The following is a 56,861-nucleotide window of genomic DNA, read 5'->3' as shown; positions in this document are numbered from 1 at the left end:
TCGATGCGCCGGGCCGCGAATTGGCTGCGATGCTGGGCGTAGATGGCGCGCTCCCCGAAGCCGCGCTCGCCGTCCACGAAGACCTCTGTCTGCTCACCAAGCGCGACGGCGAGGAGGTCTACCGTCTGATCGGTGCGGCGGTGGCATGGCCCTCCGATTGGCACCCGGCTGAGAAGATCGGACTACCCCTGCGCGCACTCCACGCGCCCATCGCGGGCTACGAGGAGCAACTCGCCACAGGGGTTGATCGCTTCATGGAGACGCTCCGGCCCGGCCCGATCTATGCCCGCTGTAACTGGTTCATCGCGGCGGTCGGGGAGCGCCGCTGGCTCCCCGACCGCCCGCCGCAACAGGCCTTCGCCCATGTCACGGCCGAGAATGCAGGCGAAACGCTGTTTGTGCGCTCCGAACGTCAGACCTTGCGGCGCTTGCCGCAAACGGGCGCGATCCTGTTTGGCATCGGCATCTACGTCGAACCGCTTGGCAAGCTCTCTCCCGCCAACATCGCCATGCTTGGCAAAGCCGTGCAGACGCTGGTGAGCGGGGAGGGCGACCGCCGCGGCGCGCCTGCCTATGCGGAGAGCCTGATCAGATATGCGGAGAAGCGTGCTGCCGACTGACGCCCCAAATCCGCTAGCTTGCAGCATCCGCAAACCCTCGGCATAGCCCACGCACAAGATAACGCATCTGCACGAGAGGTTGTCCGCCTTGTTCTCGAAAATCCTGATTGCCAACCGCGGCGAAATTGCCTGCCGGGTCATCACCACCGCCCGCAAGATGGGGATCAAGACCGTCGCGGTCTATTCCGATGCTGACGCCCGCGCGCCCTTCGTCGCGATGGCGGACGAGGCGGTGCATATCGGCCCGTCGCCCGCGGCTGAGAGCTACCTGATCGCCGACAAGATCATCGCCGCCTGCAAGCAGACTGGGGCGGAAGCGGTGCATCCGGGCTACGGCTTCCTGTCGGAACGCACCTCCTTTGCCGAGGCGCTCGCCAAGGAAAACATCGCCTTCATCGGCCCGCCGGTGAACGCCATCGCCGCGATGGGCGACAAGATTGAGTCCAAGAAGCTGGCGAAAGAAGCGGGCGTCAATGTTGTCCCCGGCTTCGTCGGCGAGATCGAGGATACCGAGCATGCGGTCCGCATTGCGAACGAGATCGGCTATCCGGTGATGATGAAGGCCAGCGCCGGCGGCGGGGGCAAGGGTATGCGCCTCGCTTACAACGAGGCCGATGTGCGCGAGGGCTTTGAAAGCGTGAAGCGCGAGGGCCTGAACTCCTTCGGCGATGACCGCGTGTTCATCGAGAAGTTTATCCTCAACCCGCGCCACATCGAAATCCAGATCCTCGGCGACCAGCACGGCAATATCCTGTACCTGAACGAGCGCGAATGCTCGATCCAGCGCCGCCACCAGAAGGTGGTCGAGGAAGCGCCGTCGCCTTTCGTCACGCCGAAAATGCGCAAGGCCATGGGCGAGCAATGCGTCGCTCTGGCGCGTGCGGTGGGGTATTACTCGGCGGGCACGGTCGAACTGATCGTCAGCGGCGCGGACCCGACGGGGGAGAGCTTCTACTTCCTCGAAATGAACACCCGGCTTCAGGTCGAGCACCCCGTCACCGAAGCGATCACCGGCATCGACCTTGTCGAACAGATGATCCGCGTCGCAGCGGGCGAGAAGCTGACGATGACGCAGGACGATATCGGCATCGACGGCTGGGCGATCGAAAATCGCGTCTATGCCGAAGACCCCTATCGCGGCTTCCTGCCCTCCACCGGGCGGCTGGTGCAGTATTCACCACCGCTGGCTGGTTGGCAGGAAGACGAAACAGTCGCAGGCAAGGCACGACGCGGGGTGGCGCGCGGCGCTGGCTCCGTGCGGGTCGATGACGGGGTTTACGAAGGCGGCGAGGTTTCGCGCTTCTACGATCCGATGATCGCCAAGCTGATCACCTGGGCGCCCACGCGCGACGAAGCGGCGGACCTCCAGATCGAAGCGCTCGACAATTTCCGGATCAAGGGCCTCGGCCACAACGTCGATTTCCTCTCCGCGATCATGCAGCACCCGCGCTTTCGCTCGGGCGAATTGACCACCGGCTTCATCGCCGAAGAATATCCCGATGGGTTCCACGGCGCGGCCACCAGTGACGAGCTGAACCGCCTGCTCGCCGCAGTCTGCGCAGGCAATGAATTCACGCTGCAAAGCCGCGCGCGCCGCATCTCAGGCCAGCTGGACGGCGATGACGGGCGCCCCGGCGTCCAGCGCGTCGCGAGCGAATGGCTGGTGAAGCTGGGCGATCAGCGCTTTGAGGTCATCCTTGGCGATGGCCATGCGATGGTGGACGGCGTGCGGGTCGAAGGCGCCTGTGACTGGATGCCCGGCATGGTGCAGGCGACCGCGACCGATGGCCTCGGTAACAGCTATGGCCTGATCGTTGAGCGTATCGGCAATCACTGGAAGGTGACCACCCGCGGGGCAGCGCATACCGCGCTGGTCTTGCCGCTCAGGCTGGCACGGCACGAATCGCTGATGCTGGAGAAAGTCCCGCCCGATCTGTCGCGCCTGTTGATCTGCCCGATGCCGGGGATGCTGGTGAAGCTGCACGTGGCCGAGGGCGATACCGTGCAGCCGGGTCAGCCGCTCGCGACGGTTGAAGCGATGAAGATGGAGAACATCCTGCGCGCCGAAAAGGAAGGCGTCATCGCCAAGATCAACGCCGCCGAGGGCGAGAGCCTTGCGGTGGACGCGGTGATCCTCGAACTGGAGTAACGCCCCCGATGCTCGAAGCCCTGGCCTTGAACATGGCGGTGCCGGTGGAGCCTGCGATGATCGCGGGCCTGCCCACGCATGACGTGACGCTGACACATCACGGCGAGACGCAGACCTGCACTGGGCCACTGCTTGCCGATGTGATGGCAAGGCTGGGCGCGCCGTCTGGCAGCGGCCTGCGCGGCCCAGCGCTGCTGATGGCCGTAGTGGTCGAAGCGCGGGACGGTTACCGTGTTGCCTTCACCCTCGGCGAACTCGATCCGTTGCTGGGCAAGGCCGAAGTGGTGCTGGCGGATCGTTGCAATGGCGTGATGCTGGACGCGGAAGACGGCCCGTTCCGACTGGCCGTTGAAGGCGATACGCGCGGCGCAAGGTCGGTACGTCAGGTTGTGACCCTGCAGCTTGTTGCGGTGCCCTAGGCCACGTTGCGCCGATCAGTCCAAAGTCAGGTGCAGACACTGGTTGAAGTCGGTGAGCACATAGTCGCCAAACGCCGCGCCATTCACAAACCCCCGCTTCCGGTAAAGCGCCAGCGCCGGATCAAACGCCGGGCCGCTGCCGGTTTCAAGGTTGAGCCGCTTGATTGCTTGGCTTCGGGCGTGGTCGATGATCACCTCCAGCAGCCGGGCGGCAATTCCCCGGCGCAGGAAATCTGGGTGCGTGCGCATGGATTTGAGCTCGGCCTGACCGCCGCCCAAAAGCTTGAGCGCGCCGATCGCCGCCACCCGATCATCCACCCGCACAGCCCACACCGTCACCGCCGGATCGGCCAACCCCGACAGGTCGAGCGCAAAGCTGAGCCCCGGGGGCGAGCCCGCCTGCATCGCCTGCTGGTGAAAGGCGATGAGCGCCTGCACCTCCGCATCGCCAAGATCGGCGATCGCGATGATCATGCGGCCAGTTCGTCGTCGAGAAACGCCGCGATATCAGCCAGATCGACATCGCGCGCCACGTAAGCCTCTCCCAGCGCGCGCAGCAGGAGGAAGGGCAGGGTGGCAGCCTCGGCCTTCTTGTCATGGCGCATGTGATCCACCAGCGCCGCGCCGTCGCAGGTAAGGCCCAGCGCGGACAGGCTGGCGGGCAGGCCGGATGCGGCGATCGCGCGCGTGGCCCGTTCAGCATCATCCGCTGGAATCTCGCCCCGGCGCGCGGAATAGCGCGCCGCCAGTACCATGCCCAAGGCGACCGCCTCTCCGTGCAGCAACCTTTGCGAAAAGCCCGTCTCAGCCTCCAGCGCATGGCCAAAGGTGTGGCCGAGATTGAGCAGCGCGCGGCGATCCTCGGTCTCGCGCTCGTCCTCGGCAACGATCCGCGCTTTCATGGCGATGCTGGTGGCAATCGCGTGCTCAAGCGCGGCCGGTTCGCGTGCCAACACCTTGGTGCCATTGGCCTCCAGCCACGCGAAAAACGCCGCATCGCCGAGCAGGCCGTACTTCAGCACTTCGGCATACCCGGCGCGCATTTCGCGATCTGGCAGAGTGGCGAGCACCAGCGGGTCGATCAGCACGAGGCTCGGCTGGTGGAAGGCGCCGATCAGGTTCTTGCCCGCGGCAGTGTTGATCGCCGTCTTGCCGCCGACCGACGAATCGACCTGTGCCAGCAAGGTCGTCGGCAATTGCACAAAGCCGCAGCCGCGCTTGGTTATCGCACAGGCGAAACCCACGAGATCGCCCACCACGCCGCCGCCCAGCGCGAAAACGTGGTCCTTGCGGGTGACGCCCATGGCCAGCAGCCAATCGCACAGCTTCTCAAGCACGCCCCAGGTCTTGGCATCCTCACCCGGCTCAACCACGAACCATTCGACCTCTAGCCCGTGTGCGGCCAGATTGGCTGTGACACTCTCGCCATAAAGCCGCTGGGTGTTGGTATCAGCCACGAACGGCACGCGGCGCCCGCCGGCATAGGCCTTCAGAAACGGCGCAGCCGCTTCGGCCAGACGGCCCAGCAGGCCTTCCTCAATCACCACATCATATTCGCGCCCGGCCAGCGCGACGGGAATTACAGCCATTGATCAATCGCCTCGATGATCGCGCGTGCGGTGTCGGCATGGGGGCCGGTTTCGCTGACGACACGGATATGGGCCTGCCCATAGAAAGGCGCGCGCTCCTGCGCCAGCCGGGTGAGAATGTCGCGCGGATCGCCATTTTTCAGCAACGGCCGGTTCCCGCGCCGCGCCGTGCGTTCGACCAGCGTGTCGATGTCGCAATCGATCCACACCGCGATCCCGCGCTCCAGCACCAGCGCGCGGGTGGCGGGATCGACAAAGGCCCCGCCGCCGGTGGCGATGACGCCGTGGGATTCGTCCATCAGCCGAGCGATCACGCGCCGTTCGCCATCGCGGAAATAGGCCTCGCCAAAGGTTTCGAAGATTTCGGGGATCGAGCGCTGGGCGGCTTCAACAATCGCTTCGTCAGCGTCGACGAAATCGCGCTGCAACAGGCTGGCAAGCTTGCGCCCCACGGTTGATTTGCCCACGCCCATCAGCCCCACCAGCACCACGGGCCGCGTTATGCGCGCGGCAATCGCGGCAAGCGGGGCAGGATCGTTGAGAGGCGGCGCGGCGGACATTGCCGCAGGGCCTATAGATGGGCTAGGGCACGCGCAATATGCGAAACTCTCGCCCCTCGCGTCTCTCACCGACTGGCCTTCAGGAGGCACCCGCTCCGAGTGTTCCGGCCGGGCGGCGCTGGATGGTGATTGCGGGCCTCGTGGTGGCCGCTTTGCTGGCACTGGCGTGGTTCGATGGGGGCGAGGAACCGCTGCGCCCTATCGCCGATGATGTGGCTCTGCCGGAGCCGGCGCAATGAGCGGCAAGCGGTACGGGGCCAGCGTGCTCGCCATCGCCTTGGCAGGCGTTCTGGGCGGGGCAGGGCTGGCCGGTTTTGCTGGCGCTCAGGGCAAGCCCGAATCGCTGCTGCCGCCGGGGTTTGACGATCCGGCGCCTGCGCCGTCTCCGCGTCCGAGCCCCGCTCCAGCGCCGCAGACCGGAAATGCAGCGCCGTCTGTCTCCCAGCCCGGTGCAGCGCCCGTGCCCGGCGTACCCGTCGATCCGTCGACCCTGCCGCCGATGCCGACCATCACGCGCGGCGATCTTTCCCGCCTGCCGAGCCTTGAGGCGCTGGAGAACATGTCAACCGAGGAGCTGGATCGGCTGCTCGGATTGAAGCCCAAGTCCGATATTCCTGCTGGTGCACGGCGCGCTCTGACGCGGATCGGCGTGCTGGCGACTGACGAGGGCGGGTTGCCGCCATCTGCGCTCGCGAATCAGCCGGACAAGCTGGTGCGCGCGGTTCTGGCAGGCACCCGCGGGCCGATGGTGTCGCGTTGGGGGCACATCCTCATGCGCCGCGCGCTCGCGAGCCGTTTGGCTGCGCCGCTCGGCATGGACCCGATCGAGTTTGCCGCGCTGCGCGTCGGCGTGCTCAACGGGATGGGCGAATATGCGCTCGCCCGCGCGGTGGTGCAGGATGTCGACAGCGCGGACTGGTCGCCCAGCCTGACGCAGGAGGCGCTCAACGCCTATCTCGGCAGCGGCGACATTACCGGCGCGTGTCCGGCGGTGCGGCTGCAAGGCTCCGCGCGTGAAGATGGCGAGTGGCAGATGTGGCAGGCAATCTGCAACGCCTATGCCGGGGAAAGCGCGCTTGCAGCTTCGCAGCTTGATCGGGCGCTGTTCCGGGGTGTGGCGCCGCGAATCGACGTGCTGTTGGCGCGTCGGTTTGCCGGTGCAGCCGGGCGCGGGCAGCGCGGTGTTCAGATCGAATGGAACGGGGTGGAGGACCTCAACCCCTGGCGCTTTGGCCTCGCCACCGCGCTTGGCGAACCGCTGCCCGATGGCCTGCTGGATGGCGCGATGAAGGACAAGGGCGGGGCCTATTACGCCCGCGCCGGGGCGCTGCTGCCGATGCTGCCAGCAACTCAGCGTGCCGCCTTTGCCGGACGGGCCGCGCGCGAGGGGATCATGTCGGCCGATGCGATGGTCGATCTCTATTCCGAAGTTTACGCCGATCCAGCGGCCAGCGGCGATCCGCAGACTCATGCGGCCGCTCTGCGCGAAGCCTATCTTGCAGCAGACCCCGCCGCCCGGATTGCCGCGATGGAGCGGCTATGGGCCGCAGGCGCCGCGCTCGGCGGCGGAGACGGGTACGGCGCGCGGGTTCTGACCGCCTATGCCGCCGCGCGCATTCCCGCCGATGCGGCCCATGCCGATGCTGCGGGCGAGCTGATCGCGGCGATGCTGACGGCTGGTCTTGATGGCAACGCGGTGCGCTGGGCCAATGTGGTCGAGGAAGGCTCGCTCGGCTGGGCGCTCATCGCGCTCGCCAATCCGCGCGGGGACGAGGTTGGCCAAGGCGCGGTTGAGAGCTTCACCGGCAGCGACGACAGCGAAGGCGCGCGCAAGTCGGCCTTCCTTGTCGCCGGGCTCGCCGGAATTGGGCGGCTGAGCGAAAGCGATGCCAATGCGCTCGCTGGCGATCTCGATTTTGATCTGGCGCGTGAAACCCGTTGGAGCCGTGCCATTTCGCGCGCGGCCGAGGTCGGGAATCCGACGATGGTGGTGTTCCTAGCTGGGCTCGGGATGCAGGGCACAAGCTGGCAGCAGATGACGCCGCTGCACCTCTATCACATCACCGCCGCGCTGACCCGTGTGGGGATGCAGGCCGAAGCCCGGATGATTGCTGCCGAGGCAGTGGCGCGGGGCTGATGTCCGCCAGTACCGAGACGTTTCTTGCAATGCTGGCTGCTGAACGGGGCGCTGCGGCCAATACGCTGGCGGCCTATCGCCGTGACTTGAATCAAGCCGAAGACGCCATCGGCGATCTGGCGGCGGCACCGCGCGATGCGGTGGCCAGTCTGGCCGGAGAATGGGCGAGCCTGGCCCCCTCAAGCGTCGCCCGCAAAGCTTCGGCGTTGCGGCAGTTTTTCGGTTTTGCGATCGACGAGGGCTGGCGCAGCGACGATCCCTCAGGCGCGCTGCCGCGTCCGCGCGCGCGCCGTCCGCTGCCCAAGGTGCTTGGCCATGACCAGATCACAGCGCTGTTCACGCGCGCCGAGGAGGAGGCATCAGGCGATGATCCCAAGGCGGTGCGGCTGCTGGCGCTGATCGAATTGCTGTACGGTTCGGGCTTGCGGGCAAGCGAGTTGGTGACGCTGCCTCTCCACGCCGTGCCACGTGATGCGCCGTTCCTGACAGTGACGGGGAAGGGCGGGACGACGCGGCTGGTGCCGGTTGGCGGCCGGGCGCTGGAGGCGCTGGCGCGCTGGCTGGCGCTGCGTCCGCAGGTGGTGCCCACCTCGCGCTACCTGTTCCCCTCGGACGGGGGCAAACCGCTGAGCCGGGTGCGGCTGTTTCAGCTGCTCAAGGCATTGGCCGCGCGCGCCGGGCTCGATCCTGCGACCATCAGCCCGCACGTGCTGCGCCATGCCTTTGCCACCCATCTGCTGGAGGGCGGTGCCGATCTGCGCGTGCTGCAAACATTGCTCGGCCATGCGGACATTTCCACCACCCAGATATACACCCATGTCGATGCCGCGCGGTTGGTTGCCCTCGTCAATTCCCGTCACCCGCTTGCAAGCCGCACAACATAAGACTAGCCCCGCGCGATGATTTCCTACCTCGATTTCGAGAAGCCGGTCGCAGCCCTTGAAGAGCGCATCGCACAGCTGCGCAGCGTCAACGCGCTGCATGATGTCGATGTCGCCAGTGAGATCGGCCGGCTTGAGGCCAAAAGCGCCGAACTTCTCGCCAGCACATATGCCTCGCTTACGCCGTGGCAGAAGACGCAAGTTGCCCGCCATCCGCAGCGGCCACATTTCCGCGACTATGTCGCCTATGCTTTCAGCGAGTTTGTGCCGCTCGGCGGTGATCGTCTGTACGGTGACGATCTGGCGATCATGGGCGGCTTTGCGCGGCTCGATGGCCGCCGGGTGATGCTGATCGGGCACGAAAAGGGCCACGACACCACCACGCGCATCGCGCACAATTTCGGCATGGGCAAACCTGAAGGCTATCGCAAGGCGATCCGCCTGATGGAACTGGCGAGCCGATTCGGCCTGCCGGTGGTGACGCTGGTGGACACATCCGGTGCGTTTCCGGGGATCGAGGCGGAAGAACGCGGCCAGGCTGAAGCCATCGCCCGCTCGACCGAGGCATGTCTGGCGCTGGAAGTGCCGATGATCGCGGCCATCGTCGGCGAAGGCGGATCGGGCGGCGCGGTTGCGCTGGCCTCTGCCAACCGGGTGCTCATGATGGAGCACGCTGTCTATTCGGTGATTTCGCCAGAAGGTTGCGCTTCGATCCTGTGGCGCACTTCGGAAAAGGCTGCTGATGCGGCACAGGCGATGAAAATCACCGCCCAGCATCTCAAGCGCGACAAGGTGATTGACCGCATCGTCAAGGAGCCAGTCGGCGGCGCACAGCGCGATCCGCAGGCCGCAGCCCGGATGCTCGGCGCTGCGCTGAGCGAGGAGATCGAACAGCTTTCAGGCCTTAGCCGCGCCGAACTGATCGCCCAGCGCGAGGAGCGCTTCCTCGGCATCGGGGGTTAAGCCCGGCAAAGGTGCCATCCCAAGTTAAGGTTTCGTTTGCCAAGCCTTTCCGTTGCGCTGCTTTGCCGATAGGCTTGCAGCAGAACATGACAGCGGGAGGAGCCACCTATGGCACGCATTTCACGCAAGATACTGGCGCTCGGCGCAGCGCCGCTGGCGTTGACCGGATGCATGGGCGCAGGCGGGGCCATTCCCTCGGCCTCGGCCCCGATTACGCAGACTGAAGCGCAGCAGGGCGCGCAATATCATCCGCAATTGCTGGCCGAATTCGGCGGTGCGATGACCGGTACCCACGCTCAATATGTTGAGCAGGTGGGTAAGAATATCGCGGTGCAATCAGGCCTCGGCAATGCGCGCGAGAGCTTTACCGTCAGCCTGCTGAACTCGCCCGTGCACAATGCTTTCGCGGTGCCGGGGGGCTATATCTACACCACCCGCCAGCTGGTCACACTGATGAACAATGAGGCGGAACTCGCCGGCGTGTTGGGGCATGAAGTCGGCCATGTTGCCGCGCGCCATTCGCAGCGGCGCCAGGCCGAAGCGCAGAAAAACACGCTGCTCGGCGGCGGTCTGGCGATTCTTTCAGGGATCTTGCTGGGCGATTCGGGGCTGGGCAACACCCTGTCGCGCACCTTCATGGAAGGCTCGCAGATGCTGACGCTCAAATTTTCGCGCCAGCAGGAGCTGGAAGCGGATGATCTCGGTATCCAGTATCTGGGTCGTGCAGGCTATGATCAACGCGCGATGGGCACTGTTTTGGCCAGCCTTGCGGCGCAAAACGGGCTTGATGCGCGTCTGGCAGGGCGCAATTCGAGCGTTCCGGAATGGGCTTCGACCCACCCTGACCCCGCCAGCCGGGTACAAAGCGCGCTCGCCAAAGCCAGTGCGGCGGGTGCCGCCGGTGTAACGAATCGCGACACGTTCCTAACGCGAATCGACGGGATGCTCTACGGCGACGATCCGGCGCAGGGAATGATCGAGGGCAGCACCTTCATTCACCCCGAAATGCGCCTCGCTTTCACCGCGCCTCAGGGCTTCTACATGGTCAATGGCACCCGCGCGGTCAGCATTCAGGGGCAGGGTGGGCAGGCGCAGATGACGCTGGCTGCCTATAACGGCAATCTGGAAACCTATGTGCGCCAGCAGTTCACGGCCCTTGGCGGTCAGAACAGCACCCTTGCCCCATCTCAGCTTGAGCGCACGACGGTCAATGGCCTGCCCGCGGTGTATGGCACTGCGCGAGTCAATAATGGGCAAAGCCAGGTAGATGTGGTGGTGTTTGCCTATGAATTTGCCCGCGACCGCGCCTATCACTTCACCGCGATTGCGCCTGCGGGCCGCGCGGCGACCTTCAATCCGATGTTCCAATCGATGCGGCGAATCACGCAGGCCGAAGCAACTTCGGTGGTGCCGAAGAAATTGCAGGTGGTGACCGTCGCTCGCGGCGACACGGTGGCGAGCTTGGCGCGGCGAATGGCTTATGACAGCGCGCAGGAAGATCGCTTCCGGGTGCTGAATGCGCTCAGCGGTAGCGCGACGTTGACGCCTGGTCAGAAGGTCAAGCTGGTCGTGCGGGCGCGCTGATTTGCGCGCATGCTGGCGGTACGAGCCGCCCAATCTAGCCGTATCTCGAATGCACAAAGAAAAAGCGGCGGGGATTGCTCCCCGCCGCTTTCCTGTTTGCCCGAAGGCAGACGATTAGTTGTTGGCTTCGAGGCCTTCTTGCATCTCGCCGTCGACTTCCGTGAAGGTCGCTTCGAGGGTCGAACCCAGCGAGGTCATGGCGGTGATCGCGGCGACGGCGATGAGAGCGGCGATCAGGCCGTATTCGATGGCGGTGGCGCCCTGTTCGTCGCGGATCAGGTTCTTGATGAAGTTCATGGTCGGTCTCCTGGTTGGTCTTCGCTAATACTGCCCGTCCTAAGTTCGGCTCGGTTCGGACAACTGTTGAACTAGGGCAAATTTCTTTAAAAAACCCTAATTGCCATTAATTCGTCATTGCGTCGGTGCTGCGGGCTTCAATGTCGTCCCACATATCGGAGGTCGTGTTGGCAACCTCCCAAAGCGCACCAATCATCGCAACGGCGATCAGGCCGATAACAAGACCATATTCCACGGCCGTTGCACCGGCTGTGTCATGTTGCAAACGCTTGAAAAAACTTGCCCCCATGACACGTGTACCTGTGCTGTTATCAATCTGATGTCCTAAAGATCGTTGAGGAAGATTAAGAAAGAGTTGAGGGCGGGTACTTTGATGGAAAGAAAGCCGACATGACGGGGAAGTGGCTGACAGTTGTCGCAGGCGCATTGACCCGAAATGACGGACGTTGGCTGATGCATCAGCGACCCGTGGGCAAGCACCATGCCGGCCTTTGGGAGTTTCCCGGCGGTAAGGTGGAAGCATTTGAAATGCCGAGAGAATCTCTGGTGCGGGAACTGGAAGAAGAGCTCGGAATTTCCTGCTGTTCTGCTGACTGCGCCCCTGCTGGTTTTGCTGAGGGCGGTGCTGCTGCCAACGGTCAGGCGCTTGTCATTCTGCTTTACACCGTGAGCGATTGGCAGGGCGAACCGCAGTCGCTGGAAGGCGGGGCCGTGGGCTGGTTTACCCCTGACGAGGTGCTCGCGCTGCCAAAGCCTCCGCTCGATGTTGTGCTGGCACGGCGGCTGTTTCAAAATCTCGGATCAATGCCAAACGCCTCTTGCCAAGCCTGACGCACCCCCCTATGTGCCGCCCCTCAGCGCGCACCCGTAGCTCAGCTGGATAGAGCATCAGACTACGAATCTGAGGGTCGGACGTTCGAATCGTTCCGGGTGCGCCAACAAAGCCCGCTCCTTGCAAAAGGGGCGGGCTTTGTTGGTTCTGGGCTCGGCCTAGTCCGCCACACTCTCCTCAAGCGCATGCATATCATCGTCCGACAGGCCGAAATGATGCCCGGCTTCGTGAATCACCACATGGCGGATCAGCGCGGCAAAGCTGACGCCGGTTTCCTCCATCTCGGCCAGCAGCGGCTGGCGGAACAGCGTGATGACCGGCGGCAGCCCGTCACTGTCCCACTGTGACCGCTCGGTCAGGGCGACGCCTTCATAGAGCCCGGTCAACTCCCAGCGATCGGCAATCCCGACAGCGTGCAATTGCTCTTCAGTCGCGAATTCCTCGATCCGCAGCACCACATCGGCCAGCGGCTGGCGGAACGCATCCGGCAGGCGAGCGACAACCAAAGCAGCGGCGGTTTCGAAATCGGCAATGCTGGGCTGAGGCAAGATCGATGGCCTTTCTCGTCACCATGGGGGATGAATTGCCGGGGCAATCCCTTACATAAAGCAAGATGGGGACAGCATCCTTCCCGCGCAACCGGCGTATCTGCATGGAACGCCTTGGGGGTTGACGGGTTGACGTCACTCGGGATCGACAGGCGAGGGGGCTCCGACTGGGCCAATGAGTAAAGAAAGACGACAGACCATGAACTACGTTTCGGCCCACGATCACGATGATGAGTTCGATCCGGAAAACCCGATGGGAAAGCCTGAAGTGCCGGAACATGTGCAGGATGCCATCCGCACTCTGATCGAATGGGCAGGCGACGATCCGAACCGCGAAGGCCTGCGCGACACGCCCAAGCGGGTCGGCCGCGCGTGGCTTGAATATTGCGAGGGCTACAAGGAAGACCCTGCGATCCATCTGTCGCGCATCTTCGAGGAAGTGGGCGGTTATGACGAGATCGTGCTGCTCAAGGACATTCCGTTCCAGTCGCATTGCGAACACCACATGGCGCCGATCATTGGCAAGGCCGCGATTGCCTATCTGCCCAAGAAGAAGGTGGTCGGCATTTCCAAGCTCGCCCGTGTGCTGCACGGTTATGCCCAGCGCTTGCAGATCCAGGAGCGCCTGACCGCTGAAGTCGCGCAGTGCATCTGGGACAATCTCGATCCGCATGGCGTGGCCGTGGTGATCGAAGCGCAGCATGGTTGCATGACCGGCCGCGGCGTCAAAACACCGGGTGTGGGGATGATCACCAGCCGCATCCTCGGCTGCTTCCTCGACAATGACAGCAGCCGAAAGGAAGTCATGAGCCTGATGGGATATTGATCACATATCTGCGAATACTCAGGCTTTGAATTTCCTCACCTTCCAGTGTCCGAAATGCACCTTCCACCCCTTGATTTAGCCTGAGCCAAGCCTTGGTTTGTGCGATTCGCAATGGTAGTCTTGTCTGATCCACGGCCCTAACGGCCGGGATCAAGCAGGAGAGTACCATGAAGAAGTACGTCTTTGCCGGGCTGGCGCTGAGCGCATGCCTCGCTTCGCCTACCTTCGCACTCGAGCATGAGGTCGTGATCGACCATGCGGATGGCCCGATCGCGGCCGATTACAAAGGTTCGGTCACAATCGAAACCACACAGGTCGGGACTGCCGGTCCGGCCGGACGCCCGAACACGTTGCGCTGCAATTGGACCGCGACGTTGAATGTCGAGCGTGTCGCCGAGGTTGGCGAGACGCTGCAGTCGCGCCGCACCCTGAGCAGCGATGATGTAGTCAGCGGTTCGCGTCCCGGCTGGTGCGAAACCCATGCCAAGGCGATCGACCGGCTGGTCGACACGCGCCGGGACAATATTCGTACGGCCATGCTCGCATTGATCGATCAGGATCGTGCGGAACTTCTCGCCGAGGCCGACGGCGCGCAGAGCAGCCGCCGCGGCGTCTGATTTCACTCAAAAGCCTTAGCCAAGTGGGGCGCTTCCACAAGGGAGGCGTCCCGCTTTCGCATTTGCGATCAGGGGCAAAGCGTCGTAGCCTTTGGGTCGGGCCCAGCCGATGAGCCTTACCGACGGAGATTGCTGATGCTGCGCATACCTGCCACCCGCTTTTTTGTTGCCGCCGCGCTGGCGGGCGTCCTTGCCGCCTGTTCGGGTGAAGGGGCTTCGGATGCCGCGCCCAGCGGTGATGTCGCGGCGGCGGGCGAAGTCCCGCCGGTGCTCAAGGAACGGCATGACAATTTTGAAGGGATCGGTGATGCCTTCAAGGCAGTTCGCGGCGAGCTTGACAAGGACGCGCCCGATTTCACGCTGATCGCCGCCAAGGCGAGCGATATCAACACGCGCGCGAAGCTGATCGAGACCCACTTCCCGGCGGGCACCAGTGTTGACGATGGCTTCAAGACCGAAGCTTTGCCGTCGATCTGGCAGAAGCCTGAGGAGTTCAAGGCCGCCGCGCAAAAGCTGGTCGACGAAAGCGCCAAGCTGGTGACCGTGGCAGGTGAGGGCGACAAGGCCGCCACAGGAGCGCAGGCGATGGCGATGGGCGGTGCGTGCAAGGGCTGCCACGACAAGTTCCGCCTCGACGACAAGAAGTAGGCCCTGATGACCGATCCGCTCGGCACGCCCCCCGCGGCCTCGCGCGATGTGAAGGTGTGGGACCCCTTGTTGCGGATCACGCATTGGAGTTTTCTGCTGATCATCCCGATGATGTGGTGGACGGCGGAGAACTCCAAGTGGGCCCTCCATCGCCGCACCGGGCTGGTCTTGCTCGGCCTGCTGGTGTTCCGGCTGCTGTGGGGGTTTCTCGGGCCTGAGACCGCGCGCTTTTCCAGCTTTGTGAAGGGACCGGGCGAGGTCATCGCCTATTTGCGCGGGGCTTTGTCCGATGCTGCGACCCGCATCGGACACTCGCCGATTGGCGGTTGGAGCACCTTGGCGCTGCTCGGTGCGATGTTGCTTCAGGTCAGCATGGGGCTGTTTGCGGGCGATCCCTATGACGGGATGACTGGGCCGCTCAACCCGCTGGTGGGCGTGATGACCGCCGATACCATCACCGAATTGCACGAGACATTCTTCTGGGTGATTGCGGGCCTGATCGGCCTGCACTTGGCCGCGATCACCTTTTACGCGGTGAAGGGCAATGATCTGCTCAGCCCGATGGTGAGCGGTGACCGTCCGCCGATGCCGGGCGTGGCCGGGATTGGCCCGACGCCATGGGGACGCGCGGCGCTCGCGGTGGGGCTGGCTGCCAGCTTTGCGCTATGGGTGGCTTACGGTGCGCCGCTGACCTGATTTGAAAACGGGGCGCTTCCCCTTTCGGAAAAGCGCCCCGTCTTTATGCATTTGTGCGTGAAGGTTCAGAGCTGGCCGAGCATGTGGTCGGCGCTCGAAACCTTGAAGTCACCGGGCTCTTCGACATTGAGCTGTTCGACGACGCCGTCATTGATGACCATCGAGAAGCGCTGACCGCGCTTGCCGAGGCCGAAGCCCGAGCCGTCCATGGTCAGGCCGATCGCTTCGACGAATTCGGCATTCCCGTCCGCCAGCATGGTGATGTCGTCGCTGCCGGCGGCCTTGTTCCAGGCACCCATCACGAAGGCGTCGTTCACTGCGGTGCCGACGATTTCGTCAACGCCCTTGGCCTTGAGGTCGCTCGCCTTTTCAACAAAGCCGGGAAGGTGCTTGGCCGAGCAGGTCGGGGTGAAGGCACCGGGGACCGAGAACAGCGCGACGCGCTTGCCAGCGAAATAGTCGGATGACTTGACCGGCTGCGGGCCTTCTGCCGTCGCTTTGATCAGGGTGACTTCGGGGATCTTGTCACCAACGGAAATTGTCATGATGTGTGCATCCTCATGCCTTGGGGGGTGGGTTCGGGGTGTTCTATAGCGGGTGCGGGCGGTCGGGCAACAAATAGACATATAAAGATAAGTTTATATTTGCTTCAAGGTGCCCTTGTCGCTAGGGGCAGGGCGCATAAGCAGACCTTCGCACAAGGATGTGCCGATCTGCGCTTAGGAGATTGAAGCAATGGCTACCCTCGCTGCCGCCCCGACCACTGAATATGTGATCAAGGACATCGCGCTGGCCCAATTCGGCCGCGACGAGATCATGATCGCTGAGACCGAAATGCCCGGCCTGATGGCGCTGCGCGAAGAATATGGTGCCGCCCAGCCGCTCAAGGGCGCGCGCATCACCGGCTCGCTCCACATGACCATTCAGACCGCGGTGCTGATTGAGACGCTCGTGGCGCTCGGTGCCGAAGTGCGCTGGGCGACCTGCAACATCTTCTCGACCCAGGACCACGCTGCGGCTGCCATTGCTGACGCCGGTATCCCGGTCTTCGCGATCAAGGGCGAGACGCTCGCAGATTACTGGGATTACGTGGGTCGCATCTTTGACTGGGCGACCGACGAAAACCCCGATCTTACCTGCAACCTGATTCTTGACGATGGCGGCGATGCCACCATGTTCGCGCTGTGGGGCGCACGTCTTGAAGCGGGCGAGGAAATGGGCGAACCCACGAACGCCGAGGAAATCGAATTCCAGCGCGCACTGAAGGCCTTCGTCGCTGCCAAGCCGGGCTACCTCACCAAGACGGTGAAGGCGATCAAGGGCGTTTCGGAAGAAACCACCACGGGCGTGATGCGGCTCTACCAGATCGCCAAGCAGGGGAAGCTTCCCTTCCCGGCGATCAACGTGAACGATTCGGTCACCAAGTCGAAGTTCGACAACCTCTACGGTTGCAAGGAATCGCTGGTCGATGCGATCCGCCGCGCGACCGATGTGATGCTGGCTGGCAAGGTCGCCTGTGTTGCCGGTTACGGCGATGTCGGCAAGGGTTCGGCCGCTTCGCTGCGTGACGGCGGCGCCCGTGTGATGGTCACCGAGATTGACCCGATCTGCGCGCTTCAAGCCGCGATGGACGGCTTCGAAGTCGTCACCATGGAAGACGCGGTCAAGCGCGCCGACATCTTCGTCACCGCCACCGGCAATGAAGACGTCATCACCGCCGAGCACATGATGAACATGAAGCCGATGGCGATCGTCTGCAACATCGGCCACTTCGACAGCGAGATTCAGATTTCCGCGCTTTCCAACTATAACTGGAAAGAAATCAAGGAAGGCACTGACCTCGTCACCTTCCCCGATGGCAAGTCGATCATCATCCTCGCCAAGGGCCGTCTGGTGAACCTCGGCTGCGCCACCGGTCACCCGAGCTTCGTGATGAGCGCAAGCTTCACCAACCAGACCCTCGCCCAGATTGAGCTGTTCACAAAGGCTGACGAATATCAGAACGATGTTTACGTCCTGCCCAAGCACCTCGACGAAAAGGTCGCCGCGCTGCACCTCGAAAAGCTGGGTGTGAAGTTGACCCAGTTGAGCAACAAGCAGGCGAACTACATCGGCGTGCCGCAGGCTGGCCCGTTCAAGCCTGATCACTACCGCTACTAAGCCAGACAAACCGCCCGCCTCGCCCTGTTTTGTCACGGGGTTGGGGGCGGGCGGCCTGTCACCCGTTGCACTCCCGCGCGCACGCGCATAGCGGTTGAGCGATGGACCTCTCGCCCCTTTCATTGGTGCTGATCGCGCTCGTCCTTGCCGCTTGGGCGGTGGGGGCGGCGATGGTGGTTCTGCGCGCGAACCAGAGCGTCAAGCGCGCCAAGGCGATGCGCACCAGCCTCAAGCGGATGCAGACGTTGCTGGATGTCGCCCCGGCGCTGCCATTGCTGGTTCGGGTCGATGGGCGGATCGAAGCGCCTGAGAAGCTGGCCCGGATGCTGGGCTTGGCGGCAATGCCCAAATACCTCAGCGAACTCGCTGCGCCAGCAGGTAATCCCAAGGGCGGCGGGCTTGCGCAGGGGCAGCTCGATCAGCTTTGGTCCCGGATCCAGACGACCCAGAAAAGCGCCGCGCCGTTCCGCATGGCCATCAACCTGCCCGGCGCGCAGCGCAGCCTTGCGCTCTACGGGACGCTCGCCGATCCGCAGGTTTCACCCGGCGGGGCCGCGCTGGTGTGGGTGTTCGACTTTACCGAAAGCCATTCCGAAATGGCCCGCCTGCGCGCTGCTGCTGCGCGGGCGACGGGGGATTTCGCCGCGCTTGTCGGCCTGATCGAAGCCGCGCCCATGCCGATGTGGTTCCGCGGGTCTGACCTCACGCTCCAACTCGTCAACCAGGCCTATGTCGATGCGGTTGGCGCGACGACGGCGGCCGAGGTGGTGCAGAACCAGATCGAGCTGCTCGAGCCTGAGGAGGGACGCTCACCTGCCGATATCGCCCGCGCCACGCTGACCAGTCAGGCAAAGTCGGAACGCATCATCGCTGCGACCATCCACGGTGCGCGCCGCACGTTGCGGGTCAGCGATCTCCCGCTCGGGCTGGAGGGGGTGGCAGGCTACGCCATCGATATCGAGGAGCAGCAGCAGGTGGCGCGCGAATTCCGTGCCTTCCGCGATGCGCAGCGCGCGCTGCTCGACCAGCTGTCGGTGGGCGTCGCCCTGTTTGACGGCGAAGAGCGTCTGACCTTCGCGAACCGCCCGTTCCGCCGCCTGTTCAGCCTGACCGAAGAAGCGATCGAGGCCCACACGCCGTTCCAGCGCTTCCTCGCCGAGGCGCGCGAGCGTGGGCGCACGCCGGAAGTGCGCGATTTCCCCGAATGGCGGCGCGAACGCACCGGCTGGTTCGGGATGCAGGATACACAGGAAGAGGCCTGGCCGCTGCCGGGCGGCACCCATCTGCGCGTCGTCGCCCAGCCTATGCCGGATGGCGGCTTGATCCTCATCACCGAGGATCGCACCGAAAGCCTCGCGCTTTCCGCCGTGCGCGACACGCTGCTGCGCACCCGCACAGCCACGCTCGACAGCCTGTTCGAAGCCCTGGCGATTTTCGCGCCGGATGGTTCGGTACAGCTGTGGAACCGCAGCTTTGCGGGCACCTGGGGTCTCACGCCCGAACTGCTCGATCTGCATCCGAGCGCAGATGAGCTCTTGAGCGCAATCGGGCGCAATCTGGTGAATCCCGAAGAAGCCGGGCTGATCGGGGCTGCCGTGCGCGCGGCGACACTCGACCGGCGCGAGAAGGGCGGGCAGGTCGATCTGGCCGATGGCCGCACGCTGCGGTTCGCGGGGATTCCCCTGCCTGATGGCAACGGCCTGCTGACCGTGCTCGACATCACCGCATCGCAAAAGGCTGAACAGGCCCTGCGCGAGCGGGCCGAGGCACTGGAGGAGGCGGACGCGGTCAAGGCCAAGTTCCTCGCTAACATGAGCTACGAATTCCGCACGCCGCTCACCACCATCGGCGGGTATGCCGAACTGCTGAAAAGCGGTGCAGCGGCTGATCCCGAGGGGGCGGGCGAATATGTCGATGCGATCCTGAGCGCGGTCGAGCGCCTAACCGAGCAGGTCGAAAACGTGCTCGACCTGTCGCAAAGCGAGGCGGGGTTGCTGCCGATCCGCAAGGAACGCCTCGACCTCCTCGATTTCCTCACCACGCTGGTGCGCGAGCGGGAGGGAGCGATTGTCGCCGCCGGGCTGAGCCTCGATCTCAAGGGTCGCCGCGGCCGGGTGATTGAGGCCGATCCGCGCCAGATGGGCCGGGCGATTGGCAACCTGCTCGACAATGCCGTGGTGGGCACGCCGGAAGGCGGCCGCATCGTGATCGAGATCCGCCGCGCGCCCGAGGGCACCGAGTGGGGGGTGGAGATCAGCATTGCCGATAATGGCCGGGGCATGACTTCGAAGGAACTTGCCCGCGCGCAGGGCGGGGTGAAACCTGCGGGCGACGGCGCGCCGGAGCGCCGCACGGGCCTTGGCATTCCGCTCGCCCGGCAGCTTATCGCGGCGCATGACGGGGTACTCGAAATCGTCAGCCGCAAGGGCGCGGGCACCACGGCGACGATCCGCCTGCCGTGACCGAAACCCGGTCCAGCCTCCCTGATCTGGCCTCTATGGCAGCTTACGGCGCAGCAATTGCCGGGCGATTGCGGGCGGGTGATGTGGTGGCGCTGACTGGCGGGTTGGGGGCGGGCAAGACGACACTGGCGCGCGCGATACTGGCGGCTCTTGGGCATGAGGGCGAAGTGCCGTCGCCGACTTTCACCATCATCGAGACTTACGATGCGCCGCCGCTCCGGCTCGCGGCTGTGCACGCGGATTTCTACCGTCTGGATGATCCCGCCGAACTCGCTGAAATCGGTCTCGATGATTACCGCGAGGGTGCAGTGCTGCTGGCGGAATGGCCGGATCACGCGGGCGGCTTCGCTCATGAACCGGGATGCCTGTCGATCACGCTGGAACCCGTTGGAGAAAGCGGGGAAGGCGGGCGGATTGCGATTGCCCGCGGCGGGGCGGATTGGGTAGGGCGGATGCCATGACCGCGCTTCCCCAAGGCCTCGCCGAATTCGTCGCCCACGCCGGATGGGAGGGCGCGGACATCGACCCGCTGCCGGGGGATGCCTCGTTCCGGCGGTATTTCCGGCTTAGCCGGGCAAGCGGCGAATCGGCCATGCTGATGCACGCGCCGCCTCCGCACGAAGACCCCGCGCCGTTCCTCCACGTTGCCCATTGGCTGAACACGCACGGGATGCGCGGCCCTGCGATCCTTGCCGAGGATGCGGCCCAAGGCTGGGTGCTGACCGAGGATTTCGGCAATGACCGGATGCGCGACTGGCTCGATCTGAACCCCGCTGACGAGCGCGCCGCTTACGAGGCCGCGGTCGAGGCGCTGGCCGCGCTCCACCACCTGCCGCCGGGGCCGTTTCCGGCCTACGACATGGCGGTCTATGCCCGAGAGGCGGCGCTGCTGACTGAATGGTATTGCCCCGCCCAAGGCCTTGCGGTGGATGCAGCCGGCTATGCCGCCGCCTGGGAAGAAGTCCTCGCGCCGCTGCTGGCCCGCCAGAACCCCGGTGTGACGGTGCTCCGCGATTATCATGCCGAGAACATCATGCTGCTCGGCGGCAAGGCGACCGCGCCGCAGGGCCTGATCGACTTTCAGGACGCGCTCGTGGGCCACCCGGCCTATGACCTCGTCTCGCTGTTGCAGGACGCGCGGCGCGATGTGCCTGAGGTGCTCGAGGCGGCGATGCTGGCGCATTACTGCGCGGTGGCGGGCGTCTGCGGCGACGATTTCCTCGCCGACTACGCCCGGCTTGGCGCGCAGCGGAATGCCAAGATCGTCGGCATCTTCACCCGGCTCGACCGCCGTGATGGCAAGCCCAAATACCTCGCCATGATCCCGCGCGTCTGGGCGGCGATGGAGCGCGATCTGGCGCATCCCGCGCTGGCACCTGTGGCACGCTGGTTCGATGCCAATATCCCGGCCGATCTGCGCGCTGCGAACGGCGCTTTTGCCGCATGACCACGCTCGCATCCGACACCGCGATGATCCTCGCCGCTGGCCTTGGCAAGCGGATGCGGCCGCTGACCGCCAGCCAGCCCAAGCCGCTGGTGCGAGTGGCGGGCAAGGCACTGATCGACCACGCGCTTGATCGGCTCGCCGAAGCGGGCGTCGCCAAGGCGGTGGTGAATGTCCACTACCTCGCCGACGCGCTCGAAGCCCATGTGCTCGCCCGCGCCGTGCCCAAGGTGATCGTCTCGGACGAGCGCGCGCAACTGCTTGAGACCGGCGGCGGGATGGTGAAGGCGCTCGGCCAACTGCCCGATCCGTTCTTCGCGCTCAACGCTGACAATATCTGGCTGGATGGGCCAAAGAGCGCGTTCCACGACCTGTCGCGTCGCTGGGATCCCGAGGCCATGGACGCGCTGTTGTTGGTGGTGCCGCACGCGCGCGCGGCCAATTTCAACGGCACCGGCGATTTTCATATGGACCCGCTCGGCCGCCTCTCGCGCCGCCGTGATGGGCGGATTGCGCCGTTCATCTACACCGGCATCCAGCTGGTCAGCCACCGCTTGATGCGCGACGCGCCCGAGGGACCGTTCTCCACCAACATCCTCTGGAACCGGGCGATGGAGGAGGGGCGGCTGTACGGCCTCAGCTTCACCGGGCTTTGGTTCGAAGTCGGCACCCCGCAAGCGATCCGCCCGACCGAGGAGGCGCTGCTGGGTGGCTGAACCGCGCCACATCGGCCCGCTGGTCTATTCCATCGCCGCACACCGCGGCTTTGCCGATGCCCTGGTGGCCGGAATAGTGCCGCGATACCGCGAGCCGGGTTTCGGGTTGGCGCGTCTCACGTTGCTGGTGCCGTCGAGCCGCGCCGCGCGTACCCTGTCCGAAGCCTTCATCCGCCACGCGGGGGATACGGGCGACGGTGGGTTGCTGATGCCGCGCATGATTGCGGTGGGCGATCTCGATCTCGATGAAAAGCTGGGCGCGGCGCTCGATCCGCTGGGGGCAGCGGATATTCCGCCGGCCTGCGATCCGGTGGCGCGCTGGCTGATGCTCGACCGGCTGATTGCTGAAGAGCGCGAAGCCGAGGGCATGGAGCCGCTACCCGGCCGCGCGCGGCTGAACCTCGCGCGCGAGATGGCGCGGACGATGGACCGGCTGCTGGTGGAGGAGAGGGCCCCCGAGGATCTGTGGGCCGATCCGGTGCTGGATCAGCTCGGCAATCTCGCCGAGCACTGGAAGCGCGCTATCCGGCTATTCGCGCGGGTCAATGCGCGTTGGCAGCTGGAACTGGCGGAGCGGGGCGAGGTTGACGCCGCCACCCGCCGCAATCTGCTGTTCGACCGCGCCGCCCGCCGCTGGCGTGACACCCCGCCGCCGCATCCGATTGTCGCCGCCGGGGTGACGAGCGCCGCGCCTGCGCTAGCTCGCTTGCTCAGGGTGGTCGCAGAACTGCCCGAAGGCGCGGTGATTCTGCCGGACCTCGATCTGGCAATGGATGACGCGGCGTGGGCGGAGCTTGGCCTTGCGGGCGCTTCCGAGGAGCCCGGCGGGCCGGTATTCGCCTCTGGCGATGCGCTGAGCCACCCGCAATATCACCTGAAGCTGCTGCTCAATCGCATGGGCGTGAACCGCGCCGAGGTGCAGCCGTGGCACCGGCGCGGGATTGCTGCGGCGGAACCGGCACGCAGCCGGGCGATTTCCTCGCTGTTCCTGCCCCCTCATGCGAGCCGGGTGTGGATCGATCTTGATGCTGACCGGCGTCGGTTGTCAGGCGTGCGCCTGCTCGCCAGCGCGACGATCGAGGAGGAAGCACAGGCCATCGCGCTGCTGGTGCGTGAGGCGCTGGAGCAGCCGGAAAAGCGGATCGCCGTGATCACCGCCAATCGCGGCTTGGCGCGGCGGGTGGCGCAGCATTGCGAACGCTGGAACATTGCGGCGGACGACACCGCTGGTCGCCCATTGGCGCTGACCCCGGCAGGGCGATTGTTCGGTTTGCTGGCGGAGGTGGCGGCGAACGGCCCTGATCCGGCCAATCTTGTCGCCGCCTTCGGGCATCCGCTGGTGCGCGGGCAGGATGGCGAGGCACGCCGCGATTGGCTCAAGGGCCTGCGCGCCTTCGACCGCCGCTTGCGCGGGCCCGCGCCTGCGCCCGGTATGGAGCCATTGCGCAAGGCCGCCGCCAAAGCGGAGGTCGCCGATTGGTGGGCCGAAGCGGAAGCCCTGCTCGCGCCATTGCTCGACTGGCCGCGCGAAATCGCTCTGGCCGATGCGTTGACCCGGCTCGCGGACGCGGCCGAGGGCTTCGCGCAGACGCTGGTGTGGGAGCGCGAGGATGGGCGCGCGCTCGGCACCATGATCGAGGAATTGCGCGGGCAGGCCGAGGCGGCAGGTACGGAGATCGAGACCGCCGATCTGGCGGGAATCTTGCGCGACTCGATGGAGGCGGTCGCGGTGCGCCCCGGCTATGGCGGGCACCCGCGCGTGGCGATCTACGGCTTGCTCGAAGCGCGTATGGCGCGGGCCGATCTGGTGATCTGCGGGGGGCTCAACGAAGGCTCATGGCCGCAGCCGCCCGGAGCCGATGCGCTGCTGGCGCCTGCGATCCTGCGCGCGCTGGGCGTTCCGGGGGCGGAGTTTCGCATCGGCCTGGCCGCGCATGACCTGGCGGGTGCGATGGGCGCGCCAGAGGTGGTGCTTAGCCGGAGCTTGCGCGATGCCGAAGGGCCGACGCTGCCCTCGCGCTTCCTGCTGCGGGTCGAGGCACTGCTCGGCGATGATCTGGACAAGGAGCACCGTGAGCGCGCGATCCCGGCGTTGCTGCCGCATCTCGACCGGCTGCGCCCACCCGCGCCCGAATATCCGCGCCCGGCGCCCGATCCTACGCCCGCTGTGCGCGACGTGCCGATCAAGGTCACCGCGCTCGACCGGCTGCTTGGCGATCCCTACCAGTTCTATGCGCAGGCGATCCTCGATCTGCGGCAGCTGCAACCGCTCGCCGCCGATCCCTTCAGCGATCCGGCGCTGCGCGGCACGCTGGTGCATGATCTGCTCGACAGGTGGCACCGGGCGAGGGCGAGCGATCCCGGCCTTGCGCTTGCTCCCTTTGCCGCCGCCTATTTCGAGCGCGAGCGCGTCCACCCGCTGTTCCGCGCGCTGTGGCAACCGCGCCTGATCGCCGCGCTTGAGCGGTTCGAGCATTGGATTGCCGCAGCCGAGGCCGAGGGGCGCACGGTGCTCGCGACAGAGATTTCGGGCGAGATGGAGGTGGACGGGGTCAAGGTGCAGGGACGCGCGGACCGGATCGACAAGCTGGCCGATGGGACGCTGGCAATTGTCGATTACAAGACCGGCCGTGTGCCGAGCAAAGCCGAGGTCGAGGCGGGCTATGCGCTGCAGCTTGGATTGCTTGGCCTTATTGCCGAGCATGGCAGGTTTGCCGACAAGGACACGGGGAAGGTGGTACAGGGAAAGGCGACCGAGTTCGCCTATTGGTCTTTCAAGAAGGATGAAGACGGCTTCGGCAAGCGCGACATCCCGATGAAGCTCTCCGAGCGGCAAAGCGGGCTCACCCCGGACGAGTTTCTCCCCCATCACAGCGCCAAGCTTCAAGAGGCAATCCGTCGCTTTATTCACGGCAGCGACCCCTTCACCGCCCGCGAAAACCCCGACTACAAGGGCTATACCGACTACGATCAACTGATGCGCCTTGAGGAATGGCTGGTGCGCCTCACTGTGACGGAGACTGCCGACAAGGACGGCAAGCCATGAGCGGCGCGAACGGCTCCGTCTTTCCGTTGATGGATAACCAGCTGCTGGCAGCGGACCCGGAGGACAACGTCTGGCTCTCGGCCTCGGCGGGGACGGGCAAGACGCAGGTGCTGTCGGCGCGGGTGCTCAGGTTGCTCTTGCGCGAGGATGTCGCGCCATCGCAGATCCTGTGCCTGACGTTCACCAAGGCGGGCGCGGCCGAGATGGCGAACCGCATCAACGCGGTGCTGGCGCGGTGGGTGCGGCTGGATGCGGTAACACTGGGCAAGGAGCTGAAGTTCCTCGGCGCGGATATCGGCCCCGCCACGCAGGAGCGCGCGCGGAGCCTGTTTGCAAGCGTGCTCGATTGCCCCGGCGGCGGCCTGCGGATCGATACCATCCACGCCTTTGCGCAATTTCTGATCGGCAACTTCCCCGAGGAAGCGGGCCTCGCCCCCGGCACGCGTGTGCTGGATGATCGCAGCCGCGAAATGCTCAGCCGCGACGTGCTCACCGATCTGTTCGAAGAGGCCGAGCGCACGAATGATGTGCGGGTGCTCGACGGCATCGAACTGTTCACGACGCGCAAGGACCCTGCGGCGCTCCACAAGTGGCTGATGCGCGCCGCCGAAGCGCAGGACATGTGGGAAGGGCCGTCCGGTTGGCAATCGCCGATGGCCGGGCGCGTGCGCCAGACACTCGGCATTCCTGCCGACGCCGACGAGGCTTGGGCGAACGAGCCACTGCATCCCGATCTCTTCCCGGACGACGTGCTCGCCGCGATGCTGCCTGCGCTTGATGGCTGGAAGGCCAAGACGGGGCAGGAGAGCGCCGCCTTCATCCGGCATTGGCTGACACTTGATCTGACGGATCGGATCGCTGTGACAGAGCAGTTTCGCAAGACCGTCCTCAAGGCCGACGGGACCCCTCGCAAGATGGACGGTGCGGCCAAGATCGAACCTGACTTGCCCGAGTGGCAGGAGGATATTGCCGAGGCGCTGACGCTTTACGAAGACCGCCGTGCGCTCCTCGCCTGCGCCGAAATCGTGACCTCGGCGCTCGAGATCGGGCGCGCCTTCGCGCTCAAGTGGGAGGCCCGCAAGGCCCGCGAGGGCTTGCTCGATTTCTCCGACCTGATCCGCAAGGCCGCCGCTTTGCTCGACAAGTCAGAGGCGGCGGCCTGGATCCGGTACAAGCTCGACCGTCATTTCGACCACATCCTGATCGACGAAGCGCAGGACACCAACCGCAGCCAGTGGGACATCGTCGAAGCGCTGATCGACGACTTCTTCAGCGGTGAAGGCGCGCGCGGGGACAAGCTTCGCACGATCTTCACCGTGGGCGATTACAAGCAGGCGATCTTCGGCTTTCAGGGCACCAGCCCGGAAAACTTCGCCCGCGCCAAGGAGCGTGTGCACGGCCGCATCACCGCCGCGCAGCAAGGCATCCGTCAGGGCCGGGTCAATCGGCGGGAGCCGGGTTGGCAGGATCTCGACCTCGGCCATTCGTTCCGCACGGCCGACATCGTGCTCGGCTTCGTCAACCGCATGATCGGAATGCTGGGCTTTACCGCGTTCGGGTTGGACAAGGACCCCGCGCCCCATGTCGGCGCTCAGCGGCCCGGACTCGTCACGCTTTGGCCGCCGGTCGCACCCAAGCAGGGTGAAGGGCAGGACGACGAGGACGAGGCCGAAGAGAGCGAGAACCGCGACTGGCTGCCCCGGCACGACACGCTGCTGGCGGAACGCATCGCCAATCAGGTGCAGCGCTGGCTGACCGATGAACCCTTTGTGCTCGCCAAGGGCACGCGCCGCCATGCGCAGGCGGGCGACATCATGGTCCTCGTGCGTCAGAGAAAGGAACTCGCAGCGCAGATCGTCGCCAAGCTTTATGCGCGCGGCGTGCCGGTGGCGGGGGTCGACCGGCTGCGGCTGGGCGCGCCGCTGGCGGTGAAGGATGTGCTCGCCGCGCTGCGCTTCGCCGCGCAGCCGCAGGACGATCTGAGCCTCGCCAACTTGCTCGCTTCGCCGCTGGTGGGGTGGAGCCAGGATGATATCCTCGCCTACGTGCCGCGGCCCGAGAAGATGCGGTTGTGGGATCACCTAAAGCGCAAGGACGCACCGCCTGACGTTGCCGCCACGGCGGAGAAGCTGCGGGACTTGCTGCGCCGCGCCGACTACCAGACCCCGCAGGCGCTGATCGTGTGGCTGCTGACCGGCCCGTGGCAGGGGCGGGCGCGGCTGGTCGAACGGCTGGGGGCCGAGGCCAATGATCCGCTCGACGAGCTGATCAACGCCGCTTTCGCCTATGAGGCCGAGTATTGGCCGAGCCTGTCGGGCTTCCTCGCATGGTTCGATGCCGGAACGGGCGATCTGAAGCGCGATTCCGACAGCGGCTCCGGGCAGGTGCGGGTGATGACGGTGCATGGCTCAAAGGGGCTTCAGGCCCCGATCGTGATCCTCGCCGATGCCACCGGCGCGCCGGGGGAAGCGGGCGATCTGGCGCTGGATGATGATCCCCTCGGCCAGATGGGTGATCGCAAGCGCGAAGTGCCGCTCCCGCCGCTCGGCAAGGACGAAAGGAAGGGCCGGATCGCTGAGGCCGAGGAAGCCAAGAAGGCGGCGGTTTTGCAGGAGCATTGGCGCTTGCTCTACGTGGCGCTGACCCGCGCGGAGGAAGCGCTGTTCATCGGCGGGTCGCTCAACAAGAACGAGGCGAAGAAAGGCGTGCCCCACGACGACAGCTGGTACGCCCGCCTCGCGCCGCTGTTCGAGGGTGAGGAGATCGCCGATCCGGTGTGGCAATGGCGCAAGGAGTGGGGTGAGCGGGCCGAGCCACTGGTGCCGGACGATGCCGACACCGCACCTGCCGCACCGCCTGAATTGCCGCGCTGGATCACCGCGCCGATTGGCCCCGAACCGCGCCCACCGCGCCCGCTGGCGCCATCGAGCGCAGGCGAGGAGGGCGGGGCCGCACCGCCACTGCCACCCGAAGCCGCGCGCCATGCGGCCCGGCGTGGGAGCCTGATCCATACGCTGCTCGAACGGCTGCCCGATGTCGCTGAGGCTGACCGCGAGGCCGCGGCGCGCGGCTGGCTCGAACGGCAGGCGGGCGATCTCGACGGCGCACTTCGGGACGAAATGCTGGCCGCTGCGCTGGCCGTGCTCGATCACTCGGCATTCGCCGCAATCTTCTCCCCTCAAGCGCTCCCCGAAGTGCCGCTCGCCGCGACGGTCGATGGCGTGGTCGTGGCCGGCACGGTGGACCGGCTGTTGATCGAGGAGACGCGCATCACCGTGGTCGATTTCAAGACCACCCGCCGCCCGCCCGCTAGCCTCGCCGCAATCCCGGTTGCCACGCTGCGCCAGATGGCGGCCTATGTCGCCGCGCTGGAGGTGATCTATCCGGGCCGCGAGGTGCGCGCGGGCGTGCTCTACACCCATGCGCCGGTGCTGTTCGATCTGCCGCCCGAGGCGCTGGCGGCGCACAAGAACGCGTTGCAGACCGCGCAGCAATCCTTGTTGCCGCTCGATATTGAGTGAACAGCCCTGCGCATTAGATTGCATTCACATGACCGGCGCTCTTATGGTCGTCGGCAAAGGAGAATTCGAAATGGCAACCGTCAACGTGACCGATGCAAGCTTTCAGGCCGATGTGCTGGACAGCGACACCCCCGTGCTGGTGGATTTCTGGGCTGACTGGTGCGGCCCCTGCAAGATGATCGCGCCCGCGCTGGAAGAGATCAGCGATGAGCTCGCCGGTCAGGTGAAGATCGCCAAGATCGACATCATGGAGAACACCGATATCGCCGCGCAGATGGGCGTGCAGTCGATCCCGCTGATGGTGCTGTTCAAGAACGGCGAAGCGGTCGCGCGCAAGCTCGGCGCAGCGCCCAAGGGGCAGCTCAAGGCCTGGCTCGAAAGCGAGCTTTGATCAGGCCGTCGTCCCGGGCCTGACCCGGGACCGCTTGAGGCCAGCGATCCCGGCTTTTGCCGGGATGACGCTTCACCCCAGCACCCGCGCGACAAATTCGTCCCAGATCGCGGGGCTCGACGCGCCGACAAGCCCGGGCTTGTCAGCCTCGTCGACCCGGTATTCGCTGCCGTCGAGCCGCGCGGCCTTGCCACCCGCTTCGTTAAGCCAGAGAATGCCCGCAGCGTGATCCCACGCCAGCGTGCGCTTGAAGCTTGAGACATCGTTCTCGCCCAGGGCGAGGCGCGGATATTGTTCGGCGGCGCAGCGCGGAATGTCGACCAGCGTGTAGTGCGGCGCGAGTTTCGCATCGACCATCGCAGATTGCTCGGGGGTGAGGAAAATGCGGCTGACGGCGGAGACGGGGCGATCCTGCCCGGTCGTGCGCGCTGCAATCCGCTCACCATTGACGAAAGCGCCTTCGCCCGCCCGCGTATGGCAAAAGCGGTCCTTGTTCGGATCATAGATCCACCCCGCGACGGCGCGGCCCGCATCGGCCAGTGCGATGATGATCCCGAATGGCTCCTTGCCTTCGGCGAAGTTCGCCGTTCCATCGAGCGGATCGATGATCCAGCATTGGCCGGAGAGGTGATCGAGCACGCTCTTGTCCGCGTGCACCGCTTCTTCGCCCACCACCGCGACACCGGGGGCAAGCTTGGTCAGCGCTTCGGTGAGGAAGGCTTCGACCTCGCGGTCAACGATGGTGACGGGATCGTCCGCGCCCTTCATCTCAACTTCGTGCGCGGCCAGTTGGCGGAAGCGCGGCAGCATCGATCGCTGCGCGGCGAAGCGCATCAGATCGCGGATTTCATCATCGAGCGCGCTCATGAACGGTAATCCGCGTTGATCGCGATGTAGCCGTGGGTGAGATCGCAGGTCCACACCGTGGCGCGGCCTTCGCCGAGGCCGAGATCGACGGCGATGTCGATATCTTCGCCCTTCAGGTGAGCGGTCACCGGGGCTTCGTCATAGCCTTCGACTGGCAAGCCGTCGCGCGCGGCCCAGACTCCGCCGAACGCGATCGAGAGCTTGTCCCGATCGGCCGGTTCGCCCGCCTTGCCGACTGCCATGACCACGCGGCCCCAGTTCGCGTCCTCACCGGCAATCGCGGTCTTCACGAGCGGCGAATTGGCGATGGCGAGTCCGATGCGCCGCGCGCTGCCATCACTGGCCGCGCCGCTCACGCGGATAGTGATGAATTTCGCCGCGCCTTCTCCGTCACGCACCACCAGCTGGGCAAGCTGACGGCACACATCGGCCAGCGCCGCCGCAAAGGCATCAGCGCCGGGGCTGTCCCAGCTGTCGATCCGCGCATTGCCGGCCTGTCCGGTCGCGAACACCATCACCGTATCGCTGGTCGAGGTGTCGCCATCGACCGTGATGCAGCTGAATGTCGCCGCATTGGCGCGTTCGAGCGCGTCTTGGAGGAAGGCCGGGGCCACGTTGGCATCGGTGAAAACATAGCCGAGCATCGTCGCCATATCGGGCGCGATCATGCCGCTGCCCTTGATGATCCCGGCGAGTTCGACGCGGGTGTCGCCAATCATCGCCGAGGCACCGGCGCCCTTGGCGAAGGTATCGGTGGTGCCGATCGCGTTGGTGGCATCCTCCCAGCCGCAGGGCTCTGCCACGAGAGCGGCTTCGATTCCGGCGCGCGCCTTGTCCTTGGGCAGCGGCACGCCGATCACGCCAGTGGAGGACACGAAAACCTCGTCCACGCCGCAGCCCAAGGCCGCGCTCACCTGCGCCTGGATCGCCTCGACCGCCTCACGTCCGCGCCAGCCGGTGAAGGCGTTCGAATTGCCCGCATTGACGATCAGCGCCCGCGCACGGCCCAGCTTCACCGCCTCGCGCCCCAGTTCAACCTCGGACGAGGCACAGGCGCTCTTGGTGAAGACGCCCGCGACGCTGGTGCCTTCGGCCAGTTCGGCAAAGGTCAGGTCACAGCGGTCCCACGTCTTGTACTGTGCACGTGCAACGCGCAGCGTGACGCCCGCGATCGGGGGCAGTTCAGGGAAGGGGCGAGCGAGGGGCGAGCGTGCGATATCCATGGCAAGCGCCTCTAGGCGGGGGCGGCGGCGGCGTAAATCCGCAAATCAGGTGGACGAAACGCGCGCGATTCCCTATCTATGCTTACGATGACCCGGCGTTTTCTTGCCTTTCTGGCCCTGCTTACAGGCCTTGTCGCTCTTGGCGGCCCGGCGCAGGCGTCTTTGGCCGAAGCGCTGGCTTGTGGTTCCAGCATTGCGGCGGCGGCGGGCGATGAGGCGGTTGGCGGCGAGCATGTCGCGGTGCAGCCTGCCCCCGCGACGATCAGCGCCACCCGCGCGGTCGAAGCGCCGCGCCGCGCGCCGGCCAAGCCTGAAGCGCTGCGTCTGCCGGTCCTGATGGGTATCGAACGCGCCTACGAATAGGCGCGCTTTGCTGTTTCCACACTGATTCCGGCGTGCCGGGCCTGAAGGCCGCGCGCTCATTCCCCCTATCCGTTTCGGGCCCGCACGCCGGGCTGCCGTCCGCATCAAAGGTTTGTCCCTATGTTCAATAACGTCATCAAGTCGGTCTTCGGTTCGGCGAATGACCGCTACATCAAGTCCGCGCGCAAGGTGATCGCGCAGGTCAACGCGCTGGAGCCGCAGATTCAGGCGCTCACCGATGCCGAGCTTCAGGATCAGACCGTCAAGCTGCGCGCCCTGATCGACAAGGGTGCAACCCTCGACGAGATCCTGCCCGAAGCCTTCGCCACGGTGCGCGAAGCTTCGGTGCGCGTGTTCGGGATGCGCCACTTCGATGTGCAGCTGATCGGCGGCCTGGTGCTCCACCGCGGCGAGATCGCCGAAATGCGCACCGGTGAAGGCAAGACGCTAATGGCGACGCTGGCGGTCTATCTCAACGCGCTCGAAGGCAAGGGCGTGCATGTTGTCACGGTCAACGATTACCTCGCCCGGCGCGACGCCGCCGAGATGGGCAAGCTCTACAACTGGCTCGGCCTTACGGTTGGCGTGATTGTCCCCGGCATGCCCGAGGAATACAAGCGCGACGCCTACAACGCCGACATCACCTACGGCACCAACAACGAATTCGGCTTCGATTACCTGCGCGACAATATGAAGCACGAACGCAGCGCCATGGCGCAGCGCCCGTTCAACTTCGCGATTGTCGATGAAGTGGACTCGATCCTGATCGACGAAGCGCGCACCCCGCTGATCATCTCTGGCCCGACCGAGGACAAGTCGGAGCTTTACGTCGCGCTCGATCAGGTGGCGCGCGAGATCCCGGTCGAATGGCTCGACATCGACGAGAAGGTGAAGCGCGTCCAGCTGACCGAAGACGGGCTGGAGCAGGTCGAACAGCTGCTGCTCGAAAAGGGCTTGCTGGCCACTGACAACCTCTACGACATCGAGAACACGCAGGTCGTGCACCACCTCGATCAGGCGCTGGTCGCCAACTTCGCCCGCAAGCGTGACACCGATTACATCGTCAAGGACGGCAAGGTTGTCATCATCGACGAATTCACCGGCCGTATGATGGATGGCCGCCGCTGGTCGAACGGGCTGCACCAGGCGGTCGAAGCCAAGGAAGGCGTGCGGATCGAGCCGGAGAACCAGACGCTCGCTTCGATCACCTTCCAGAACTACTTCCGCATGTATCCCAAGCTGTCCGGCATGACCGGCACCGCAGCGACCGAAGCGGCGGAATTCTGGGACATTTACAAGGTCGGCGTGGTCGAAATCCCGACCAACCTGCCCGTCGCCCGCATCGACGAGGAAGACGAGTTCTACAAGAATATCGCCGACAAGTTCGGCGCCATCGCCAAGGCGATCAAGGAGAAGCAGGAAATCGGCCAGCCGGTGCTGGTCGGCACGGTTTCGATCGAGAAGTCCGAACTGCTCAGCCAGTATCTCGACAAGGAAGGCGTGACGCACTCGGTGCTCAACGCCCGCTTCCACGAGCAGGAAGCCCGCATCGTGGCGCAGGCCGGACGCTTCGGTGCCGTCACCATCGCCACCAACATGGCGGGGCGCGGGACCGACATCCAGCTGGGCGGCAATATCGAATACCGCATCCTCGACGAATTGGCCGACATGCCCGAAGGCCCGGAGCGTGATGAAGCAATTTCCCGCATCAAGGCCGAAGTGGCAGCAGAAAAGGATCGGGTGAGGGCGGCCGGCGGCCTGTTCGTGCTCGGCACCGAACGTCACGAATCGCGGCGGATCGACAACCAGCTGCGCGGCCGTTCGGGTCGTCAGGGCGACCCCGGCCTGTCGCGCTTCTACCTGTGCCTTGAGGATGACCTGCTGCGCATCTTCGGCCCCGACACGCTGTTTTCGAAAATGATGAAATCGAACCTCGCCGATGGTGAGGCGATCGGTTCCAAGTGGCTGTCGAAGGCGATCGAGACCGCGCAGAAGAAGGTCGAATCCCGCAACTACGACATGCGCAAGCAGGTGGTGGAATACGACGACGTCATGAACGACCAGCGCAAGGTGGTCTACGAACAGCGCTCCGAGATCATGGACAGCGAGGCGGTGGACGATGTGGTGCTCGACATGCGGCACGACACGATCAATGCCATCGTCGGCACCGCGTGCCCGCCGGGCTCCTATCCCGAACAATGGGACGTGGCCGGCCTCAAGGCCCGCGCTGAGGATGTGCTGGGCTTCAATCCGCCAATCGATGACTGGCTGGCCGAGGATGAGGTTGAGCCTGAACTGATCGAGGAACGGCTGCGCGAACTGACCGACGCGATGATGGAGGAAAAGATCGCCGCGTCCGATCCCGCGATCTGGCGGATTGTCGAAAAGGACGTGCTGCTGCGCCAGCTCGATCACCACTGGAAGGAACACCTCGCCACGCTGGACGCGCTGCGTCAGGTGATCTGGATGCGCGGCATCGCGCAGAAGCAGCCGATCAACGAATACAAGCAGGAAGCTTTCGCCCTGTTCGAGACGATGCTCGAAACCCTGCGCGAGGAAGTGACCAAGATCCTGTTCCGCTCCGAACTGCGTGTCGAACAGCCGCAAATGCAGGCGCTGCCCGATCTGCCCGATTTCCTGACCGGCCACATCGATCCCTTCACCGGCATGGACAATTCAGCCGACGGTGACGGGTCGGAACTGCGGCCCGAATTGTTCGGCTCGCTCGCCGGAAGCCCGCGTGCGGCGACGGGGCCGGGCGGGGCGAACACCGACAACCCCTTTGCCAACCTCGACATCAGCCGGAATGCCCCGTGCCCGTGCGGATCAGGCAACAAGTACAAGCATTGCCACGGCGCAATCGCCGCCGCGCAAATCGTCTGACCGGCGCGCGCTGGCTTAGGCGGGGGCAGAGGGCGAGGCTGTGATGATCGGGGCGGTCCCGGCGCTCCTGGCGCTCGCCTTTCTGGTCACTGCGCTACTCTATGCCAGCGTGGGGTTTGGCGGCGGGTCGACCTATTCGGCGCTGCTGGCGCTGTCGGGGCTCGATTACCGCCTGCTCCCGCTGGTCTCGCTCGCCTGCAATATCGTGGTGGTGACCGGCGGTTCGATCCGCTTCGCCCGCGCGGGGCTGACCCCGTGGAAAAAGGCGCTGGTGATCGTGGCACTCGGCGCGCCGGCCAGCTTCCTTGGCGGGCTGACCCCGATCAAGGAGGCGACCTTCCTGACGCTGCTGGGTGCCAGTCTGGTGCTGACCAGCCTTTTCATGCTGGTGCCAGTGCGAGAAAATGCCGAGGGCGCGCCGACCCGCTTCGCGCGGTGGATGCCGCTCGCCGCCGCGCCGCTCGGCTATTTTGCCGGGTTGGTGGGGATCGGCGGCGGGATTTTCCTCAGCCCCCTGCTGCATCTTGCACGCTGGCACGAAGCCCGCGGGATCGCGGCGACGGCGAGCCTGTTCATTCTCGTCAATTCGCTGTTCGGGCTGGCCGGGCAGATGGTAAAGAACGGCCCCGATCTGTTCGGGCAGGCGCTTGGCGCGGCGCTGCCCTTGCTGATCGCGGTGGTGATCGGAGGGCAGGTGGGTAGCCTGATGGCGACCCGCGTGCTTCCGCCGCAGTGGATCCGCTGGCTGACCGCGCTGCTGGTCCTGGTGGTCGGTGTACGGCTGCTGATCGGCGTTTAGGCGGCAGATGGGGTAGCAGCGGCAACCCATCCCGGATCATCACCAGGCCGCTAGGCCTGCTCGCCGTCTGATGAGTCCGGCTTCGTGATCTTGGCCTCCAGCGATTCCTGCGCCAGCTTGTCCTCTGCGGCCTTGCGGGCCGACTTTGTGCGCGCACGCTTGTGGGGGGTCGGTTCATCAGTCGCTGCCATATGCGCCTCCTGACGGCGGGGAGAGGCGCGTAGCAATAAACTGATCTATGTGAAAACCGAAGAGCAAATCCGCGCCGCGTCTTTGAAGTGGCCCGGGCGTTCTAGCACCCCCGGTCAGTCAGCACCCGATGCCCCATCGCCCAACCGGCGATCCACCGCGCGACCCTCACACGACGCAGGGACCTTCGGGAACGAAGCTGACTTTCTGAGAAAGGAAGTTGGCTCCCCGAGTAGGATTCGAACCTACGGCCAAGTGATTAACAGTCACCTACTCTACCGCTGAGCTATCGGGGAGCAACTCTTCCAAGCGGTCTCAGGAAGAGCGGAAGCGCGCCTATATGGGGCGGTGGGGATGATTGCAAGAGGGTTTTGAACGGCTATCGCTCGTTCGCCCCATTGCACGCAACGTGATCGCAAGGCGGCGTGGCTTTGGGAAAAACTACGCCGTGATGAACTGCTCGGCCACGATCCGTTCCTCAAGGCTCTGGCCCGGATCGAACAGCAGCGTGAGGGCGCTGTCCTGCGCGATTTCGAGCCGGACTTCGGCGATGTCGCGCAGTTCCTTCTGGTCGGCGACTGCGGCCACCGGGCGCTTGGCCGGGTCGAGCACGCGCAGGACGATCTTCATCCGGTCCGGTAGGATCGCCCCCTTCCAGCGTCGCGGGCGGAACGGGCTGATCGGGGTCAGCGCCAGCATCTTGCTGTCCAGCGGCAGGATCGGGCCATTGGCCGAAAGGTTATAGGCGGTCGATCCCGCAGGCGTCGCCACCAGCACCCCGTCACACACGAGCTCCCGAATCCGCACCCGGTCACCCACGGTGACTTCAATCTTCGCGGTCTGACGGGTTTCGCGCAGCAGCGAGATTTCGTTGATCGCGCTCATCACATGGGTTTCGCCGTCCTGCGTCACCGCCTCGACCCGCAAGGGCGAGATTGTCCAGTGGCGCGCCTTGTTGACCCGCGTGGCAATCGCCGCGCGCCGGTCATACCGGTTCATCAGGAACCCGACCGTGCCAAGGTTCATCCCGAAGGCCGGGATCACGCGGCCCGCATCGAGCATCGCGTGCAGGGTCTGAAGCATGAACCCGTCACCGCCGAGCACGACGACGGCATCGGCCTCGTCGAGTGGCACCCAGTCGCCCTGGCTCAGCAGCGCATCATGGGCTTCCTGCGCGCGTGCCGTGTCCGACGCGAGCAGCGCCAACCGCTCAAAGCTCGTACCATTGCTCGCCATTCAACCCCCTCCGGCAGCGCTCGCCACTTATCCCCGGCGCATCGCTCGGCGTCATCCCTGATGTGCCAGATTCGGGCGGATTGCAATTGATGCGAGGCAGGCTTGCATTCAAGGGTTAAGGGGGAGCGGGGCATGAGGAATGTAATGGAACAGGGTCGGACATCCTTGCGGGGCGCGGTGCGCGGGCGCTTTCCGGGCGTGAGCCCTGACGTGCTCGAAGCGGACCTGCTGAGCGCGCTCGACCGGCGTGAGATCGAAGTGCTGTTCCAGCCGCAATTCTCCTGCGTGACGGGCGCAGTGGTGGGGGCCGAGGCGCTGGCGCGCTGGCGGCATCCGACACTGGGCGCCATCGGCGCGCGCGATCTGTTCGCCGTGGCCGAGAAGGCCGCATTGGTCGCCCCGCTGTCGCGCCACGTGGTCGCCCGCGCTCTGGAGGATGCGGCGACCTGGCCGGACAATCTCACCCTGTCGCTCAATATCACGCCTGAGGAATTGGGCGACCCGCGCTTTGCTGCCGATTTCGCCGCGCTGATCGGCCGTTCGGAAATCGCGCCGCAGCGGCTGATGCTGGAGATCACCGAGGATTTGCTGCTGCGTAACCTCGCCCAAGCGGCGTCCGCGCTGAAGGCGCTGCGAGGGCTGGGCTTCCGCACCGCGCTCGACGACTTCGGCGCAGGGTTCTGTAACTTCCGCTACCTGCGCGAACTGCCGCTGGATGCGCTGAAGCTCGACAAGGCGATGGTCGAAGGCGTGCCGGGCGACGCGACCGCACTCGCCGTGCTGCGCGCGATCGTCGCGCTGGGCCGGGCGCTGGGCCTCGCGGTCTATGCCGAGGGGATCGAGGATGAAATCCAGCGCGCAGCGATCACCGCGGAAGGCTGCGACTATTGGCAAGGCTTCCTGCGCGCCCAACCGATGCCGAGCGAGAGCGTGCTGGCACTGGCCCGCACGGCGCGCGGCATGGGGCACGGGTGAGGGGGGAGGTCCGCGCGGCGCCCGCTAGTCTGCTGCTCTGGCTCTCTGCGAACTTGCAAGATCGCGCCCCTCAGGGGGCCGGCTTTTCGACCGGCATCACATTGTATTCGCGCACTTCGGCTTGGCTGAGGCAATAGCGCGTGCTCGGATTGCCGTCGCGCTTCACGGCCTGCTGCTTGTACATGATGTCGGTCAGCAGCTTGCGGCTGATGCCCATGCGGATCAGAAAATCATTATCCTCGCTTGCCAGCATTGCGGAGGATTGTTCGATGCTGGTGATCAGCTCGGTGGTCGCCTTGCTCCCTTCGATCACCACTTCATCGATCAGCGCGCGGTCATTCGTGTGGGTGAACATGTGAACCATGAAGACCCCGCCTTCGTCGATGACCCGTCGGTCCCCGCCCATGAAGACGAAGTTGCAGGCTGAAAAGCATGTCCAGCCCGAAGGCACCCGGGTCAGCATCCCGCGATAGGACCGGATGACCCGCCCCGCCTCGTTCCCTGCGCTGACATCGCCGCCGCGCGAACGAAGCCAGATTTCCTCGATCCGGTCGTCCGCCTCGATTGCCGCCTTCAACCGGGTCGGCAAGGTCGGATCAATCGCGCCTTCGGCCAGCAAGACTCGCTTGCCGCCACGCTGCACCGTTTTCAGCGTCATCGGCGTTTTGGGCCCGAAATCGGGATTGGCGGGACAGGTGGGATTGTCGGGATCCATCGCGGTCGCGCCCGTCAGCATCACGAGCGCGGCCAGCATGGCCAAGACGCGGATGCCGCGCATCATGCGATGATCGAGTAGCGCGCGGAACCGGGGGCCCGGCACATCCGCTTGTCCGCACGGGTTTCCTCGCCCTGAACGATCACGACATCGGTCACGGTGATGCAATCGAGATCGCCGCTCGCCCGTTCGCGTCTGGTGACGGTGGAGGTGCCGCTCACATCATCGCGCGTGGCCGAGCTCCATGATGCGCTGGACCCCACTTGCGCCGCACCGTCCTCTGTTTCGGCGCGGGTGGCTTGGAGCGTCGCTTCGGCGGCTTGCTTCTGCTCTTCGGGGTCTAACCGGCAAGCTATGCTTTCGGTCAGCTGGTCGGAAAATGCCGGGACCGGGACAAACGAGGGGAGGCGAGCCTTGCGCGCCATATCTCTGACCGCGCCGCCAAGAAGGCCACCTACCACGCCGCGCGCCGCGTCGCCCTTTTTGCCCTCGCCGCAGGTGTCAGCGCGATCCGCCCCGCGCTTGCCGCGGCTAAGCAAGGTGCCGAGTTGCGCCTGCGCCGGCATGGACGTTGCCACCAGGGCCAACGCGCCTGTGAGAAGGGTAAGCTTTGCTCCAAAAGCTGGCATGGCGTCCCTCCCTCCGATCTTCAAAAACTACGCCTCGGATGCCGTGAGGTCAATCAAGCCGGCCCTCACGCCGCCTTCTTCGCCTTGCTCGCCCGCTTGACGATCCCGGAGAGCCCCTTGGTCAACTGGAACAGCCCGTTGAGACGGCTCAGCGGATCGGCCCAGGCGCGGTTGATCACCAGCTTCATGTCCGGGCGCAGCTTGGCGGTATCCTTGCCGCCCTCATTGAGCCGCTCGACATAGGCGATCAGTCCCACGGGATCGGGGAAATCGTCGTTGTGGAAGGTGACGAGCGTCCCGCGCGCGCCGACATCGATCTTGGCAACGCAGGCAAGGATCGCCTGATGCTTGATCTCGATCAGGCGGATCAGGTTTTTGGTCGGCTGCGGCAGGTCGCCGAAGCGGTCGATCATCTCGGCGGCAAGGCTTTCGATCTCGTGCTGTCCTTCGGCCTGATTGAGGCGGCGGTAGAGCGCCATGCGGACCGCGAGGTCGGGGACGTAGTCCTCGGGGATCATGATCGGCGCATCGACGGTGATCTGTGGAGTGAGCTTGTCGCGCGGCTTGTCGAGGCCCATCTCGCCCGCCTTGGCAGCCATGATCGCCTCTTCCAGCATCGCCTGATAGAGTTCGAACCCGACCTCGCGGATATGGCCAGATTGCTCGTCGCCCAGCAGATTGCCCGCCCCGCGAATGTCGAGATCGTGGCTGGCGAGCTGGAACCCGGCGCCGAGACTGTCGAGGTCGCCGAGCACCTTGAGCCGCTTCTGCGCGACTTCCGACAGAGACACGCCCGCCTCGTGCGTCAGATAGGCATAGGCGCGCAGCTTGGCCCGGCCCACGCGGCCACGCAGCTGGTAAAGCTGGGCGAGACCGAAGCGGTCGGCGCGGTGGATGATGATGGTATTGGCCGAGGGAATGTCGAGCCCGCTTTCGACGATGGTGGTCGACAGCAGCACGTCATACTTGCGGTCATAGAAGGCGCCCATGCGTTCCTCGACCTCGCTGGGCGACATCTGGCCGTGGGCAGAGACGGATTTGATCTCTGGCGCGTGTTCGCGCAGCCATTCCTCGACATCGGCCATGTCGGAGATACGCGGCACGACGATGAAGCTTTGCCCGCCGCGATGATGTTCGCGCAGCAGAGCCTCGCGCATCACCATGTCGTCCCACTCCATCACGTAAGTGCGCACCGCGAGCCGATCGACAGGTGGGGTCTGGATCGTGGAGAGTTCGCGCAGGCCGGACATCGCCATCTGGAGCGTGCGCGGGATCGGTGTCGCGGTGAGGGTGAGCACGTGCACATCGGCGCGCAGCTGCTTCAGCTTTTCCTTGTGGGTGACGCCGAACCGCTGCTCCTCGTCCACGATCACGAGGCCGAGATTTTTGAACTTGGTCGATTTGGACAGGATCGCATGGGTGCCCACCACAAGGTCAACCTGACCGTTCTCCAGCCCCTCACGGGTCTCAGCCGCTTCCTTCGCGGTGACCAGCCGTGACAGGCGACCGACATTGAGCGGGAAACCTGCAAACCGCTCGGCGAAGTTCTGGTAATGCTGGCGGGCGAGCAGGGTCGTTGGCGCAACGATGGCGACTTGTTGCCCATTCATTGCGGCAACAAAGGCGGCCCGTAGCGCGACTTCGGTCTTCCCGAAGCCGACATCGCCGCACACCAGCCGGTCCATCGGGCGGCCACTTTCCAGATCGCCCAGCACATCGGCAATGGCGCGTTCCTGATCCTCGGTCTCGGACCACGGGAAGCGGTCGGTGAATTGGCCGAGGGTCGCAGGATCGGCGGGGAGGGAAGGGGCCTGCCTGAGCGCACGCGCCGCGGCGACCTGCATCAACTCCCCCGCGATGGCAGTGATGCGTTCCTTGAGCTTGGCGCGGCGGCGCTGCCATGCCTCACCGCCAAGCCGATCCAGTTGGACAGCGAGCTCGGACGAGCCATAGCGGCTGAGCACGTCGATATTCTCGACCGGGATGAACAGCTTGTCCCCGCCGGCATATTCCAGCGCGACGCAATCGTGCTGGCTTTTGCCGACCGGGATCGGTTCGAGGCCGAGGTAACGCCCGATCCCGTGCTCGATATGCACCACCAGATCGCCGCGCGACAATGCCTGAAGTTCGGCGAGAAACGCATCGGAATCCTTGCGCTTTTTCTTGCGCCGGACGAGCCGGTCCCCGAGAATGTCGGCTTCGGTCAGGACTTCCAGCGTGTCGCTGGCGAACCCCGTTTCAAGCGGCAGGACGACCACGGCAGTCTTGTTCTTCGCCGCCAGCCCGAGCGCCTGTTGCCAGCTTTCCGCCAACGCGGTGGGGGCACCCGCTTCGTCAAGGATCGACGCAATGCGGCGGGCCGAACCAGTAGAATAGGCCGCCACCAACGACTTGCGCGACCCCTTCGCCACCGACTTCAGGTGCTTGGCAGCGGCTTCATAGACATTCTCGCCGCGCCCGCGTTCCGGCGTAAAGTCGCGGGCGGAGCGGAACCCGAAATCGAGCGTGCCTGCCTTTTCCTCGCTGGCAAAGCCGGTCGCGCGGTGGGCGGGCATGGCCGCGAGGCCCGCGTCGAATTCGGCGCGGGTCAGGTACAATGCATCGGGCTTCAGCGGGCGGTAGCTGCCCTTCTTCTCGCTCGCGATCCGGCCGCGCTGCTGGTGGTAATCGGCAATGTCATTGAGCCGTTCTTCCGCTGCACCCAGAGCGCCCTGGTCGATGATGACGACATCATCCTTGGCGAGGTGATCGAACAGGCTTGCCATCCGATCTTCGAACAGCGGAAGCCAGTGCTCCATCCCTGCCAGCCGCCGCCCTTCGGACACGGCTTCGTAAAGCGGGTCCTGCGTGGCGTTCGCGCCGAACAACTCGCGGTAACGGCTGCGGAAACGCTTGATGCTTTCCTCGTCGAGCAGCGCCTCGGAAGCGGGGAGCAGCAGGTGTTCGTCGATCCGCTCCACGGTGAGCTGCGTGGCAGGATCGAACAGACGCAAGCTCTCCAGTTCGTCCCCGAAGAAATCGAGCCGTAGTCCGGCATCCAGACTGGAGGGGAAGATGTCGACAATCGAGCCGCGCACCGCGAATTCGCCGTGGTCGATCACTGTGTCGGTGCGACCGTAACCCTGACGCACCAGCAGCGCGGCGAGGCTTTCGTGCCCGATGGTCGTGCCGACGCGGAATTCGCGCACGCTCTCGCGCACTCGGAACGGAGTGAGCACCCGTTGCAGCACGGCGTTGACCGTGGTCATCAACAATTGCTGCGCGCTGCCCGGTTGCTGCAAGCGGTGCAACGCGGCGAGGCGTTCGGCACTGATCGTCAGCGCCGGGCTCGCCCGGTCATAGGGCAAGCAGTCCCACGCGGGAAAAGCGATCACCTCGATCTCGGGCGCAAAGAAACGTGCCGCTTCAGCCGAAGCGCGCATCGCCGCATCGTCGGGCGCGATGAACACCGCCCGGCGCTTCGCCGCCCGCGCCAGGTCGGACAGCACCAACGGCAGGCTCCCGCGCGGGAGCGAAGCGAGGGTCAGCGGTTCACGGGCCGCGAGGATGCGGTTGAGATCGGGCATAGGTTTCCAGTCAAGCGGCGCGAGGCCGAAGGGTTCCCGCGCAGACCCCTTCAGCGCGGGATGTCGACGTAATCGAGCTTCTGCATCACCACCAGCAAATCGCCCGCCAGATGCTCCGGCGGCGGCTGCGAACCGAGCGCCCAGGCCATTACATCGACGTCATCTTCGTCGAGCAGGGCCTCGAACCACGCCAAGTCGGCCTCGCCCCAGGTGGCGTGGTAGCGATCAAAATAGCCGCCGATCATGTAATCAGCCTCACGCGTGCCGCGGTGCCAGGCGCGGAACTTCGCGCGGGCGAGGCGCTGTTCGAAGGAGGGCGTTTCGGTCATGGCGATCACCTAGCCACAGGCTTGCGCAGGCACAACTCGCAAAGACGCAATCGGGGTGATAGCGAATGCACCATGCGCCCCGAGGCTCTCAACCCGCTGTTCGCCGAAGTCACGACGCTGGAAGGCGTCGGACCGAAGCTGATGAAGCCGCTCGAAAAGCTCGGCCTGACGCGGGTCAAGGATGTCGCTTATCACTTGCCCGAACGCTTCGTCAGCCGCCAAGCGATTGCCGATCTCGATTCCGGCAGCGAGGGCGAGCAGGTGATTGTTGCGCTCACCGCCATCGAACACCGCGCCCCGCGGGCCGGGAGCCGCGGGCCGTACCGCGTGCTGGCGCAGGATGCGGTTGGCAATGTCTGCACGCTGACGTGGTTCGGTAAGGCGGCTTACAGTGCAAAGAAGCTGGTGCCGGTGGGGGAGAAGCGTTGGGTGGCGGGGCGGCTCGACCGCTATGGCGACATGCTCCAGATCGTTCACCCCGATCATATCGAGGCGGAAAGCGCCGCCAATATGGGCCGCCTGAGCGAGCCGGTCTATCGCCTGTCGGACGGGCTGACCCAGCCGCGCATCGCCGATTTTGTCCGCCAGTCGCTGAACCGCCTTCCGGCGCTGCCCGAATGGATCGAACCGGGGCAACTGGAGCGCGCGGGTTGGCCCGCCTGGGCCGATGCGCTGCGACTGGGGCATGAAACCACCGACGCCAAAGCGCTCGACCGGCTTGCCTATGACGAGCTGCTGGCGAACAGCCTCGCCTTGCTGCTGGTCAAAGCCGAGGGGCGGCGGCGCAAGGGACAGGCGTTGGCGGGCGACGGGAGTCTGCGCGCCAAGCTGCAACTGCCCTTCGCGCTGACGGGCGCGCAGGCGCGCTCGATTGCCGAGATCGCGGGCGATATGGCGCAGGAAGCGCCGATGCTGCGTCTGCTCCAAGGCGATGTCGGTGCGGGCAAGACCGTGGTCGCGCTCAATGCGATGCTGATCGCGGTTGAATCGGGAAAGCAGGCCGCCTTGCTCGCGCCGACGGAGATTCTTGCTCGGCAGCACTTCGAGACCTTGCGCAAGATGCTCGGGCCGACGGGGGTCGAGATCGCGCTGCTGACCGGTCGGGCGAAGGGGCGGGAGCGCGAGTCCATTCTGATGGGGTTGATGGATGGCTCAATCCAGATGCTGGTCGGCACCCATGCGATCTTTCAGGACACCGTCAACTACCGCGATCTGGGGCTGGTGGTGATTGACGAGCAGCACCGCTTTGGTGTGGCGCAGCGACTGGCCCTTGCGGCCAAGGGCAGGCGTGCGCCGCATACGCTGGCGATGACCGCAACCCCGATCCCGCGATCGCTGACGCTGGCGCAATATGGCGAGATGGACGTGAGCCGGCTCGACGAACTGCCACCCGGTCGGCAGGCGATTGACACGCGCGTGGTGCCGCAGGAACGGATGGACGAGGTCGTCGCCGGGGTCGAACGCCACCTTGCGAGCGGGCAGCAGGCCTATTGGGTGTGCCCGATGGTGCGTGAGATCGACGGTGTGCCCGATCTGGCCGATATCGCTGCGGCCGAGGCGCGCTATGCGGCACTGAAGGAGCGGTTTGGCGAGGCCGTGGTGCTCGTCCACGGCCAGCTCCGCCCCGAGGTCAAGGATGCGGCGATGGAGCGTTTCGCCAGCGGGCAGGCGCGGTTGCTGGTGGCCACTACGGTGATCGAGGTCGGGGTCGACGTGCCGTCCGCCACGCTGATGGTGATCGAGCAGGCTGAACGGTTCGGTCTTGCCCAGCTTCACCAGCTGCGCGGTCGTGTCGGGCGGGGAGCGGAAAAATCAACCTGCCTGCTGCTACGCGGCAGTGCGCTGTCCGAAACGGGCCGCGCGCGGCTTGCCCTGATGCGGGAGACGCAGGACGGTTTCCGGATCGCCGAGGAAGACCTCGCCCTGCGCGGTGGCGGCGAATTGCTCGGCACGCGGCAATCCGGGGAGGCGGCGTTCAGGATCGCCAATCTGGAACAGATGCAGCGCCTCTTGCCGATTGCGCACGGCGATGCACGGCTGCTGATGGATCGTGACGGCGGGCTCACTAGCCCGCGCGGAGAGGCCGCACGATTGCTGCTTTATCTGTTCGAACGCGACTGGGGGGTGCAGTTGCTGCGCGGTGGCTAGGCCCGCTGCTGCACGCCTTCGCGGATGAAGCGGTCAACCCAGGCACCTGTGCCGAGCGAGATCACGCGCCACGCTTCCTCGAACGCGGCGGTATCACCGTAATAGGGATCGGCGACGGGCTCACCCCGGCGACCATCGACCGCGTCCATCAGCATCGCCAAGGTGGCCGTGCCATCGCGCGGCGCGCGGGCGCGCAGACCTTCGAGATTGGCGCGGTCCATCGCGATGATGTGGCTGAACCGGTAGAAATCATCGCGCTCGATCTGCCGTGCCGACTGTCCGGTGATGTCGATACCATTCAGACTGGCGATGGCGATGGCACGCGGATCGGGCTGGCTGCCGACGTGATAGGACGCAGTTCCGGCGGAATCGACATGAAACGGAAACTGCCGCTCCAGCGCGGCCGCGCGGAACGCACCCTCCGCCATCGGTGACCGGCAGATATTGCCGAGACACACAAACAAGACGCCGACCCTGTGCTCAAATCCCCCATGCATTAGGGTGCGTTAGTATAAAATATCATGCCTGTCCACGCCCTATCATCTTGGTTTAATGCAGAACATGCATCTTTGTTGGCCAGTGTTAGAAGGACCAGCGAAGATCGAAGCGTCCGGCGTGCCTTGGCCGAGCGGGGGTGGCCCAGCCTAAGCTGCGGCGGCGGGAAGCGGCGCGGTGGTCGCCAGAACGTCCTCGGTGATCCGCCGAATATTGACCTTCGCCTTCAGTCTCGCACCCAGCAATGCGGTGCCAGAAACCTTGCGCTGGACGAACAATGTTTCAATCGGCGGGAAGGCCCATGTGTCCTTGTCCTGGGCGATGGCATAGCCTTCATCGCGCAGCAGCGGGATAAACGCCCGGTCGCCGAAATCGAAGGGCGCATCCTCGCGCATTTCGCCAATCACGATCTCGATCATCTTGTTGACCCGCTCGGGGTGCTTTTCAGCGACAATCGGCATCATGAAACCGGCTTCAATGGTGGCGGCGAGGACTTCCTCGGCGTTGCCGCGCAGGCCGGCGGTGAGCATCTTGCGATAGCCGTTCGACACCATCGGATCGACCGGTCGGCATGCCCCGAAGTCGAGCAGGATGATCTCGCCCGTCTCCCGCCGGTAGCGGAAGTTGGCGAAGTTGGGGTCGGTCTGCATGACGCCGAAATCGAACAGCTCGCGCGCGACCAGCCGTATCAACCGGGCGAAGACCTCGTCGCGGCGTTCGGGCGGCTCGTTGCCGAGTTCCTCGATGCTCACCCCGTCTTCAAAGCTCATCGCCAGGATCGACCCGCGCGTCAGGCCTTCGTGCAGGCGGGGCACGACGAAGCCCGGCGTGCCCGCCAGCCGCTCACGATACATCGCCATCTGCGCGCCTTCGCGGGTGTAATCGGCCTCCTCGTGGAGCTGTTGCTTGGCGGCCGCCATCAGCTTGCCCATCTCCAGCTCGGGCGGGGCGAAGCCGGCCACCTTCAGGAGGGTCATCACATTATCGACGTCGGAATCGATGCTCCTGGCGACGCTGGGATACTGCACCTTGATCGCCAGTTCCTCGCCATCGCGGGTCAGGGCCTTGTGGACCTGACCGATGGAGGCAGCGGCGATGGGGCGGGGGTTGAACCAACGGAACTGCTTGCGCCAGTCCGGGCCCCATTCGGCGCGCAGCACAGTATCGAGCTGCTTGGTCGGCATGAAATTGGCCTGATCGCGCAAGGTGGCGAGGATCTTTGACAATTCCTCGGGCAGGAAATCGCCCGCATCAAGGCTGATCATCTGCCCCATCTTCATCGCCGCGCCGCGCAGGTGCGACAGGCGGTCGGTCATCCGCTGGACATTGCCGGGCGTGAGGATCAGGTCGCGGGCGTTGATGCCTTCGCCGCTGGCGATCCGGCGCGCGCCTTCGGCCACCATGCCGCTCGCCACGCCGCCGACCAGCCGCCCGAACGTGCCGAACCGCGCGATCCGCCCTGCAGGAACGGCGCGTTGGCGGCTCTTGTCTTCGGGGAGCTTGTCAAAGTCGGGAATGTCGTCGTCGGCCACGGGGAGGGGTGTTCCAGTTGCGAGAGGCTTTCGCGGGCAACGGATGGGGCGCGCCAGCGTTCCATCTGAAATGGTACCGCTCAGCGGATACTCAACTACGAAATGCTCAGACCGCCGTCGACCGGGAGGCATTGCCCGGTGATGTAATCGGAATGGGGCGAGGCGAAGAACACTGCCAGCCCTTCGAGCCCTGCGTGATCCCCCGGACGGCGTAACGGAATGCGCTTGGCCATCCATTCGCCGAACCGGGGATCGGCACGGGCGGTGATATCGGTCTCGTAAAAGCCGAATAGCAGCGCATTGGCGGTGATCTGGTAGCGCGCGAGTTCGAACGCGGCGGCGCGGGTGAGGCCGTTTACGGCTGCCTTGGACGCGGCGTAATCGGACGAGCGGTTGACTCCCATGATCGACTGCCCGGACGACGTCACGATCAGCTTGCCCCCGGCATCGCCGTCTTGTGCGCGGGCGATCATATGGCGGGTGACGTGCTTGTAGACCAGCGCCGCGCCGCGGGTGTTGACCCCCATGGTGTTGTCCCAGCCTTCGGGCGTGATCTCGGGGATCGCCTGCCCTGCGCCCGGAATTCCGGCATTGGCAAAGCACACATCGACGCGGCCGAGCGTGTCGAGCGTCGCTGCCATGGCGCGGGCAATCGCCGCTTCCTCGGTCACCTCGCAGGCGAGCGCGATAACGCGGCCGGTGCCCAATGCGCCCAACTCTTCCAGCGCGGCGGCGTTCTTCCTGGGATTGCGGGCCCAGATCGCGATATCGGCGCCTGCCTTGGCCAGCCCGCGCGCCATTGCGAGGCCAAGCCCGCCATTGCCGCCGGTGATGATGGCCGCAGTGCCCGTGAGATCGAAGATGTTCATGGGCCTGAGTGGTGGCGCAAACCGGCGTGGCTCGCAAGAGGATCGGGAACCGCAACGCGCGGCAGGGTTTGAGCCGCCATGGACGCAGCAACACCACAATCTCCGCCTTCGCTTTCCCCAGCGGCCCGCGCTTTGGGCTATGCCGGGCTGTTGCCGCAGATCATCTGCATTGCGCTCATCCTGATGGGGCACGAATGGCGCTATTCGGCGCTGGCAGGCGGGTTTGCCTATGCGGCGGCGATCTTCAGCTTTCTGGGTGGGGTTTGGTGGGGCCAAGCGCTCGCCAGCGGCCGCGCGACCAGCGGTGCCTATGTGATCGCCGTCATGCCGAGCCTGTTGACCCTCGCGCTGTTCCTCCCCTGGACATTTGGCTGGGAATGGCCCGGCCCCGCGCTGTTCTATCTGGGGGCGCTGATTCTGGGTTCGCCACTGATCGACCGGGCGCTGGGCTATGCCGCGCCAGACTTTCTGCGACTGCGCCGGCACCTCTCGATTGGGCTCGGCAGCCTGACGATTGCGCTTGGTTTCCTGTCCGACCGGGTGATCTGACCGCGCTGTTTGGGCAGGTGCTTAGGTTAGTGCTGCGCCTGTCGTTTGCGATGAATTAACCAACGTATCCTAGGGACAAGCTTGACTTTGCCCTCGGGAATGCGCGTTTGATGTTCGGAAAGCTTCAGTCTCTGGCCGACACGATACGGCGCACGTTCGGCTTGGCCGGCGAGGAAGTTACTGGATTCAAACAGGAACTAGCGCAGCGTTCGGGGGCCGCCTTGCTGCGCCGCAAACGCACCAAAGTCGCCATACTAGCGGTGCTGTTCGGGGTGGTTTCCTCTGTCATCGAGCTTCCGCTGCCGCTCGAAGATGTCTACCGCGCCGCGCGTGCAGAGCTGCGTTCCCGCCCTGCGCCGCGCGATGTTGTGATGATCGCGATCGACGACAAGACGCTCGCCGCCAACAAGCGCAACCTTCCCAATCGGGTGCAAGATACCAAGGTGGTCGATACGCTGATCGCTTCCGGCGTGCGCCGGGTGGTGTTCGACCGCGCGCATGCCGATCCCGAAACGCCCAAATCCGACGCGATGTTTGCCGACATGCTGGCGCGTCATCAGGGCAAGGTGTGGTTGGGCGTTGTCCCGGCAAGCGATATCGGCTTCCAGAGGGTCGACGAGATCGCGCCGCTCCCAGAATTCCGCAAAACCGTCAATCTCGCAGCGATGAACGGGCGCGCCAATCTTTTCGGCCTGTCTGTGATCTTCCCGACCTCGATTGACCTCGGGGGCAAAAAGGAAGGGTCCATCTCTGCCGTCCTTGCTGATTACCAAGGGCCGGAGCGACTCTATCGGCCCGACACCGCGTTCGATGCTTCGACCGTTCCCTCGTTCAGCTATGTCGATGTGCTGAATGGCCGCGTCCCGGCGGCAGAACTGCGCGGCAAAAACGTTGTGATCGGGCAAGCCTTCTTCGGATCGAGCGACTACTACTTCCTGCCGTTCCGCCCGAACACGAAAGTGCCGGGTTCCTATTTTCATGTTCTTGGCGCGCACACACTGAAGCGCGGCGTGCCGCTTGACTTGATGTGGTACCCGGCGATGCTGCTGGCGACGGTCGCCATGGCGGTGCAGGTGATGAGCCGGCGGCGCGCGTCGAAGTCCTTGCTGATCACGTCGTTCGGGCTGCTGATCGCGACATTCGTGCTCGATGAATTCACCTTCAACATCGACATCATGTCCGCCTTGCTCGCCATGGGGGCGGCCGCCATCGGCTTCCAGAGGATCAATCGCAAATATTACAGCAGTGATGTCGATGCGATGACGACATCGGCGATCGCCTCGGATCGCCCGAGCGAAGAGCGCGACGTCTACGCGCTCAAGATCGCCAATCTCGCCGAGTTTTCGGAAGAATGGACCGCACGTGAGATCGGGGAGTTCGTCAACACGCTCATCGCTTACGTGAAGGGACCGGGCGAAGTCGGCGACGTTGCGTTCGAGCGGGACCTGCTGGTGTGGCTCGCGCCGCGCATGGAGAATGGCGAGCTCGAACGCCATGCCGATGGGCTTGCGATGATGCTGAAGACCGCGATCAGCTATGACTGGCAGTCGTCGAACAGTGCTCCTGCACTCGGGATCGATACCAATCACGACTTGCCGGTCGCCTCGCGGATCAAGAAAGCGATGCAGGCGGCCGACGAAGCCGCGAACCGCGGGGTGCGCTTCATCATCAATGACGCGGCGTATCTCGAAGCGCGCAATAATCGCCTTCAGCTGATCAAGGTGTTGGAAAAGGGCCTGCGCGACCGCGATATCGGTGTGGCCTACCAGCCCAAGATCGACCTGGCGTCAGGCCGGATCGTCGGTGCGGAAACCTTGATTCGCTGGCAGCCCGAGGGTGAGGAGCCGGTCAACCCGCAAGAACTGGTGCTCGCAGCCGAAGCGGGCGACCGGATCAACGAGCTTACCCTGGTTGTGATGGAGCAGGCTCTGCTTGAGGGCAAGCAGGCGATCGCGCTTGATCCGCGCTTCAAGCTGGCGGTCAACATGTCGGCCAAGAGCCTGTCGGATACGCACTTGCTGTTCGATATCATGACCTTGCTGGGCCGCTTCGCCTTCCCGCCCGAGAATTTGACGCTGGAACTGACCGAAACGGCCAAGCTTGAGGATGATCGGATCGCGCCGCAGATCGCGGCGCTAAAGGCGCGTGGTATCGGCCTGTCGATCGACGATTTCGGCACCGGCCAATCCAATCTCGAATATATCGAGAAGCTGCCGAGCTCCGAGCTCAAGATCGACAAGCGCTTCGTGCAGCACATGGCCACATCCGAGGAAAGCCGCGCTGTGGTGCGAGCGACGATTGAGATCGCGCATTCGCTTGGAAAGATCGTCGTCGCAGAAGGCGTCGAGGACATCTCGGTTGCAGCGGCGCTCAAAGCGATGGGCTGCGATCAGGCGCAAGGCTATCTGTTCTCGCGCGCCATTCCGATGGCAGAACTGCTGGCCATGATGGGCGGAGGGCGCATCGCAATTAACGGTTGATTAAGGTTAATAATGTGTTAAATAGCTCCTACAGCTTTTTGCGCTGATAGGAGTGTATTTTATGTGGGGTTGGATCACACACATGTTTGGCAGCCGCTAAGACGGCTCCGTCAGATATAGGAGAAAGCCTCGGGAAACCGGGGCTTTTTTCGTTTCTGGGGCGGCGTTTTCCTAGGCCAAAGGCGCTCCGAACCGGATGGCACGGCCCATTGGTTGCCCCGCGTTTGACGGATCTTCTGGAGATGGAATCGGTCGCTGAGCGATTCTCATTAACCATTGCACCGCACGGGACGACATCGGCGACTAGCGCGGATCGGCGCACCTTGTCGGCGAGTTGAGGTTCGTCATGCCTTCTCAAACTTGACCCGCCCGTGTCGAACTCGGTGATACCACCAACGCCTTCGCGCGCTCTCGCGTGCGAGTCCCATTGGGCAGCAGAGCTGAGGGTCTTGGTGTTCCAAACGCATGATCATTTCGGGAGTTAGGGACAGCACGGACGATAGGGCCCATGGTTCTGAGCTCAGGCCGCTCAACCCCCCGAGGCTCCATGCTCAAGATCGCGATCATCGCACATCTCAAATACGCGATTGCCGAACCCTTTGCCGGTGGCCTCGAAATGCACACGCATCTGCTGGCCAAATCGCTGCGCGAACGCGGCCATGATGTGACTTTGTTTGCGTCGCTGGCATCGGATCCAGCGCTGGGGATCGAGGCGATCTGCGAGGAAACATCGCTGCTGGAGACCGGACTTGCCGAAGCGGGCAATGTCGCTTTCTTTCGCGAACACCACGCCTATCTGCGCCTGATGACCGATCTGCAGACCCGGTCGTTCGACATCATCCATAACAATTCGCTGCACTATCTGCCGCTGACCATGGCCGCGACGCTGCGTGTGCCGACTGTCACCACGCTGCACACGCCGCCGTTCTGCTGGCTGGAAAGCGGCGTCAGGCTCAGCCGCAAGTCGAGCCATCTTGTCGCCGTCTCTCAGGCGACAGCCGATCTGTGGCAGAGTGTCACAACGGTCGATAGCGTCATCCCCAACGGGATAGACCTCGATCTTTTCCCCTTCAGTCCGCAAGCCGCCGCGGATCGCTATCTGGTGTGGTATGGAAGGATCGTTCCCGAAAAAGGCCTGCACCTCGCCATTGATGCGGCCCGCGCGGTTGGCCTGCCACTGAAGATCGCCGGGCCACGGTCTAACCAAGCCTATTTCAGCGAGTGGATCGCGCCGCGTCTGGGTGATGATGTCACCTACCTCGGACACTTGGCGCACCGCGACCTCGCCAAATTGATCGGTGGTGCCAGTGTGGCGCTGTGCACCCCGTGCTGGGAGGAGCCCTACGGCCTCGTCGTGGCCGAGGCGTTGTCTTGCGGCACGCCGGTAGCTGCGTTTCGCCGGGGTGGGATTCCGGCGATCGTTGATGCGACCTGTGGCGCCTTGGCCGAGCCTGATGATGTGGCGAGCCTTGCCGCTGCCATCCGCGCCGCGCTGAGCATGGATCGCGCCGCCTGCCGCCGCCGGGCCGAGAAGCATTGCAATGCACACCGGATGGTCGATTCCTACGAGCAGCTTTATCGCCGCCTGACCGCCCGGACCGCGGATTTCGCTCGGCAGCGAGGCCGCGCGGCCGCGTTGGCCCTGAGCGCATGACGCGGCCGGTCGTCGTCTGTGTCCCGGCCCGAAATGAGGCGAAGCGATTGCCATTGCTGCTCGAGGCCTTGGCGCACCAGACCCTTTCGGCCCCGATCAATGTCGCCTTGTGCGTCAACAACTCGACCGACGGGAGTGCAGAGGCGGCGGAAGAGGCGGTCGCAAAGGCCGATGGGCGCTTGCGGCTTAACCTCCTGACCTGCGAATTTCCGCCGGAGCGTGCTCATGCTGGATCAGCGCGGCGGGCGGCAATGGATCTTGGCGCTGGATGGCTGAATGAAGACGATGCCTTGCTCGTCAGCACCGATGCGGATTGCCGCCCGCCTGCGGACTGGCTCGAAGCCAATCTGGCGAGCGCTGGGCCGATGCGCATCGTTGGCGGCCGGGTCGAACTTGACGAGAGGGAGGCCGACACATGGCCCCTGCTATTCGATCTGCGCAGTCGGTTCGATGATTACTGGAGCAAGGTTCGCGAAATCGAGGACGCGGTCGATCCGGTTCCGTGGGATCTGCCGCCCCGCCACGGCGATCACACCGGAGCGAGCCTCGCTCTGACGGCGGGGCTGTATGACGCTGCGGGGGGCGTTCCCTTGACCTCATCGGGCGAAGATCGCGCATTGGTGGCTGCGGCGCTCGCTGTGGGCGGTGAGCTCATTCATCCCCAAGCCGTGTGGACCCGCACGTCTGCGCGGCCTGCGGGGAGAGCGGATGGCGGTATGGCAGAGGAAATGCGCCGCTGGCTCGCTGCCGGATCGGACGGCGTTGACCCCAAGGTTCCGGCATTTAACCACTGGCAATCCCGCGCTTTGTGGCGCCGCGCGATGCGCCGGGCGCTTGGCCCAGGTGAGCTGATGCTGGCCGAAGCCAAGCTGCCGCCCATGCCCAACGAAATGTCCCTGCCGAAGCGATTACGGGCTTCGTCGGCATGATCGGATATTACATCCACCATCAGGGCGAGGGCCACAGGCAGCGCGCCGCGGCGATTGCGGCGGCCTATCGCGGGCCGATGACCTTGATCGGCACTGGGCTGGGCGCACGGCTGAACGGCATACCCTGCCTCGACCTGCCCGACGATCGCCTGCCGCACGGCCAGTTTGATGGACGGGATAAGGCCATCCGCCCGCCTGCGCTACATTACGCTCCGCTGCATCACACAGGCGTGCGCGAGCGGGTTGCGCTGATTGCCAACTGGATTGCGGAAGCTCAGCCCGATCTGATGATCGTCGATGTTTCGGTCGAAGTCGCGATGCTCGCGCGACTGGCGTCGGTCCCGGTGGCCTATGTCCGACTGAGCGGCAGACGCAGCGATCCGCCACACTGTGATGCCTTTGCATCGGCGCAGGCGCTGCTCGCACCCTTTGCCGAGCCGCTGGATGATATGGAAATCCCGGAATGGGTGAAGCAGAAGACCTTTTACGCCAATGGCATCATCCCGACAGGGATAGCACGCAGCGTCGATCCTACCCGCGTGCTGGTCGTCGCAGGGAGGGGCGGGGAGGCGGCTGACGGCGCGCGATGGGCCGCCGCTGCTGCTGCGGTGCCGGACCGGACGTGGCGCGTGATCGGGCCATCGGTTGTGCCTGCCCGCATACCGGAGAACCTCGAATTCGCCGGCTGGGTCGACGGCGCCGATGCCGAGATCGCCAGCGCGGGCGTTGTCATTGGCGCGGCGGGGGATGGGCTGGTCAGCGCCGTCCTTGCGCATGAGCGACCCTTCATCTGCTTTCCCGAGCCCCGCGCTTTTGATGAGCAAGCGGTCAAAGCCGAAAGGCTCGCCGCGCTTGGTGCCGCGGTCGTCCCCGCGATCTGGCCCGAGGCTGAACAATGGCGGATGCTGATCGCAGCGGCCGAGCGACAGCCAAGCCAGCGCCCCGCTGCGCTGCGGGTCAGGGACGGAGCGGAGCGCGTCGCCCGCTGGCTCGAACAACTCACCCAAGCACCGCAAGCCCTGCGAGAGGCCCGATCATGACCGCCATTCTCAAACCCCGCGACAATCCGGCAGCGCGCCTGTCTGACGATCTGGCACGACTGGGCGAGCGCTATGACGCCGTTCCGCGCTTCCCATCAGAAAGTCTCGACCTGCTTGTCGCCCGTGGCCTGCATGGCCGCTTTGCGCCGCCGGAGGCGGGCGGTGAAACGTTTGCTGATGAGGAGGCTTGCAGCGCCAGCATGCTCGCGGCTTTGGGCGAGGTGGGCCACGGCGATCTCAGCGTGGGCCGGCTGTTCGAAGGCCATGTGAATGCGCTGCTGCTGTTTCGCTGGTATGGCTCGGCATCGCAGACGAAATGGCTGCGAAAGCAGTTGGCACGCGGCGCGTGGTTCGGGGTCTGGGCGAGCGAACCGCCCCCCGGTGTGCGGATCGATGGTTCGGAAAGCCCGCGCTTAACCGGCGGTAAGAGCTTTGCCAGCGGCGCAGGCGGGATCGATTGGGCGGTGGTGACCGCAGGCAGCGAAGGCGAAGCGCGCCGCTTGGTTGTCGTCTGCGCCAATGATCCTGAGCGCACCGATCTGTCCGGCTGGCGGGTCCGCGGTATGCGGGCCAGCGTCAGTGGGAGCTATGACCTTGAAGGCATGGCGGTGACGGACGCGATGCTGCTCGGTGAGCCGGGCGAATATGACCGTGAACCGCGCTTCACGGCCGGAGCTTGGCGGTTCTGCGCGGTGCAGCTGGGCGGCGTCGAGGCGCTGATTGCGGAGACTGCGCGCGGTATGCACCCCAAATCCCGCGAAGACGCGATCTTGCGTCAACGCTTTGCCAAGGCCCACATCGCCGCCCGCAGTGCGCGGTTCTGGGTCGAGGAAGCCGCCCGCAAAGCCGCCACCGAGGTCGACGACGCCATCACGACCGCCCGCATCGCGCGCGGTGTGGTGGAGGATGCCGGCCTCCTCGCAATCGAGACTGCCGCACGAATTCTCGGCACCCGCAGTGCCTTCGATGGCCAGCGCGCGGACAAGATTGCGCGCGATCTGTCGCTGTATCTGCGGCAGGCAGGCCCTGATTACGCCCGCGACGAGGCGGCAAAGGACATCCTGACGCGCGAGTTTGCCCCGGTCGGCACTTTGCCATGAGGACGGCCATGCTTGCGCGCAGCCCTTGGCGCAGTGCGCGGTGGCTCGTGATCGCGCCGCATCCCGACGATGAGACGCTGGGAGCAGGCGCGCTGATCCATCATGCGGCGGCGCGCAATCGGCTGGGCGGGGTGGTCTTTCTTACCGACGGCGGCGGATCGCATCCGCAAGGCACACCTCACCTGCGCACCGTGCGCAGGCGCGAAGCGCGGCGGGCGGTGGGCCTGCTTGCGGAATACCCTGTCCCGATTGATTGGCTGGGATGGGCCGACGGCAACCCAAGCCATGAGGCGAGCACAACCTTTGATCGCTCGGCGAGGCAGCTGGGGATCATGATCCGTAACCGCCGGATTGACGCGCTCGCAGTGTCTGACCCGGGGGACAGGCATTGCGATCATGTTGCGGCTTTCCGACTCGCAATCGCCGCCCGTGACCAATCGCGGCGGGCTTTGCAGATTTTCACCTATTCGGTCTGGCATGAGCCTGCCAGCCGCGGGACGCGGTTCGCGACGCCGGTCATGCCATGCGGGGTGCGACGCCGGGCGCTCAGCGCACATCGCAGTCAGCTGACACCCAGCATGGGCGAGGGGTTCCGCCTGCCAAAGCCGATGCGGCGCATGGCATCTTCCGACCAGCTTATTGCCGTGGATTGGCCGAGATGAGCGGTGCGCGCAGCCTGGGGGCCGATTACTTTGAAGGCATCTTCGCTTCCGATGCGGATCCGTGGGATCTCGCCTCGAGCGAATATGAGCGGCGCAAGTTCGACCGGACGATCAAAACGCTGGATGATCGCCGTTACGCATCAGGGCTTGAGATTGGCTGCGCGCATGGCGTGCTGACACAGCGGCTGCACCGGCTGTGTGATCAGTTGCTAGCGATCGACATCAGCCAGGCGGCTCTCGCCCTTGCTCAGCAAAGGCTGGGCACGCAGCCCGGCCTCGAATTCGCCCAGATGGGCTTCCCGACCGAAGCGCCGCAAAGTCGATTTGACCTGTGTGTCATGTCCGAGGTCGCCTATTACTGGGACGCGAGCGACCTTGCCCGCGCAGCGCTATGGCTGGCCGATCACCTCGTGCCGGGTGGGCGCGTGGTGCTGGTGCATTATACCGGCGAAACCGATTATCCGTGCACGGCTGACGAGGCGGTGGGCGCCCTCCAACGGGGGACATCCGGGCAATTCACGCC

Annotated in this window: 52 protein-coding genes and 2 tRNA genes (2 of these 54 running past the window's edge); 35 read left to right on the top strand and 19 right to left on the bottom strand. The window is 65.0% G+C overall.

The window, feature by feature from the left end:
• From GVM20_RS06170 to GVM20_RS06160, 3 genes are all read left to right on the top strand, one after another.
• A protein-coding gene (locus GVM20_RS06170; RefSeq protein WP_166546410.1) for a heme-dependent oxidative N-demethylase family protein crosses the window boundary here: on the top strand, positions 1–620 show its 3' portion. It extends 175 nt beyond the left edge of the window; 620 of the gene's 795 nt are visible here — the last part of the coding sequence; the start codon falls outside the window, past its left edge; the stop codon is at positions 618–620.
• Between the two features lie 88 nt (positions 621–708).
• A complete protein-coding gene (locus tag GVM20_RS06165; RefSeq protein ID WP_166546409.1) occupies positions 709–2,769 on the top strand; it encodes an acetyl-CoA carboxylase biotin carboxylase subunit in 2,061 nt (686 codons plus the stop codon).
• 8 nt (positions 2,770–2,777) lie between these two features.
• On the top strand, positions 2,778–3,188 hold the full coding sequence (locus GVM20_RS06160) for a molybdopterin-binding oxidoreductase (protein WP_166546408.1): 411 nt from the start codon (positions 2,778–2,780) through the stop codon (positions 3,186–3,188).
• A 15-nt stretch (positions 3,189–3,203) separates the two neighbouring features.
• Here GVM20_RS06160 and GVM20_RS06155 read toward each other — a convergent pair whose 3' ends face one another.
• The 3 genes from GVM20_RS06155 to GVM20_RS06145 are packed head-to-tail and all read right to left on the bottom strand — an operon-like array spanning position 3,204 to position 5,337.
• The gene (locus tag GVM20_RS06155) at positions 3,204–3,662 is read right to left on the bottom strand and encodes a GNAT family N-acetyltransferase (RefSeq protein WP_166546407.1); all 459 of its coding nucleotides are present in this window, start codon (positions 3,660–3,662) and stop codon (positions 3,204–3,206) included.
• Positions 3,659–4,777: a 3-dehydroquinate synthase gene (aroB, locus tag GVM20_RS06150; RefSeq protein WP_166546406.1), complete on the bottom strand. Its 1,119-nt coding sequence runs from the start codon at positions 4,775–4,777 to the stop codon at positions 3,659–3,661. Before aroB ends, GVM20_RS06155 begins: the two co-directional genes overlap by 4 nt.
• Positions 4,768–5,337, bottom strand: a complete 570-nt coding sequence (locus GVM20_RS06145; protein ID WP_166546405.1) for a shikimate kinase — start codon at positions 5,335–5,337, stop codon at positions 4,768–4,770. Before GVM20_RS06145 ends, aroB begins: the two co-directional genes overlap by 10 nt.
• Positions 5,338–5,375: 38 nt before the next feature.
• On the opposite strand from GVM20_RS06145, the gene GVM20_RS16275 reads away from it, so the two are divergent.
• The 5 genes from GVM20_RS16275 to GVM20_RS06125 all read left to right on the top strand — a co-directional run bounded on the left by GVM20_RS16275 (position 5,376) and on the right by GVM20_RS06125 (position 10,902).
• Positions 5,376–5,576 (top strand): hypothetical protein, encoded by a 201-nt coding sequence (locus tag GVM20_RS16275; protein ID WP_234031881.1) that lies wholly within the window; start codon positions 5,376–5,378, stop codon positions 5,574–5,576.
• Complete coding sequence (locus GVM20_RS06140) at positions 5,573–7,474, top strand: hypothetical protein (protein WP_166546404.1); 1,902 nt, start codon at positions 5,573–5,575, stop codon at positions 7,472–7,474. Before GVM20_RS16275 ends, GVM20_RS06140 begins: the two co-directional genes overlap by 4 nt.
• Entirely contained in the window at positions 7,474–8,358 is an 885-nt protein-coding gene (locus GVM20_RS06135) for a tyrosine recombinase (RefSeq protein ID WP_166546403.1), read from the top strand. Before GVM20_RS06140 ends, GVM20_RS06135 begins: the two co-directional genes overlap by 1 nt.
• 15 nt (positions 8,359–8,373) lie before the next feature.
• On the top strand, positions 8,374–9,318 hold the full coding sequence (locus GVM20_RS06130; protein ID WP_166546402.1) for an acetyl-CoA carboxylase carboxyltransferase subunit alpha: 945 nt from the start codon (positions 8,374–8,376) through the stop codon (positions 9,316–9,318).
• Between the two features lie 108 nt (positions 9,319–9,426).
• Positions 9,427–10,902, top strand: a complete 1,476-nt coding sequence (locus tag GVM20_RS06125; RefSeq protein WP_166546401.1) for a M48 family metalloprotease — start codon at positions 9,427–9,429, stop codon at positions 10,900–10,902.
• 114 nt (positions 10,903–11,016) lie between these two features.
• On the opposite strand, the gene GVM20_RS06120 is transcribed toward GVM20_RS06125, so the two are convergent.
• On the bottom strand, positions 11,017–11,199 hold the full coding sequence (locus tag GVM20_RS06120) for a Flp family type IVb pilin (RefSeq protein ID WP_166546400.1): 183 nt from the start codon (positions 11,197–11,199) through the stop codon (positions 11,017–11,019).
• A gap of 106 nt (positions 11,200–11,305) precedes the next feature.
• Positions 11,306–11,488 carry a Flp family type IVb pilin gene (locus tag GVM20_RS06115; RefSeq protein ID WP_166546399.1) on the bottom strand — a complete coding sequence of 61 codons (183 nt, stop codon included), beginning with the start codon at positions 11,486–11,488 and terminating at the stop codon, positions 11,306–11,308.
• A gap of 101 nt (positions 11,489–11,589) precedes the next feature.
• Between GVM20_RS06115 and GVM20_RS06110 the strand changes: the two genes are divergently transcribed.
• Complete coding sequence (locus GVM20_RS06110; RefSeq protein ID WP_166546398.1) at positions 11,590–12,030, top strand: (deoxy)nucleoside triphosphate pyrophosphohydrolase; 441 nt, start codon at positions 11,590–11,592, stop codon at positions 12,028–12,030.
• A gap of 30 nt (positions 12,031–12,060) precedes the next feature.
• A tRNA-Arg gene (locus GVM20_RS06105) sits at positions 12,061–12,137 on the top strand.
• Positions 12,138–12,189: 52 nt separating this feature from the next.
• Here GVM20_RS06105 and GVM20_RS06100 read toward each other — a convergent pair.
• Positions 12,190–12,579 carry a metallopeptidase family protein gene (locus GVM20_RS06100; RefSeq protein WP_166546397.1) on the bottom strand — a complete coding sequence of 130 codons (390 nt, stop codon included), beginning with the start codon at positions 12,577–12,579 and terminating at the stop codon, positions 12,190–12,192.
• A 199-nt stretch (positions 12,580–12,778) separates the two neighbouring features.
• Between GVM20_RS06100 and folE the strand changes: the two genes are divergently transcribed.
• The 4 genes from folE (at position 12,779) to GVM20_RS06080 (ending at position 15,366) form a co-directional block, all read left to right on the top strand.
• Complete coding sequence (gene folE / locus GVM20_RS06095) at positions 12,779–13,405, top strand: GTP cyclohydrolase I FolE (protein WP_166546396.1); 627 nt, start codon at positions 12,779–12,781, stop codon at positions 13,403–13,405.
• A 167-nt stretch (positions 13,406–13,572) separates the two neighbouring features.
• Positions 13,573–14,022 carry a hypothetical protein gene (locus tag GVM20_RS06090; protein WP_166546395.1) on the top strand — a complete coding sequence of 150 codons (450 nt, stop codon included), beginning with the start codon at positions 13,573–13,575 and terminating at the stop codon, positions 14,020–14,022.
• Positions 14,023–14,157: 135 nt separating this feature from the next.
• On the top strand, positions 14,158–14,670 hold the full coding sequence (locus GVM20_RS06085; RefSeq protein WP_166546394.1) for a c-type cytochrome: 513 nt from the start codon (positions 14,158–14,160) through the stop codon (positions 14,668–14,670).
• 6 nt (positions 14,671–14,676) lie between these two features.
• Positions 14,677–15,366, top strand: a complete 690-nt coding sequence (locus tag GVM20_RS06080) for a cytochrome b/b6 domain-containing protein (protein ID WP_166546393.1) — start codon at positions 14,677–14,679, stop codon at positions 15,364–15,366.
• A gap of 65 nt (positions 15,367–15,431) precedes the next feature.
• Here the strand turns inward: GVM20_RS06080 and GVM20_RS06075 are convergent, their stop codons facing one another.
• Positions 15,432–15,911: a peroxiredoxin gene (locus GVM20_RS06075; protein ID WP_160760793.1), complete on the bottom strand. Its 480-nt coding sequence runs from the start codon at positions 15,909–15,911 to the stop codon at positions 15,432–15,434.
• A 190-nt stretch (positions 15,912–16,101) separates the two neighbouring features.
• Here GVM20_RS06075 and ahcY point away from each other — a divergent pair, with 190 nt between their 5' ends.
• From ahcY to trxA, 8 genes are all read left to right on the top strand, one after another.
• A complete protein-coding gene (gene ahcY / locus GVM20_RS06070; protein WP_166546392.1) occupies positions 16,102–17,526 on the top strand; it encodes an adenosylhomocysteinase in 1,425 nt (474 codons plus the stop codon).
• 101 nt (positions 17,527–17,627) lie between these two features.
• The gene (locus tag GVM20_RS06065) at positions 17,628–19,988 is read left to right on the top strand and encodes a PAS domain-containing sensor histidine kinase (protein WP_166546391.1); all 2,361 of its coding nucleotides are present in this window, start codon (positions 17,628–17,630) and stop codon (positions 19,986–19,988) included.
• Complete coding sequence (tsaE, locus tag GVM20_RS06060) at positions 19,985–20,449, top strand: tRNA (adenosine(37)-N6)-threonylcarbamoyltransferase complex ATPase subunit type 1 TsaE (RefSeq protein ID WP_166546390.1); 465 nt, start codon at positions 19,985–19,987, stop codon at positions 20,447–20,449. The genes GVM20_RS06065 and tsaE overlap by 4 nt, the downstream gene beginning before the upstream one ends.
• Complete coding sequence (locus GVM20_RS06055; RefSeq protein ID WP_166546389.1) at positions 20,446–21,435, top strand: aminoglycoside phosphotransferase family protein; 990 nt, start codon at positions 20,446–20,448, stop codon at positions 21,433–21,435. Before tsaE ends, GVM20_RS06055 begins: the two co-directional genes overlap by 4 nt.
• Entirely contained in the window at positions 21,432–22,148 is a 717-nt protein-coding gene (locus GVM20_RS06050; RefSeq protein WP_166546388.1) for a nucleotidyltransferase family protein, read from the top strand. The genes GVM20_RS06055 and GVM20_RS06050 overlap by 4 nt, the downstream gene beginning before the upstream one ends.
• A complete protein-coding gene (locus GVM20_RS06045; RefSeq protein WP_166546387.1) occupies positions 22,141–25,194 on the top strand; it encodes a PD-(D/E)XK nuclease family protein in 3,054 nt (1,017 codons plus the stop codon). Before GVM20_RS06050 ends, GVM20_RS06045 begins: the two co-directional genes overlap by 8 nt.
• On the top strand, positions 25,191–28,715 hold the full coding sequence (addA, locus tag GVM20_RS06040) for a double-strand break repair helicase AddA (protein ID WP_166546386.1): 3,525 nt from the start codon (positions 25,191–25,193) through the stop codon (positions 28,713–28,715). Before GVM20_RS06045 ends, addA begins: the two co-directional genes overlap by 4 nt.
• Positions 28,716–28,785: 70 nt before the next feature.
• Positions 28,786–29,106: a thioredoxin gene (trxA, locus tag GVM20_RS06035; protein WP_101793476.1), complete on the top strand. Its 321-nt coding sequence runs from the start codon at positions 28,786–28,788 to the stop codon at positions 29,104–29,106.
• Between the two features lie 72 nt (positions 29,107–29,178).
• Here trxA and GVM20_RS06030 read toward each other — a convergent pair whose 3' ends face one another.
• Complete coding sequence (locus GVM20_RS06030; RefSeq protein WP_166546385.1) at positions 29,179–29,973, bottom strand: inositol monophosphatase family protein; 795 nt, start codon at positions 29,971–29,973, stop codon at positions 29,179–29,181.
• Positions 29,970–31,196: a bifunctional glutamate N-acetyltransferase/amino-acid acetyltransferase ArgJ gene (gene argJ / locus GVM20_RS06025; RefSeq protein ID WP_166546384.1), complete on the bottom strand. Its 1,227-nt coding sequence runs from the start codon at positions 31,194–31,196 to the stop codon at positions 29,970–29,972. Before argJ ends, GVM20_RS06030 begins: the two co-directional genes overlap by 4 nt.
• 87 nt (positions 31,197–31,283) lie before the next feature.
• Between argJ and GVM20_RS06020 the strand changes: the two genes are divergently transcribed.
• From GVM20_RS06020 to GVM20_RS06010, 3 genes are all read left to right on the top strand, one after another.
• The gene (locus GVM20_RS06020; RefSeq protein ID WP_166546383.1) at positions 31,284–31,559 is read left to right on the top strand and encodes a hypothetical protein; all 276 of its coding nucleotides are present in this window, start codon (positions 31,284–31,286) and stop codon (positions 31,557–31,559) included.
• A gap of 120 nt (positions 31,560–31,679) precedes the next feature.
• Positions 31,680–34,442 carry a preprotein translocase subunit SecA gene (gene secA, locus GVM20_RS06015; protein WP_166546382.1) on the top strand — a complete coding sequence of 921 codons (2,763 nt, stop codon included), beginning with the start codon at positions 31,680–31,682 and terminating at the stop codon, positions 34,440–34,442.
• A 43-nt stretch (positions 34,443–34,485) separates the two neighbouring features.
• Positions 34,486–35,241, top strand: coding sequence for a sulfite exporter TauE/SafE family protein (locus GVM20_RS06010; RefSeq protein ID WP_166546381.1), 756 nt, complete (start codon positions 34,486–34,488; stop codon positions 35,239–35,241).
• Between the two features lie 50 nt (positions 35,242–35,291).
• Here the strand turns inward: GVM20_RS06010 and GVM20_RS06005 are convergent, their stop codons facing one another.
• The 3 genes from GVM20_RS06005 to GVM20_RS05995 form a co-directional block, all read right to left on the bottom strand.
• Complete coding sequence (locus GVM20_RS06005) at positions 35,292–35,432, bottom strand: hypothetical protein (RefSeq protein ID WP_166546380.1); 141 nt, start codon at positions 35,430–35,432, stop codon at positions 35,292–35,294.
• A gap of 219 nt (positions 35,433–35,651) precedes the next feature.
• Positions 35,652–35,726: transfer RNA gene (locus GVM20_RS06000), tRNA-Asn, on the bottom strand.
• 145 nt (positions 35,727–35,871) lie between these two features.
• Complete coding sequence (locus tag GVM20_RS05995; RefSeq protein ID WP_166546379.1) at positions 35,872–36,666, bottom strand: NAD kinase; 795 nt, start codon at positions 36,664–36,666, stop codon at positions 35,872–35,874.
• Positions 36,667–36,798: 132 nt separating this feature from the next.
• Here GVM20_RS05995 and GVM20_RS05990 point away from each other — a divergent pair, with 132 nt between their 5' ends.
• On the top strand, positions 36,799–37,641 hold the full coding sequence (locus tag GVM20_RS05990; protein WP_234031880.1) for an EAL domain-containing protein: 843 nt from the start codon (positions 36,799–36,801) through the stop codon (positions 37,639–37,641).
• A gap of 70 nt (positions 37,642–37,711) precedes the next feature.
• On the opposite strand, the gene GVM20_RS05985 is transcribed toward GVM20_RS05990, so the two are convergent.
• From GVM20_RS05985 to GVM20_RS05970, 4 genes are all read right to left on the bottom strand, one after another.
• Positions 37,712–38,422, bottom strand: a complete 711-nt coding sequence (locus GVM20_RS05985) for a COG3904 family protein (protein ID WP_234031879.1) — start codon at positions 38,420–38,422, stop codon at positions 37,712–37,714.
• Complete coding sequence (locus GVM20_RS05980; protein ID WP_353653114.1) at positions 38,419–38,934, bottom strand: hypothetical protein; 516 nt, start codon at positions 38,932–38,934, stop codon at positions 38,419–38,421. The genes GVM20_RS05985 and GVM20_RS05980 overlap by 4 nt, the downstream gene beginning before the upstream one ends.
• A 116-nt stretch (positions 38,935–39,050) precedes the next feature.
• Positions 39,051–42,551 carry a transcription-repair coupling factor gene (gene mfd, locus GVM20_RS05975; protein WP_166546377.1) on the bottom strand — a complete coding sequence of 1,167 codons (3,501 nt, stop codon included), beginning with the start codon at positions 42,549–42,551 and terminating at the stop codon, positions 39,051–39,053.
• A gap of 50 nt (positions 42,552–42,601) precedes the next feature.
• Positions 42,602–42,880, bottom strand: a complete 279-nt coding sequence (locus GVM20_RS05970; RefSeq protein ID WP_166546376.1) for an FAD assembly factor SdhE — start codon at positions 42,878–42,880, stop codon at positions 42,602–42,604.
• A gap of 72 nt (positions 42,881–42,952) precedes the next feature.
• Here GVM20_RS05970 and recG point away from each other — a divergent pair, with 72 nt between their 5' ends.
• Positions 42,953–45,028, top strand: a complete 2,076-nt coding sequence (recG, locus tag GVM20_RS05965; protein WP_166546375.1) for an ATP-dependent DNA helicase RecG — start codon at positions 42,953–42,955, stop codon at positions 45,026–45,028.
• Here recG and GVM20_RS05960 read toward each other — a convergent pair.
• The 3 genes from GVM20_RS05960 to GVM20_RS05950 form a co-directional block, all read right to left on the bottom strand.
• Positions 45,025–45,525: a low molecular weight protein-tyrosine-phosphatase gene (locus GVM20_RS05960; protein ID WP_166546374.1), complete on the bottom strand. Its 501-nt coding sequence runs from the start codon at positions 45,523–45,525 to the stop codon at positions 45,025–45,027. The genes recG and GVM20_RS05960 overlap by 4 nt on opposite strands.
• A 147-nt stretch (positions 45,526–45,672) precedes the next feature.
• Positions 45,673–47,055, bottom strand: coding sequence for an ABC1 kinase family protein (locus tag GVM20_RS05955; RefSeq protein ID WP_166546373.1), 1,383 nt, complete (start codon positions 47,053–47,055; stop codon positions 45,673–45,675).
• Between the two features lie 95 nt (positions 47,056–47,150).
• Positions 47,151–47,924, bottom strand: a complete 774-nt coding sequence (locus GVM20_RS05950; protein WP_166546372.1) for an SDR family NAD(P)-dependent oxidoreductase — start codon at positions 47,922–47,924, stop codon at positions 47,151–47,153.
• A gap of 78 nt (positions 47,925–48,002) precedes the next feature.
• Here GVM20_RS05950 and GVM20_RS05945 point away from each other — a divergent pair, with 78 nt between their 5' ends.
• From GVM20_RS05945 to GVM20_RS05910, 8 genes are all read left to right on the top strand, one after another.
• Positions 48,003–48,473: a DUF3429 domain-containing protein gene (locus GVM20_RS05945; protein ID WP_166546371.1), complete on the top strand. Its 471-nt coding sequence runs from the start codon at positions 48,003–48,005 to the stop codon at positions 48,471–48,473.
• Positions 48,474–48,583: 110 nt separating this feature from the next.
• The gene (locus GVM20_RS05940) at positions 48,584–50,953 is read left to right on the top strand and encodes an EAL domain-containing protein (RefSeq protein WP_166546370.1); all 2,370 of its coding nucleotides are present in this window, start codon (positions 48,584–48,586) and stop codon (positions 50,951–50,953) included.
• 547 nt (positions 50,954–51,500) lie between these two features.
• On the top strand, positions 51,501–52,607 hold the full coding sequence (locus GVM20_RS05935) for a glycosyltransferase family 4 protein (RefSeq protein WP_234031877.1): 1,107 nt from the start codon (positions 51,501–51,503) through the stop codon (positions 52,605–52,607).
• On the top strand, positions 52,604–53,536 hold the full coding sequence (locus tag GVM20_RS05930; RefSeq protein WP_166546369.1) for a glycosyltransferase: 933 nt from the start codon (positions 52,604–52,606) through the stop codon (positions 53,534–53,536). The genes GVM20_RS05935 and GVM20_RS05930 overlap by 4 nt, the downstream gene beginning before the upstream one ends.
• Positions 53,533–54,576 (top strand): glycosyltransferase, encoded by a 1,044-nt coding sequence (locus GVM20_RS05925; protein WP_166546368.1) that lies wholly within the window; start codon positions 53,533–53,535, stop codon positions 54,574–54,576. The genes GVM20_RS05930 and GVM20_RS05925 overlap by 4 nt, the downstream gene beginning before the upstream one ends.
• Entirely contained in the window at positions 54,573–55,676 is a 1,104-nt protein-coding gene (locus GVM20_RS05920) for an acyl-CoA dehydrogenase family protein (protein WP_166546367.1), read from the top strand. The genes GVM20_RS05925 and GVM20_RS05920 overlap by 4 nt, the downstream gene beginning before the upstream one ends.
• A gap of 47 nt (positions 55,677–55,723) precedes the next feature.
• A complete protein-coding gene (locus tag GVM20_RS05915) occupies positions 55,724–56,338 on the top strand; it encodes a PIG-L deacetylase family protein (RefSeq protein WP_353653113.1) in 615 nt (204 codons plus the stop codon).
• Positions 56,335–56,861 carry the 5' portion of a class I SAM-dependent DNA methyltransferase gene (locus GVM20_RS05910; protein WP_166546365.1) on the top strand. 55 nt of this gene lie beyond the right edge of the window, so only the first 527 of its 582 coding nucleotides appear in the window; its start codon is at positions 56,335–56,337; its stop codon lies off the right edge, out of view. The genes GVM20_RS05915 and GVM20_RS05910 overlap by 4 nt, the downstream gene beginning before the upstream one ends.

Source organism: Porphyrobacter sp. SLTP (assembly GCF_009905735.1).
Lineage (GTDB): Bacteria > Pseudomonadota > Alphaproteobacteria > Sphingomonadales > Sphingomonadaceae > Erythrobacter.
Note: the sequence above shows the minus strand (reverse complement) of the source record. Positions and strands in the feature narration are given on the sequence as shown.

Coding starts and splice junctions, on each gene's coding strand:
- GVM20_RS06160 (WP_166546408.1), top strand. CDS start 2,778: ATGCTCGAAGCCCTGGCCTTGAACATGGCGGTGCCGGTGGAGCCTGCG.
- GVM20_RS06155 (WP_166546407.1), bottom strand. CDS start 3,662: ATGATCATCGCGATCGCCGATCTTGGCGATGCGGAGGTGCAGGCGCTC.
- aroB (WP_166546406.1), bottom strand. CDS start 4,777: ATGGCTGTAATTCCCGTCGCGCTGGCCGGGCGCGAATATGATGTGGTG.
- GVM20_RS06145 (WP_166546405.1), bottom strand. CDS start 5,337: ATGTCCGCCGCGCCGCCTCTCAACGATCCTGCCCCGCTTGCCGCGATT.
- GVM20_RS16275 (WP_234031881.1), top strand. CDS start 5,376: ATGCGAAACTCTCGCCCCTCGCGTCTCTCACCGACTGGCCTTCAGGAG.
- GVM20_RS06140 (WP_166546404.1), top strand. CDS start 5,573: ATGAGCGGCAAGCGGTACGGGGCCAGCGTGCTCGCCATCGCCTTGGCA.
- GVM20_RS06135 (WP_166546403.1), top strand. CDS start 7,474: ATGTCCGCCAGTACCGAGACGTTTCTTGCAATGCTGGCTGCTGAACGG.
- GVM20_RS06130 (WP_166546402.1), top strand. CDS start 8,374: ATGATTTCCTACCTCGATTTCGAGAAGCCGGTCGCAGCCCTTGAAGAG.
- GVM20_RS06125 (WP_166546401.1), top strand. CDS start 9,427: ATGGCACGCATTTCACGCAAGATACTGGCGCTCGGCGCAGCGCCGCTG.
- GVM20_RS06120 (WP_166546400.1), bottom strand. CDS start 11,199: ATGAACTTCATCAAGAACCTGATCCGCGACGAACAGGGCGCCACCGCC.
- GVM20_RS06115 (WP_166546399.1), bottom strand. CDS start 11,488: ATGGGGGCAAGTTTTTTCAAGCGTTTGCAACATGACACAGCCGGTGCA.
- GVM20_RS06110 (WP_166546398.1), top strand. CDS start 11,590: ATGACGGGGAAGTGGCTGACAGTTGTCGCAGGCGCATTGACCCGAAAT.
- folE (WP_166546396.1), top strand. CDS start 12,779: ATGAACTACGTTTCGGCCCACGATCACGATGATGAGTTCGATCCGGAA.
- GVM20_RS06090 (WP_166546395.1), top strand. CDS start 13,573: ATGAAGAAGTACGTCTTTGCCGGGCTGGCGCTGAGCGCATGCCTCGCT.
- GVM20_RS06085 (WP_166546394.1), top strand. CDS start 14,158: ATGCTGCGCATACCTGCCACCCGCTTTTTTGTTGCCGCCGCGCTGGCG.
- GVM20_RS06080 (WP_166546393.1), top strand. CDS start 14,677: ATGACCGATCCGCTCGGCACGCCCCCCGCGGCCTCGCGCGATGTGAAG.
- GVM20_RS06075 (WP_160760793.1), bottom strand. CDS start 15,911: ATGACAATTTCCGTTGGTGACAAGATCCCCGAAGTCACCCTGATCAAA.
- ahcY (WP_166546392.1), top strand. CDS start 16,102: ATGGCTACCCTCGCTGCCGCCCCGACCACTGAATATGTGATCAAGGAC.
- GVM20_RS06065 (WP_166546391.1), top strand. CDS start 17,628: ATGGACCTCTCGCCCCTTTCATTGGTGCTGATCGCGCTCGTCCTTGCC.
- GVM20_RS06055 (WP_166546389.1), top strand. CDS start 20,446: ATGACCGCGCTTCCCCAAGGCCTCGCCGAATTCGTCGCCCACGCCGGA.
- GVM20_RS06050 (WP_166546388.1), top strand. CDS start 21,432: ATGACCACGCTCGCATCCGACACCGCGATGATCCTCGCCGCTGGCCTT.
- addA (WP_166546386.1), top strand. CDS start 25,191: ATGAGCGGCGCGAACGGCTCCGTCTTTCCGTTGATGGATAACCAGCTG.
- trxA (WP_101793476.1), top strand. CDS start 28,786: ATGGCAACCGTCAACGTGACCGATGCAAGCTTTCAGGCCGATGTGCTG.
- GVM20_RS06030 (WP_166546385.1), bottom strand. CDS start 29,973: ATGAGCGCGCTCGATGATGAAATCCGCGATCTGATGCGCTTCGCCGCG.
- argJ (WP_166546384.1), bottom strand. CDS start 31,196: ATGGATATCGCACGCTCGCCCCTCGCTCGCCCCTTCCCTGAACTGCCC.
- GVM20_RS06020 (WP_166546383.1), top strand. CDS start 31,284: ATGACCCGGCGTTTTCTTGCCTTTCTGGCCCTGCTTACAGGCCTTGTC.
- secA (WP_166546382.1), top strand. CDS start 31,680: ATGTTCAATAACGTCATCAAGTCGGTCTTCGGTTCGGCGAATGACCGC.
- GVM20_RS06010 (WP_166546381.1), top strand. CDS start 34,486: ATGATCGGGGCGGTCCCGGCGCTCCTGGCGCTCGCCTTTCTGGTCACT.
- GVM20_RS06005 (WP_166546380.1), bottom strand. CDS start 35,432: ATGGCAGCGACTGATGAACCGACCCCCCACAAGCGTGCGCGCACAAAG.
- GVM20_RS05995 (WP_166546379.1), bottom strand. CDS start 36,666: ATGGCGAGCAATGGTACGAGCTTTGAGCGGTTGGCGCTGCTCGCGTCG.
- GVM20_RS05990 (WP_234031880.1), top strand. CDS start 36,799: ATGAGGAATGTAATGGAACAGGGTCGGACATCCTTGCGGGGCGCGGTG.
- GVM20_RS05985 (WP_234031879.1), bottom strand. CDS start 38,422: ATGATGCGCGGCATCCGCGTCTTGGCCATGCTGGCCGCGCTCGTGATG.
- mfd (WP_166546377.1), bottom strand. CDS start 42,551: ATGCCCGATCTCAACCGCATCCTCGCGGCCCGTGAACCGCTGACCCTC.
- GVM20_RS05970 (WP_166546376.1), bottom strand. CDS start 42,880: ATGACCGAAACGCCCTCCTTCGAACAGCGCCTCGCCCGCGCGAAGTTC.
- recG (WP_166546375.1), top strand. CDS start 42,953: ATGCGCCCCGAGGCTCTCAACCCGCTGTTCGCCGAAGTCACGACGCTG.
- GVM20_RS05960 (WP_166546374.1), bottom strand. CDS start 45,525: ATGCATGGGGGATTTGAGCACAGGGTCGGCGTCTTGTTTGTGTGTCTC.
- GVM20_RS05950 (WP_166546372.1), bottom strand. CDS start 47,924: ATGAACATCTTCGATCTCACGGGCACTGCGGCCATCATCACCGGCGGC.
- GVM20_RS05945 (WP_166546371.1), top strand. CDS start 48,003: ATGGACGCAGCAACACCACAATCTCCGCCTTCGCTTTCCCCAGCGGCC.
- GVM20_RS05940 (WP_166546370.1), top strand. CDS start 48,584: ATGTTCGGAAAGCTTCAGTCTCTGGCCGACACGATACGGCGCACGTTC.
- GVM20_RS05935 (WP_234031877.1), top strand. CDS start 51,501: ATGCTCAAGATCGCGATCATCGCACATCTCAAATACGCGATTGCCGAA.
- GVM20_RS05930 (WP_166546369.1), top strand. CDS start 52,604: ATGACGCGGCCGGTCGTCGTCTGTGTCCCGGCCCGAAATGAGGCGAAG.
- GVM20_RS05925 (WP_166546368.1), top strand. CDS start 53,533: ATGATCGGATATTACATCCACCATCAGGGCGAGGGCCACAGGCAGCGC.
- GVM20_RS05920 (WP_166546367.1), top strand. CDS start 54,573: ATGACCGCCATTCTCAAACCCCGCGACAATCCGGCAGCGCGCCTGTCT.